General features: G+C 68.5%; 46 protein-coding genes (2 of these 46 running past the window's edge). 17 read left to right on the forward strand and 29 right to left on the reverse strand.

The annotated features are described in order from the left end of the window. Positions 1-16, reverse strand: the 5' end (the start) of a protein-coding gene (locus AACX88_RS09635) for an APC family permease (protein WP_339392789.1). The gene continues 1286 nt to the left of window position 1, outside the view; the window shows 16 of its 1302 coding nt (coding positions 1-16); the start codon lies at positions 14-16; its stop codon lies beyond the left edge, outside the window. A gap of 53 nt (positions 17-69) precedes the next feature. Here AACX88_RS09635 and AACX88_RS09640 point away from each other — a divergent pair, with 53 nt between their 5' ends. Then, a complete protein-coding gene (locus AACX88_RS09640; protein WP_339392790.1) occupies positions 70-1029 on the forward strand; it encodes a GlxA family transcriptional regulator in 960 nt (319 codons plus the stop codon). Between the two features lie 225 nt (positions 1030-1254). Continuing rightward, positions 1255-1515 (forward strand): 30S ribosomal protein S20, encoded by a 261-nt coding sequence (gene rpsT, locus AACX88_RS09645; protein WP_009377103.1) that lies wholly within the window; start codon positions 1255-1257, stop codon positions 1513-1515. Positions 1516-1610: 95 nt separating this feature from the next. Here rpsT and holA read toward each other — a convergent pair whose 3' ends face one another. From holA to AACX88_RS09670, 5 genes are all read right to left on the reverse strand, one after another. Beyond that, the gene (gene holA / locus AACX88_RS09650; RefSeq protein WP_339392791.1) at positions 1611-2594 is read right to left on the reverse strand and encodes a DNA polymerase III subunit delta; all 984 of its coding nucleotides are present in this window, start codon (positions 2592-2594) and stop codon (positions 1611-1613) included. Between the two features lie 47 nt (positions 2595-2641). After that, the gene (locus AACX88_RS09655) at positions 2642-4948 is read right to left on the reverse strand and encodes a ComEC/Rec2 family competence protein (protein ID WP_339392792.1); all 2307 of its coding nucleotides are present in this window, start codon (positions 4946-4948) and stop codon (positions 2642-2644) included. A 94-nt stretch (positions 4949-5042) separates the two neighbouring features. Next, a complete protein-coding gene (locus AACX88_RS09660; protein WP_339392793.1) occupies positions 5043-5852 on the reverse strand; it encodes a ComEA family DNA-binding protein in 810 nt (269 codons plus the stop codon). Between the two features lie 214 nt (positions 5853-6066). Next, on the reverse strand, positions 6067-6942 hold the full coding sequence (locus AACX88_RS09665; RefSeq protein ID WP_339392794.1) for a DegV family protein: 876 nt from the start codon (positions 6940-6942) through the stop codon (positions 6067-6069). Next, complete coding sequence (locus AACX88_RS09670) at positions 6939-8246, reverse strand: UDP-glucose dehydrogenase family protein (protein WP_339392795.1); 1308 nt, start codon at positions 8244-8246, stop codon at positions 6939-6941. The genes AACX88_RS09665 and AACX88_RS09670 overlap by 4 nt, the downstream gene beginning before the upstream one ends. 94 nt (positions 8247-8340) lie before the next feature. On the opposite strand from AACX88_RS09670, the gene AACX88_RS09675 reads away from it, so the two are divergent. Next, the gene (locus AACX88_RS09675; RefSeq protein ID WP_339392796.1) at positions 8341-9036 is read left to right on the forward strand and encodes a hypothetical protein; all 696 of its coding nucleotides are present in this window, start codon (positions 8341-8343) and stop codon (positions 9034-9036) included. A 131-nt stretch (positions 9037-9167) separates the two neighbouring features. On the opposite strand, the gene nadE is transcribed toward AACX88_RS09675, so the two are convergent. Together nadE and leuS are read right to left on the reverse strand one after the other, a co-directional pair. After that, complete coding sequence (gene nadE / locus AACX88_RS09680) at positions 9168-10040, reverse strand: ammonia-dependent NAD(+) synthetase (RefSeq protein ID WP_422614426.1); 873 nt, start codon at positions 10038-10040, stop codon at positions 9168-9170. Next, a complete protein-coding gene (gene leuS, locus AACX88_RS09685) occupies positions 10037-12940 on the reverse strand; it encodes a leucine--tRNA ligase (RefSeq protein WP_339392798.1) in 2904 nt (967 codons plus the stop codon). The genes nadE and leuS overlap by 4 nt, the downstream gene beginning before the upstream one ends. A gap of 172 nt (positions 12941-13112) precedes the next feature. On the opposite strand from leuS, the gene AACX88_RS09690 reads away from it, so the two are divergent. Continuing rightward, a complete protein-coding gene (locus tag AACX88_RS09690; protein WP_339392799.1) occupies positions 13113-14921 on the forward strand; it encodes an AMP-dependent synthetase/ligase in 1809 nt (602 codons plus the stop codon). Between the two features lie 122 nt (positions 14922-15043). After that, positions 15044-16093 carry a glutathione S-transferase family protein gene (locus AACX88_RS09695; protein WP_339392800.1) on the forward strand — a complete coding sequence of 350 codons (1050 nt, stop codon included), beginning with the start codon at positions 15044-15046 and terminating at the stop codon, positions 16091-16093. Positions 16094-16123: 30 nt separating this feature from the next. On the opposite strand, the gene AACX88_RS09700 is transcribed toward AACX88_RS09695, so the two are convergent. Further along, entirely contained in the window at positions 16124-16870 is a 747-nt protein-coding gene (locus tag AACX88_RS09700) for a DedA family protein (protein ID WP_339392801.1), read from the reverse strand. A 112-nt stretch (positions 16871-16982) separates the two neighbouring features. Here AACX88_RS09700 and AACX88_RS09705 point away from each other — a divergent pair, with 112 nt between their 5' ends. Beyond that, complete coding sequence (locus AACX88_RS09705; RefSeq protein ID WP_339392802.1) at positions 16983-18032, forward strand: YhjD/YihY/BrkB family envelope integrity protein; 1050 nt, start codon at positions 16983-16985, stop codon at positions 18030-18032. 44 nt (positions 18033-18076) lie between these two features. After that, complete coding sequence (locus AACX88_RS09710; RefSeq protein ID WP_339392803.1) at positions 18077-19558, forward strand: glyceraldehyde-3-phosphate dehydrogenase; 1482 nt, start codon at positions 18077-18079, stop codon at positions 19556-19558. 174 nt (positions 19559-19732) lie between these two features. Here the strand turns inward: AACX88_RS09710 and AACX88_RS09715 are convergent, their stop codons facing one another. The 10 genes from AACX88_RS09715 to AACX88_RS09760 all read right to left on the reverse strand — a co-directional run bounded on the left by AACX88_RS09715 (position 19733) and on the right by AACX88_RS09760 (position 31893). Then, complete coding sequence (locus AACX88_RS09715; protein WP_339392804.1) at positions 19733-20320, reverse strand: hypothetical protein; 588 nt, start codon at positions 20318-20320, stop codon at positions 19733-19735. After that, positions 20317-21282: a D-2-hydroxyacid dehydrogenase gene (locus AACX88_RS09720; RefSeq protein WP_339392805.1), complete on the reverse strand. Its 966-nt coding sequence runs from the start codon at positions 21280-21282 to the stop codon at positions 20317-20319. Before AACX88_RS09720 ends, AACX88_RS09715 begins: the two co-directional genes overlap by 4 nt. After that, entirely contained in the window at positions 21224-22942 is a 1719-nt protein-coding gene (locus AACX88_RS09725; protein WP_339392806.1) for a DHA2 family efflux MFS transporter permease subunit, read from the reverse strand. The genes AACX88_RS09720 and AACX88_RS09725 overlap by 59 nt, the downstream gene beginning before the upstream one ends. Before the next feature lie 41 nt (positions 22943-22983). Next, on the reverse strand, positions 22984-23622 hold the full coding sequence (locus AACX88_RS09730; protein ID WP_339392807.1) for a TetR/AcrR family transcriptional regulator: 639 nt from the start codon (positions 23620-23622) through the stop codon (positions 22984-22986). Between the two features lie 122 nt (positions 23623-23744). Further along, on the reverse strand, positions 23745-25922 hold the full coding sequence (gene dnaG, locus AACX88_RS09735; protein ID WP_339392808.1) for a DNA primase: 2178 nt from the start codon (positions 25920-25922) through the stop codon (positions 23745-23747). Between the two features lie 3 nt (positions 25923-25925). Beyond that, positions 25926-27233 carry a deoxyguanosinetriphosphate triphosphohydrolase gene (locus AACX88_RS09740; protein WP_339392809.1) on the reverse strand — a complete coding sequence of 436 codons (1308 nt, stop codon included), beginning with the start codon at positions 27231-27233 and terminating at the stop codon, positions 25926-25928. A 2-nt stretch (positions 27234-27235) separates the two neighbouring features. Next, positions 27236-28399, reverse strand: a complete 1164-nt coding sequence (dusB, locus tag AACX88_RS09745; protein WP_339392897.1) for a tRNA dihydrouridine synthase DusB — start codon at positions 28397-28399, stop codon at positions 27236-27238. A gap of 109 nt (positions 28400-28508) precedes the next feature. Next, positions 28509-30197, reverse strand: coding sequence for an ATP-binding cassette domain-containing protein (locus AACX88_RS09750; protein WP_339392810.1), 1689 nt, complete (start codon positions 30195-30197; stop codon positions 28509-28511). A 140-nt stretch (positions 30198-30337) separates the two neighbouring features. Further along, entirely contained in the window at positions 30338-31204 is an 867-nt protein-coding gene (locus AACX88_RS09755) for a hypothetical protein (protein ID WP_339392811.1), read from the reverse strand. A 140-nt stretch (positions 31205-31344) separates the two neighbouring features. Continuing rightward, positions 31345-31893, reverse strand: coding sequence for a helix-turn-helix domain-containing protein (locus AACX88_RS09760; protein ID WP_339392812.1), 549 nt, complete (start codon positions 31891-31893; stop codon positions 31345-31347). 54 nt (positions 31894-31947) lie between these two features. Here AACX88_RS09760 and AACX88_RS09765 point away from each other — a divergent pair, with 54 nt between their 5' ends. Continuing rightward, the gene (locus AACX88_RS09765; protein ID WP_339392813.1) at positions 31948-33468 is read left to right on the forward strand and encodes an L-lactate permease; all 1521 of its coding nucleotides are present in this window, start codon (positions 31948-31950) and stop codon (positions 33466-33468) included. A 311-nt stretch (positions 33469-33779) separates the two neighbouring features. Here the strand turns inward: AACX88_RS09765 and AACX88_RS09770 are convergent, their stop codons facing one another. After that, entirely contained in the window at positions 33780-35048 is a 1269-nt protein-coding gene (locus AACX88_RS09770; RefSeq protein WP_339392814.1) for an FAD-dependent oxidoreductase, read from the reverse strand. Positions 35049-35086: 38 nt separating this feature from the next. Between AACX88_RS09770 and AACX88_RS09775 the strand changes: the two genes are divergently transcribed. Then, a complete protein-coding gene (locus AACX88_RS09775; protein WP_339392815.1) occupies positions 35087-35734 on the forward strand; it encodes a TetR/AcrR family transcriptional regulator in 648 nt (215 codons plus the stop codon). Here the strand turns inward: AACX88_RS09775 and AACX88_RS09780 are convergent. Then, positions 35650-36978, reverse strand: coding sequence for a M24 family metallopeptidase (locus AACX88_RS09780; protein ID WP_339392816.1), 1329 nt, complete (start codon positions 36976-36978; stop codon positions 35650-35652). The two genes, AACX88_RS09775 and AACX88_RS09780, sit on opposite strands and share 85 nt — an antisense overlap. A gap of 202 nt (positions 36979-37180) precedes the next feature. Here AACX88_RS09780 and AACX88_RS09785 point away from each other — a divergent pair, with 202 nt between their 5' ends. Together AACX88_RS09785 and AACX88_RS09790 are read left to right on the forward strand one after the other, a co-directional pair. Further along, positions 37181-37666, forward strand: coding sequence for an Lrp/AsnC family transcriptional regulator (locus AACX88_RS09785; RefSeq protein ID WP_339392817.1), 486 nt, complete (start codon positions 37181-37183; stop codon positions 37664-37666). Then, the gene (locus AACX88_RS09790) at positions 37663-39054 is read left to right on the forward strand and encodes an aspartate aminotransferase family protein (RefSeq protein WP_339392818.1); all 1392 of its coding nucleotides are present in this window, start codon (positions 37663-37665) and stop codon (positions 39052-39054) included. Before AACX88_RS09785 ends, AACX88_RS09790 begins: the two co-directional genes overlap by 4 nt. Positions 39055-39228: 174 nt before the next feature. Here AACX88_RS09790 and AACX88_RS09795 read toward each other — a convergent pair whose 3' ends face one another. Continuing rightward, a complete protein-coding gene (locus AACX88_RS09795) occupies positions 39229-40611 on the reverse strand; it encodes a glycine--tRNA ligase (protein ID WP_339392819.1) in 1383 nt (460 codons plus the stop codon). A 332-nt stretch (positions 40612-40943) separates the two neighbouring features. Here AACX88_RS09795 and AACX88_RS09800 point away from each other — a divergent pair, with 332 nt between their 5' ends. Next, a complete protein-coding gene (locus AACX88_RS09800; protein ID WP_339392820.1) occupies positions 40944-42734 on the forward strand; it encodes a DEAD/DEAH box helicase in 1791 nt (596 codons plus the stop codon). 320 nt (positions 42735-43054) lie between these two features. On the opposite strand, the gene AACX88_RS09805 is transcribed toward AACX88_RS09800, so the two are convergent. The 4 genes from AACX88_RS09805 to AACX88_RS09820 all read right to left on the reverse strand — a co-directional run bounded on the left by AACX88_RS09805 (position 43055) and on the right by AACX88_RS09820 (position 48277). Beyond that, positions 43055-43843, reverse strand: coding sequence for an isoprenyl transferase (locus AACX88_RS09805; RefSeq protein ID WP_339392821.1), 789 nt, complete (start codon positions 43841-43843; stop codon positions 43055-43057). Then, the gene (gene recO / locus AACX88_RS09810) at positions 43840-44568 is read right to left on the reverse strand and encodes a DNA repair protein RecO (RefSeq protein ID WP_339392822.1); all 729 of its coding nucleotides are present in this window, start codon (positions 44566-44568) and stop codon (positions 43840-43842) included. Before recO ends, AACX88_RS09805 begins: the two co-directional genes overlap by 4 nt. 467 nt (positions 44569-45035) lie before the next feature. Then, a complete protein-coding gene (gene leuA / locus AACX88_RS09815) occupies positions 45036-46799 on the reverse strand; it encodes a 2-isopropylmalate synthase (RefSeq protein ID WP_339392823.1) in 1764 nt (587 codons plus the stop codon). A 305-nt stretch (positions 46800-47104) separates the two neighbouring features. Continuing rightward, entirely contained in the window at positions 47105-48277 is a 1173-nt protein-coding gene (locus tag AACX88_RS09820; protein WP_339392824.1) for a DUF6636 domain-containing protein, read from the reverse strand. A gap of 61 nt (positions 48278-48338) precedes the next feature. On the opposite strand from AACX88_RS09820, the gene AACX88_RS09825 reads away from it, so the two are divergent. After that, positions 48339-49127 carry a L,D-transpeptidase family protein gene (locus AACX88_RS09825; RefSeq protein WP_339392825.1) on the forward strand — a complete coding sequence of 263 codons (789 nt, stop codon included), beginning with the start codon at positions 48339-48341 and terminating at the stop codon, positions 49125-49127. Next, a complete protein-coding gene (locus AACX88_RS09830) occupies positions 49124-49690 on the forward strand; it encodes a dihydrofolate reductase family protein (protein ID WP_339392826.1) in 567 nt (188 codons plus the stop codon). Before AACX88_RS09825 ends, AACX88_RS09830 begins: the two co-directional genes overlap by 4 nt. A gap of 70 nt (positions 49691-49760) precedes the next feature. Here the strand turns inward: AACX88_RS09830 and AACX88_RS09835 are convergent, their stop codons facing one another. Continuing rightward, on the reverse strand, positions 49761-50438 hold the full coding sequence (locus AACX88_RS09835; protein WP_339392827.1) for an NAD(P)-dependent oxidoreductase: 678 nt from the start codon (positions 50436-50438) through the stop codon (positions 49761-49763). A gap of 66 nt (positions 50439-50504) precedes the next feature. After that, complete coding sequence (locus AACX88_RS09840; RefSeq protein ID WP_339392828.1) at positions 50505-52232, reverse strand: N-acetylmuramoyl-L-alanine amidase; 1728 nt, start codon at positions 52230-52232, stop codon at positions 50505-50507. Between the two features lie 151 nt (positions 52233-52383). On the opposite strand from AACX88_RS09840, the gene AACX88_RS09845 reads away from it, so the two are divergent. Then, complete coding sequence (locus tag AACX88_RS09845; protein WP_339392829.1) at positions 52384-53295, forward strand: DUF817 domain-containing protein; 912 nt, start codon at positions 52384-52386, stop codon at positions 53293-53295. A gap of 38 nt (positions 53296-53333) precedes the next feature. Continuing rightward, complete coding sequence (locus AACX88_RS09850; protein ID WP_339392830.1) at positions 53334-56087, forward strand: penicillin acylase family protein; 2754 nt, start codon at positions 53334-53336, stop codon at positions 56085-56087. A gap of 83 nt (positions 56088-56170) precedes the next feature. Here AACX88_RS09850 and AACX88_RS09855 read toward each other — a convergent pair whose 3' ends face one another. Next, positions 56171-57370, reverse strand: coding sequence for an alpha/beta hydrolase family protein (locus tag AACX88_RS09855; protein ID WP_339392831.1), 1200 nt, complete (start codon positions 57368-57370; stop codon positions 56171-56173). 151 nt (positions 57371-57521) lie between these two features. On the opposite strand from AACX88_RS09855, the gene msrB reads away from it, so the two are divergent. Further along, positions 57522-57671, forward strand: the beginning of a protein-coding gene (msrB, locus tag AACX88_RS09860; RefSeq protein ID WP_339392832.1) for a peptide-methionine (R)-S-oxide reductase MsrB. It continues 267 nt past the right edge of the window; 150 of the gene's 417 nt are visible here — the first part of the coding sequence; its start codon is at positions 57522-57524; its stop codon lies off the right edge, out of view.

Genomic DNA, 57671 nt, shown 5'->3' on the forward strand with positions numbered 1-57671 from the left:
GGGTCTCAGTGGTCATGGCTCCCAGTCAACTCTCGCGCACCCCTCCTGCCCAGTGGCAGAATGGACGACATGCGCAAGAGTTCTGCCGCACATCGTGTCGTCCTCGCCCTCATGCCGGGTGCCCCGCTGTTCGAGCTCGCCGTACCGTGCGAGGTCTTCGGCATCGCCCGGCCCGACATCGTCTCCCCGTGGTACGACTTCACCGTCGCCGCGACCGAACCCGGCGCGGAGGTGGCCGCCGGTTTCGTCGCCGCCCGGGCCCACGGGCTCGAGGCGATCGCCGAGGCGGACACCGTCATCGTCCCCGCGTGCACGAACGTCCACGTGTCGCAGCCGCCGGAACTCGTGGCCGCGGTCGCCGAGGCGCATGCGCGCGGGGCGAGGGTCGCGGCGATCTGCTCGGGTGCCTTCGTCCTCGCCGAGGCGGGCATCCTCGACGGTCGGCGAGCGACGACCCATTGGATGCACGCAGACGAGTTCGCCCGCCGGTATCCGCGCGTCGAGGTCGATGCGAACGTCCTCTACACGTGCGACGGCACGGTCTTCACCTCGGCGGGGACGGCTGCGGGCATAGATCTGTGCCTCGAACTCGTGCGGCAGGATCATGGCACGGCTGCGGCGAGTGCGGTGGCCAGGCGGATGGTCACTCCCCCGCACCGGGTCGCCGATCAGGCCCAGTACGCGCTCGGTCCCGTCCCGCAGACGGCGGATGCCCCGCTCGGTGCGGTCACGGATTGGGCCAGAGACCACCTCAGCGAGTCGATCAGGGTCGCCGATCTCGCGGCCAGGGCGCATCTGAGTCAGCGGCAGCTCTCACGGAAGTTCCTCGAGGTCCACGGACTCCCGCCGGGTCAGTGGCTGGTGCGGGAGCGGATCCGGCTGGCGCAGGAGCTGCTCGAAACGACGGGCGACAGCGTCGAAGCGATCGCGGTGCGCACGGGCTTCGCCACCGCGGCAGGGCTCCGGGCGGCGTTCGCCGCGCAGGTCCACGTCTCCCCGAGTGAGTACCGGCGGACCTGGGCGGCGTGACGGGCGATGAGGATCACCCTTCCTCGGGCAGGCGGCGATTATCGATGGGCGCGGGCCCGCTGGTAGGATTGGGTCTCGTATCTTCATCATGGCGTGTGTCTCGCCGAGGTCGGGTGAAGATGCCATCCGCTGCGATGTCGTCGGAGTGTTTCCCCGCCGAGACGATACCTGTCGTACGGATGCGCCCTCACGACCATGCAGTACGAACACGAAAGAGTGTTGAAATTGGCTAATATCAAGTCCCAGATGAAGCGGATCAAGACCAACGAGAAGGCTCGCCTGCGCAACAAGGCAGTGCGTACCGAGGTTCGTGGCCTCGTCCGCAACGTCCGTGAGAGCATCGCTGCCGGCAACAAGGACGAGGCACAGCAGGCTTATGCTGTGGCCGCCCGGAAGCTCGACAAGGCTGTTTCGAAGGGTGTTCTGCACAAGAACAACGCTGCGAACCGCAAGTCGAAGCTGGCCAAGCAGATCAACGCTCTCTGAGTCGATGGCTTAAGGTTTGCCTGAAAGGGCCCGATCCGCTCAGCGGATCGGGCCCTTTCGTCATGTTCGGACAGGGTCTGCGGAGGGTGAGGGACCTAGCGGGTGCGCGAGAGGCGGCAGACCTCGGAGACGAAGGACTCGACTGCGTAGACGGGGTCGCGGCCGCCGCCTTTGACGGCTTCGTCGGCCTCGGCGGCGGCGATGAGCGACTGGCCGAGTGCGACCTCGTTCCAGCGCCTGACCTCCCGGCGGGCGCGGTCGACCTGCCACGGCGCCATCTTCAGTTCGGAGGCGAGCTCACCGCTCGACCCGGAGAAGCCCTGCACCTTCGCCATGCCGCGCAGCTTCATCGCGACGGCGGCGACGAGCGGCACCGGATCGGAGCCGGTCGACAGGGCATGCCGGAGCAGGCTGAGCGCGCTCTTGGCGTCCCCGGACACAGCGGCGTCGGCGACCTTGAAGCCGGTGGCTTCGACGCGTCCGCCGTAGTAGCGGTCGACGATCGCGTCGGTGATCGTGCCTTCGGTGTCCTCGATGAGCTGGTCGACGCCGGCGTTGAGTTCGGCAAGATCCGAGCCGAGAGCCGACATGAGCGCGGCCATCCCTGATTCGTCGATCTGCCGCTTCGCGGACTTGAACCGCGCCTGCGCGAACTTCGCCCGGTCGCTCTCGCTCTTGAGCACGGCGGCGTCGATGCGCGGGAAGCCGGCGGCGTCGAGCTTCTTGACCAGCTTGGCCCCGCGGTTGCCTCCGCCGTGGAGGAGGAGGACGACGGCCTCCTCGTTCGGGGCGTCGAGGTAGGAGAGCGCGTCGTCGAGGAACGCCTCGGAGCATTTCTCGACGGCATCGACGACGATGAGCTTCGCACTCGAGAACAGCGACGGGGAGGCCGCCATCTCGAGTTCCCCGCCCTGGTAGGCGGCGGCATCGAACTCGACCTCCTCGGGGTCCTTCTTCCGGGCGGCGGAGACGATGCGGTCCTTGGCCATGCGCACGAGCACGGACTCACCGCCGGAGATCATCACGACGGGCGCGGGCTTCGCCGAGCTCCACGGGATGAGGGTCTTCTTCGCTGCCATGTCCCCAGCCTATCGCCCGCCCGGGACACGGTGATGCGCGGTGCCGCTCAGCGTTCGCATCCGCGGGCCGTGCTGTACCGCCCCTCGGCGTAGAGGGCGATCGTCCCGCACAGGTCCGTGCGCAGCACCGGCACCGGACCGAAGGCGGACAGCGACTCCTCAGTCGGGTGCCCGTACCGGTTCTCCCCGACGGAGACGGCGCCGAGGCGGGCGCCTGCTCCCCGGTAGAAGTCCTCCGACAGGTCACCTGAGCCGTGGTGGGGTGCGATGAGCACGTCGACCGGTTGCAGGCTCTGTGCGAGCACGGTCTGCTCCTCCTCGCCGATGTCGCCGGGCAGGAGGACGCTCAGCCCGGCGAGGTCGATGCGCAGGACGACCGAATCCTCGTTCCGCGCGGCCGTCCCCGCCGGGGTGCCTCCCGGTGCACCCGACCCCGTGTCCGTCCCCGCCGAGGTGTCTCCGGGTCCACCTGCGCCGGTACCCGACCCCGTGCCCGTGCCAGGTCCCGACCCGGCCGTCCCTGCAGGGGCACGGCCTCCGGGCGGCCACAGCACCTCGGCTTGCACCCCGCCGAGATCGATTCCGTCTCCCCGGGAGAGGGGAACCACCTCGGCGCCGGTGTCCCGGACGATCTGTGCGACCTCGGGACCGCCTGCCGCGTTGGCGGAGACCAACAGCCGCCGCAGGGTCCGCGACCATGTCGTCCCCGCATACCCACCGCTGTGGTCGGCGTCGAAATGGGAGATGACAAGGTCGAATTCCGTGATCCCGCTTCCGTCGAGACACTCATCGACCGGTGCCGGCTCCTTGCCCGCATCGACGACGAGCCCTCGTCCTCCGCCGAGGTTGATGACCGCGGCCGAACCCTGACCGACATCGCAGACGAGCACGAGCCAGTCACGGGCAGGCCCCTTCGGACTGCCCGTGACGACGACCACCGCGCCGAGGGCGACCGCGAGGACGATGACCGGCAGCCCCCACAGCCGACGCCGCACGAGCAGCACGATGCCCGCAGTGAGGACGGCGAGGAGGACGAGCGCGATGATCGATCCCTGCGGCGGGTCCGGCCAGGCCAGGGACGCTCCCGGCAGTCGCGCGCACACCCGGGCGACGGCCACGATCCACCACGCACACAGGGAACCCAGCCAGGCCGCGGCATCGGCGATCACGGGCAGTCCGGGAATGCCGAGCAGCCCGAGACCGCTGCACACGAGAGAGACGAACCCGGTGATCGTCGCCGGCAGCACGGCCGGCGAGGCCAGGGCGTTCGCGACGACAGACCACCCGCCGATCCGCGGGTCGATGGCCACGAGCACCGGTGTGCACGCAAGCTGCGCGATGAGCGGGACGACGAGGGCGGTGAGCAGGATGCTCGGCACGCGCGGCCAGTGCACGCCCAGCCGTCTGAGCAGGACCGGGACAGCGAACATGATCGCGCACGTCGAGATCACCGAGAGCGCGAAGCCCACGGAGGCGGCGAGCATCGGCAGTGCCGTGAGCAGCAGGCTGACGGTGCCCGCGATGACGGCGACCGGGGCGATCCCGCCCCCGCGGAGGAAGACGACGGCGACCGCGACGGCCATCCCGGCGGCCCTGATCGCGCTCGGTTCGACACCGACGACGAAGACGTAGCCGAGGCACGTGAGCACTCCGATGCTCACCCGGGTGCGCGGTCCCGCACGGCAGGCGCCGGCGAGCAGTCCGGCACCGAGGCTGACGATCGTCACATTGGTCCCCGAGACCGCGGAGAGGTGGGTGAGGGAGACGGTGCGCATGTCCTCGACCATCTGCGCATCCTGCGGCGCGGTGTCGCCGATGACGAGCCCCGGCAGCAGGGCTCCCCCGTCGTGTCCGACAGCCGTCGAGTCGGCCCGGAAGCGGTCGCGCAGCTGCGCCCGCCACTGCCAGATGCGGTTGGGGGCGCGGATCACCGCCGGCTCACCGCGGCTGATGCGGATGCGGTCGAGGCGGTCGGTGCGCATGCGCACGTGCGCTCCCGCCGGCGGGGTGCCTGGGGAGAGCACTTCGGTGAGTCCGCCCGGGGTGAGCAGCGTCAGCCGTGACCACCCCGAGGGCCCGGGCGCGGTGGTGCCGATGACGATCCCCGTCGTCTCCGCGGGGCCGTCGGGTCCACGGGCCGCAGTGAGGCTGGCGAGCTGGATGCTCGCGAGGCATGCGAAGACGATGAGGCCGACGCCGAGGTGGTGGCGGGTGCGCAGGAGCAGGAATCCGATGATGCCGACGACCGGGGTGAGCAGCAGTGCCGAGGGTCCGGGGGCGAGCAGCGCGAGCGCCCACAGTCCCGCGGCGCAGGCGACGAGTCGCACGGACCCCGGCCACAGCGTCCCGGTCATCCTCGCCCAGTCGAGGGCAGCACGCCAGCGGCGCCGCACAGCCGAGCCGAGGTCTGACCGCCTTCCACTGTCGGCCGACCGCAGGGCTCGCCGCTCACCCGACCGTGACACGGTCCTTGAGGCTTTCGAAGGTCTTCGGGCCGATGCCCTTGACGAGGAGGAGGTCGTCGATGCTCGTGAACGGGGTCGCCTCCCGGTAGGCGATGATCGCCTCGGCCGTGACGGGGCCGACACCGGGCAGGGTCTGCAGGGTCGCGGAGTCGGCGGTATTGAGGTCGACCTTGGCACCGGACTCCCCCGGTCCGGCGCTCGATCCCTGAGAGCTGTCCGACGAGCCCTCCCCCGACTGGCTGCCTCCCGAGGAGTCGGGTGCGGAACCGGTCGGTGCGGGAGCGGGCGGGCTCTCACCGACGGCGGGAATGCGGATCTGCTCGCCGTCGGCGAGGACGCGGGCGAGATTGACCGCCTCGGCGTCCGCGTCGGGAGTCAGTCCGCCGGCGGCCTCGACCGCGTCGCGTACGCGTGACCCGCCGGTCAGGGTGACGACCGAGGGGTTCTCGACCTCCCCCGTGACGTGGACGACGACGTCGGTGGTCGGCGGTTCCCCATCCGCTGCGGCTTCAGTGCGTGCACCGGTCGATGCCCCGGCGGCCTCCGGTGCGGCAGGCTGCGACGTCGGAGCCTGTTCGGTCTCCGCCGGGCGGAAGACGTAGAACGCGAGGCCGAGCACAGCGATCGCGGCGATCGCCAAGGCGATGAGCACGGGCAGGCGGACGCGTCGGGGTTCGACGGGTTCCTCCTCACCCGAGGCATCGCTGGTGACGACGTCGCCGGGCACCCAGCCGCCGCGTTCGGCGCTCGAGGTGATGAGACCGGCGAACCTGTCGTCGGGAGACACAGCCATGCGCGCACGCTAGGCCTCCCGCGCTCGCCGTCGCCAGTGCCCGGATCGGGCCTGTGGAAACCGGGTGAGCGTCCACAGGCTCTGAGCACACGAGTAGAGCCGTCGTGCACAGGCGAGTGCACTCGAGTGCCGACGATCGCCGAGCTGGGCTCACCCTGACACGGTCACCACGTTGGGCAACCTCCCCGCCCGCGCAGCAACTTCCCTGACGTCCTCAGGGCGTCGTCTGCACCGTGATGCCCAGTGTGCCCGGACCGACGTGGGCGGTGATGATGGGTGAGAGCGTGCGGAAGCTCGGCGAGAATCCCCGTTCGGTGAGCTTCTCCTGGAGAGTGAGGACATCGGCGTCGTCGGGACGGCCGTCGGCCTGCTGGATCTCGACCTCGAGGCTGCGGTCGTCCGCATCCAGGTCTGCTGCCGCCTCGGCGACGATGAGGCTCATCCGCTCGAGCGCCTTCGCTCGGGTGCGCACCCGGGCGATCGGAGTGACGACCCCGCCGGTGAGCCCGAGCACCGGGACGATCTGCAGGGCCCGACCGAGCAGGGAGGACGCGGCGCCGATCCGGCCACCGCGACGCAGATGTTCGAGGTTGTGCGGGGCGAAGACGGTCATCGTCTCCGCCGCACACCAGTCGGCGACGGTGCCGGCGATCGAGGCGACGTCCTCACCTTGGGCGATCCCCGCCGCCGCGACGTCGACGGCCCCGGCCAGTCCCGCCGAGGTGGTGCGGGAGTCGACGACGTCAATGAGCACCGGCTGGTCGGCGGCCGCGGAGACCGCGGAATCACGAGTGCCGGAGAGCTCCCCGGACATCGTCACGACGATGATCGCCTCGGCGCCGTGGTCCATGAGGTCTGAGTAGGCGGCGGCGAACTGTCCGGGAGTCGCCATCGAGGTGCTCACCTCGGCGCCCTCATCCATCGCCCGGCACAGCTCGTCGACGTCGAGGTCGCCGTCGGTGAAGGACTCACCGGCGATGAGCACGGTGAGCGGGACGACGCGGAAGAGTCCGCCGGTGGTCTCCCCCAGCCGGGCGACCTCCTCGGCGCGCAGCTGTGCCGTGGAATCGGTGACGAGACCGATCCTCACGGACGCCCCAGCGCCCGATACGTCCATCCCGCCGCACGCCACTGCTGCGGATCGAGGACATTGCGTCCGTCGACGAGCACCCTGCCGGAAACCAATCCCGCGACCGCCGCCGGGTCAAGGTCCCGGTACTCCTTCCACTCCGTGAGCAGGAGCACCGCATCGGCACCCGTGAGCGCCTCGGTCGTGTCGGTGACGAAGGTGAGCTCCGGGAACGCCCGGGAGGCGTTGGCCACGGCCTCGGGGTCGGTGACCGTGACGACCCCGCCCTGCGTGCCGATGAGCCGAGCCACCGCAAGCGCCGGGGAGTCCCGGACGTCGTCGCTGTCGGGTTTGAACGCCGCACCGAGGATCGTCACCTTCTTCCCGATGAACGACCCACCGAGGGCCTCACGGGCGATGTCGACCATCCGCACCCGGCGGCGCATGTTGATCGAGTCGATCTCCTTGAGGAACGCCACAGCCTGATCGGCGCCGAGCTCCCCGGCCCGGGCCATGAACGCCCGGATGTCCTTGGGCAGGCAGCCGCCGCCGAACCCGAGTCCGGCGTTGAGGAACTTCCGCCCGATCCGGTCATCCATCCCGATCGCATCGGCGAGCATCGTGACATCGGCCCCGGAGGCCTCGCAGAGTTCGGCCATCGCGTTGATGAACGAGATCTTCGTCGCGAGGAACGAGTTCGCCGCGGTCTTGACGAGCTCCGCGGTCGCATAGTCCGCGACGAGCCGCGGCGTGTCCGCGGCGAGCATCGGGGCGTAGACCTCGTCGAGAGCCGCGGTCGCCGTCTCACCGGCAGCGCCGTCGGGCACACCGTAGACGAGGCGGTTGGGGTGGAGGGTGTCCTCGACGGCGTGTCCCTCGCGGAGGAACTCGGGGTTCCACATGAGCACCGCCCCGGACGGCTGGACGAGTCCGGCGAGCCGGGCGGCGGTGCCCACCGGGACCGTCGACTTGCCGACGACGACGGCGCCCGGGCTCAGGTGCGGCAGGAGCGAATCCACAGCCGCATCGACATAAGTGACGTCGGCGGCGAACTCCCCGGGCTTCTGCGGGGTGCCCACGCACACGAAGTGCACGCGCGCCTCGGCGGCATCGGCGATGTCGGTGGTGAAGTCGAGGCTGCCCTTGTCCTGGGCGCCCAGCAGGAGGTCGGCGAGTCCGGGTTCGAAGAACGGGGGCCTGCCTGCGCGCAGGGCCGCGATCTTCGCCTCGTCGACGTCGACGCCGACGACCTCGTGGCCCAGTGACGCCATCGCGGCCGCGTGCACGGCTCCCAGATACCCACAACCGATGACCGAGACCTTCACCCGCACACTCCCCGCTTCGTCAGAGCAATTTCACGCACACTATATGCCACCTGCTTGCACGATATCTGGAGGCAGAAACAGTACGCTTGGATTCGTGAAGCGTTTCCTCGATTTCCTCACCAATTCGACGGCTGCGGTGGTCCTCTCGGGCCTCGTCGTCGTCGGACTCGTCCTCCTCCTCATCCCCCCGCTCCACCCGTTCGCGTGGGTGATCGGCATCCTCGTGTGCCTCGGCGCGGCCGCTGCCCTGCTCATCTTCCACGGCGAATGGCGTCGGTCGCAGGCCCAGATCGATTCCCTGCGGCAGGCCCTGAGCACCGAACGCGGACGCCTCGACGCCGTGGGGCTGACCCCCGTCGACGAGGAGGTCGCCCAGATCCCCGATGAGACCCGCGCGCAGCGGATCCTCGCGCTCCTGCCCGACGAGGACGGACTCGTCCAGTCCCTGCGCCTCGACGCGACGTTCGGCACGCTCGCCGTCGACGAACTCGCCCCTCTGCACACGTTCCGTGAGGAGTTCGCGAAGTCGAGCTTCGACAACCCCCGTTCGCACACGGCGTTCATGAACCTCTACCGGGCAGCCGAGGCGCTGTCGATCTGGGTGAACGAGGAGACGCGGGCGCTGTCCGACGACGACACGCAGCGCGAGATCCGGCCCGGCGACACGCGCGAGGGCGGCTGGCGCGAGTACACCGAGGCCCGCAGCCGCGGTGAGGGCCTCGGCGACCGCTTCGTCTCCGCCCGCTGGGAGTTCAAGCAGACCGCGCTCGAGCTCGGCCTCGTCGCCTGAGACGAGCGCCGTCAAGGCATTAGCCGTCGGGGCAGCCCGACTGCACCTTGACGCACAAGCCCACAATCACAGACGACCCCGGCCATGTGGCCGGGGTCGTCTGCTCAGAGCGGAGATCCGTCGCGAGTTCTTCAGTGCCGGATCCACCAGTCGTCAGTGGGGGTGACCGGGGTGCGCCGTTTGTGCTCGGTCGCCCGGTAGCGGGCGATGATCCGGCCGGCGACCGCCTCGGCGACGGGCTTGCCCTCGAGGAAGTCGTCGATCTCCTCGTAGCTCAGCCCCAACGACGACTCGTCGGTCTGCCCGGGATCCTCGTCGAGGAGGTCCGCGGTCGGGGTCTTCGTCGTCAGATGCTCGGGCGCGCCGAGGTGGCGCAGCAGAGCCCGACCCTGCCGTTTGCTCAGACCCGAGAGCGGGATGACGTCGGCGGCACCGTCGCCGAACTTCGTGAAGAACCCGGTGACCGCCTCGGCGGCATGGTCGGTGCCGACGACGAGGAGGCGCTTCTCCCCCGCGATCTCGAACTGGGCGACCATCCGCAGGCGGGCCTTGACGTTGCCCTTCCCGAAGTCGGACAGGGCCTCGCCCATCGCCGCCCGGTACTCCTCGGCGGCCGCATCGGTGGCGGCGCCGATGTTGAACACGACCTCATGGTCGGCGTCGATGAAGGCCAGCGCATCCTGGGCATCGGCCTCATCGGCCTGCACGTGATGCGGCAGGCGCACCGCCCAGAACTCGGCCTTCGCACCGCGCCTGCGCAGATCCTCGACGGCGAGCTGGCAGAGCCTGCCGGCCAGGGTCGAATCCTGACCGCCGCTGATGCCGAGGACGAGTCCGTGCACGCCGGTGGTCAGCACGTAGTCGACGAGGAACTCGACCCGCTTCCTCACCTCGGTCGCCGGATCGATGACCGGGCGCACGCCGAGGGCGCTGCGGATCTCGTCCTGGACGGCGTCGTGTGTGCTCACGTCTGGGCCCTTCCGGATCGGGGAGGTGGGGATCATGCGTCGGGGACGATGTTGACGAGCTTCGGCGCCTTGACGATGACCTTGCGGATCCCGGCGCCGTCGAGGGCGCGCTGGACGTTCGGCGACTCGAGAGCGAGCGCCTCGAGTTCGTCGGCCCCGATGTCGGGGGCGACCTCGAGGCGGGCGCGGACCTTGCCCTTGACCTGGACGACGGCGGTGACGGTGTCGGCGACGAGATGCGCGGGGTCGGCCTCGGGGAAGTCGACGTAGGTGATCGACGACTCGTGCCCCAGCCGCTTCCACAGCTCTTCGGCCAGGTGCGGGGCGAAGGGCGAGAGCATGATCGCCAGCGGCTCAAGGACATCCGCCGTGGCATCACCCTGCTTCGTCAGGTGGTTGGTGAGCACGATCAGCTTCGAGATCGCCGTGTTGAACCGCAGGTGGTCCATGTCGTCGCGGACACCCGCGATGACCTGGTGCGCGACCTTGAGGGTCTCATCGTCGGCCGTGCCGGAGGCGATGACCGATTCACCGGTGGACTCGTCGACGAAGAGGCGCCACACCCGTTGGAGGAAGCGCTGCGCACCGACAACGGCGCGGGTCTCCCACGGCCGGTCCTGTTCGATGGGACCCATCGACATCTCGTAGACGCGAAACGTGTCGGCCCCGTAGGCGTCGTACATCTCATCGGGCATGACGGAGTTCTTCAGGGACTTACCGATCTTGCCGTACTCACGGATGACCTGTTCGCCCTCGTACCAGAACGTCAGCTCACCGTCGGCCTCGACGCGCTCCTCCACCTCGGCGGCGGGAACGTAGACGCCGCGGGCATCCGTGTACGCGTAGGCCTGGATGTAGCCCTGGTTGACGAGACGGTGGAACGGCTCGGACGAGCTGAGGTAGCCGAGGTCGTGGAGGACCTTGTGCCAGAAGCGCGCGTAGAGGAGGTGGAGCACCGCGTGCTCCTGGCCGCCGACGTAGAGATCGGCGCCGCCGCGCGGCTTCGATTCCCGCGGACCCAGCCAGTACTCCTCGTTGACGGGGTCGACCACCGCGGTCTCGTTGTGCGGGTCGGCGTAGCGCAGCTGGTACCACGAGGATCCCGCCCAGTTGGGCATCGTGTTCGTCTCGCGGAAGTACGTGCGCGGGCCGTCGCCGAGGTCGAGTTCGACCTCGACCCAGTCGCGGTTGCGGCCCAGCGCCGGCTCCGGCTGGGAGTCCGCGTCGTCGGGGGCGAAGGTGCGGGGAGCGAAGTTGTCGACCTCGGGCAGTTCGACGGGCAGCATCTCATCGGGCAGCGCGATCGGGGTGCCGGTCTCGTCGTAGACGATCGGGAACGGCTCGCCCCAGTAGCGCTGCCGGGAGAACAGCCAGTCGCGCAGTCGGTACTGCGTCGACTCCTCGGCCAGGCCCTTGTCGGACAGCCACGCCGTGACGCGGGCCTTCGCCTCGTCGACGGCAAGCCCATTGACATCGACCTCGGCGTTGGCCGAATTGATCATCACGCCGGACCCCGTGTACGGGGTGTCCTCGTCGTGATCGGCCGGCGGCTGCACGGTGCGCACATAGGGCAGACCGAAGGCCTTCGCAAACTCCCAGTCACGGGCGTCCTCGGCCGGCACGGCCATGATCGCGCCGGTGCCGTAGCCCATGAGGACGTAGTCGGCGACGAAGATCGGGATCTGCTGCCCGGTGGCCGGGTTCGTCGCATACGACCCGGTGAAGATGCCCGTCTTCTCCTTCGACTGCTGCCGGTCGGCGTCGGTCTTGGCCGCAGCCGTGCGCTGGTAGGCGGCGATTGCCTCGGCGGGGCTCACCTCACCGCCGCGCCACGCCTCCGGTGTCGCAGGATCCCAGGCGTCGGCCGTGAGTTCTGAGACCTGCGGGTGCTCGGGGCTGAGCACGAGGTAGGTCGCACCGAAGAGCGTGTCGGGTCGGGTCGTGTAGACCTCGACGGCGGATTCGCCTCCGGCCACGGGCAGGCGCAGCAGGGCGCCCTTGGACCGGCCGATCCAGTTGACCTGCATGCGGTGGACGGCACTGGGCCAGTCGAGGGCGTCGAGGTCGTCGATGAGACGGTCGGCATACGCCGTGATCCGCATGTTCCACTGGCGCAGGGTGCGGGTGTAGACGGGGTAGTTGCCGCGTTCGGACAGGCCTTCGGCGGTGACCTCCTCGTTCGCGAGCACGGTGCCGAGTCCCGGCGCCCAGTTGACCGGTGATTCGGAGACGTAGGCCAGGCGGAACTCCTGGAGGATCGCCTCGTGTTCGGCGGGGCTGAGCTCCGCCCACTCCCGACCGTCGGGGGTGCGGCGCTGACCCGAGGCGAACTGCTCGATGAGCGTGGAGATCGGCCGGGCGGCACCGCGGCTGTCCTCGCCCGGGGTCGTCGCCTCCGGGTCGTACCAGGAGTTGAAGATCTGGAGGAAGATCCACTGCGTCCACTTGACGAAGTCGTCGTCGGTCGTCGCGAAGCTGCGGCGTTCGTCGTGGGCGAGGCCGAGCCGGCGCAGCTGGCCCTTCATGTTCGCCATGTTCGCATCCGTGGTGATGCGCGGATGCTGTCCGGTCTGGACTGCGTAGAGGTCGGCGGGCAGACCGAAGGCGTCATAGGACAGGGCATGCATGACGTTGCGGCCGCGCATGCGCTGATAGCGGCCGTAGACATCGGTGCCGAGGTAGCCCAGCGGGTGACCGACGTGGAGTCCCGCCCCCGAGGGGTAGGGGAACATGTCCATGATGTAGAGCGATTCCCGCTCGCCGAGGTCGTCAGGCGGCCCGTACGAGGAACCCTCGAGGTCCTGGCTGAGGTCACCGGTGGGGTTGGGCGTGTGGAATGTGCCCGCCTGCTCCCACGTGTTCTGCCAGGACGTCTCGATCTTCTCCGCCAGCTCCGCGTCGTAGCGGAAGCCCGGATCCTCAGGGTTCGTCGTCATTACCAACCTTTAACAGACTTGAAGTTTGGTCCATCGTAGCCTGCGCGATCAGCCCATCGATTTGGCTAGACTGCTGATGAGACCTCGCAGGCCGGAAAAGTGAGCGATTTCACTACTGAACGATCGCACACTAAGATCACTGGGCAGTAACTTATGTCCCGAAGGAGTACACATGAGCGCATCGACAATGCCCCAGTCATCCACTCCGGTCGTCGGGTTCGAGGTGGACACCGAGTCATCGACGACCGACGTCCTGCTCCGACGGCTGGACTCCCATCCCGATCATCCCGCGCTCGCGAAGCCCGCGGGCGAGAGCTGGTCCGAGGTCTCGACCGCTGACTTCGTCGATCAGGTCCGGGCGGCGGCCAAGGGGCTCATCGCCGCAGGCGTCGGCTTCGAGGACAAGGTGGCGATCTTCGGTCCCACCTCGTATGACTGGACGCTGTCGGACTATGCCGTGTGGTTCGCCGGCGCGATCTCCGTCCCCTTCTACGACACGTCCTCTCAAGATCAGCTCGCGTGGATGCTTGAGAACGCCGAGGTGTCCAGCGGCCTCGTCGCGACGAAGGAGCATGCCGAACGCGTTCGGGACGCCGCCGCGGTCGCCGGGCTCCCCGTTCCGCAGCTGTGGATCTGGGACGACGGCGCCTTCCTTGACCTCGCCGCCGCCGGCGAGGGGATCAGCGACGCCGATCTCGAGGCTCGCCGCGCCCAGGTGGGCAGCGAATCGATCGCGACGATCATCTTCACCTCCGGCACCACCGGTCGGCCCAAGGGCTGCGTGCTCACGCACGCGAACTTCGTCCAGACCGCGCAGGCCGCCGAACACCAGATCCCCGAGGTCACCGGCGAGGACGGCCGCTGCCTCCTCTTCCTCCCGCAGGCGCACGTCTTCGCCCGCTTCATCGAGGTCCTCTCCGTGTCAACGGGCGCTCTGCTCGCCCACCAGTCGGATCTCACGAAGCTCACCGACGCCCTCGGCAGCTTCAAGCCGACGTTCATCCTCGGCGTCCCCCGTGTCTTCGAGAAGGTCTTCAACTCCGCCCTGGCGAAGGCCCAGGCCGGAGGCAAGGAGAAGATCTTCCGCCGCGCCGAGAAGGTCGCCGTCGCGTATTCGAAGGCCCTCGACGCAGGCAAAGTGCCGGCGTCCCTGCGCATCCAGCACGCGCTGTTCGACAAGCTCGTCTACAGCAAGCTGCGCGAGATCATGGGCGGCAACGTCAAGTGGGCGGTCTCCGGCGGCGGTCCGCTCGGCACCCACCTCGGCCACTTCTACCGCGGCATCGGCCTCATCGTCTTAGAAGGCTACGGGCTGACGGAGACGACGGCGCCGATCACGGTCAACGTCGTGAAGAACTCGAAGATCGGCACCGTCGGCGTCCCCCTGCCCGGTGCGACCGTGGCGATCGCCCCCGACGGAGAGATCCTGGCCAAGGGGGTGCCCGTGTTCCGGGAGTACTGGAAGAACCCGGAGGCCACGGCCAAGGAGTTCCACGACGACTGGTTCGCCACCGGCGACCTCGGCTCCCTCGACGAGGACGGCTACCTGAGCATCGTCGGACGCAAGAAGGAGCTCATCGTCACCTCGAGCGGGAAGAACATCGCCCCCGCTCCCCTCGAGGACGCGCTGCGCCGGCACCCGATCATCGGCCAGCCGGTCCTCGTCGGCGACAACCGCAAGTACATCACCGCGCTCATCTTCCTCGACCCGGAGATGCTGCCGACATGGCTGAAGAACCACGACCTGCCCCCGATGACCCTCAAGGAGGCCGCGGCCGACGAGACGGTGAGGGCGACGATCGAGAAGGCCGTCGAACGGGTCAACCGCACGGTCTCCCGAGCCGAGGGGATCAAGAAGTTCCGGATCGTCCCCGTCGAACTCAGCGAGGCCAACGGCTACCTCTCGGCCAAGCAGTCGGTCAAGCGCCACATGCTGGGCAAGGACTTCGCCGACGAGATCGAGGCCCTCTACGCCGACTGAACGGTGCGCTCTCCGGCAGACTGAGTAGTATAGATTTCAACCATCGGTGCGGTTCGGCCGCCGGCTCCCCTCCGGCGACCGGCCCCCACCGAGGGCTCAGTCGCAACAGAGAGGACATCCCCATGTCGAAGGACACCGAGACCACTGACACCTCCGGCTCGTACGTCGAGAAGGGTCAGGAATTCAACCGCGACACCAACTACATCGAGGACCGCATCCTCGACGATCCGGACGCTCAGTGGCCGGTCGAACCCGGCCGCTACCGTCTCATCGCCGCCCGCGCCTGCCCGTGGGCCAACCGCACCGTCATCGTCCGCAGGCTGCTCGGACTCGAGGACGTCATCTCGCTCGGGATGCCCGGGCCCACCCATGACCAGCGGTCGTGGACCTTCGACCTCGACCCCGGCGGGGTCGATCCCGTCCTCGGGATCGAACGCCTCCAGCAGGCGTTCTTCAAACGCTATCCCGACTACCCGCGCGGCATCACGGTGCCCGCAATCGTCGACGTCCCCTCCGGCGTGGTGGTGACGAACGACTTCGCGCAGATCACCGAGGACTTCTCGACCCAGTGGACGGCCTACCACAGGGACGGTGCGCCGAACCTGTGGCCCGAGGAGTCACGGGACGAGATGGAGTCCCTCATGCGGATGATCTACACGGAGATCAACAACGGCGTCTACCGGTCGGGCTTCGCCGGTTCGCAGGAGGCCTATGAGAAGGCCTTCGACCGTCTCTTCACGGCTCTCGACACCGTCGAGGAGCGGCTGGCGACGCGGCGTTACCTCATGGGTGAGTCGATCACCGAGGCCGATGTGCGCCTCTTCACGACGCTCGCACGCTTCGACCCCGTCTACTACGGGCATTTCAAGGCCAACCGGACGGCTCTGCGCGACTTCCCGAACCTCTGGGGCTACGCCCGCGACCTCTACCAGACGCCGGGGTTCGGCGACACGATCGACTTCCGCCAGATCAAGGACCACTACTACATCGTCCACAAGGACGTGAATCCCACGGGAATCGTTCCCGTCGGGCCGGACCTCTCCGGATGGCTGAGCCCGCACTGTCGTGAGGAGCTCGGCGGTTCGCCGTTCGGCGACGGCACCGCCCCCGGTCCCGTCGCCGCGGGCGAGGAGGTTCCCTTCGAGAGCACCGCGGCGGCCTGGGTGAAGTGAGAGACCCCGCCGAGGCGGTGCGGCCGAGACTCAGGAAGCGCCGTCCGCCTCGGTGCTCTGCCGCCGCTCATAGTCGGTGTCGCGGGTTCCCGTCGCCCGCTGCCGCCGGCGCTTGCGCACCTTGAGCACCACCCAGACGACGAGGGCGATGACGACGGCGACGATGACGAGCGTCTGGAAGTACCCCGCATAGGTCTCGACGATCGACCAGTTCTCCCCGAGGTAGAAGCCCGCGACGATGAGGATCGTGTTCCAGATCGTGCTGCCGGCGGCGGTGAGGAGGAGGAACTTGACCATCGGCATCGCCCGCATGCCCGCGGGAATCGAGATGAGGGAACGGAAGATGGGGATCATCCGTCCGAAGAAGACGGCCTTGTCCCCGTGGCGGTCGAACCAGGAGATCGTCCGGTGGACGTCCTCGACGTCGACGAGCGGCATCTTCACTGCGACCCGGATGATCCGGTCGAGCCCGATCCAGCGGCCGATCGCGTAGAGGACGAGGGCGCCGACGACGGAGCCGATCGTGGCGAAGACGATCGCCAGCACCAGGCTGAGCTGGCCGCGGCTGGCGGTGAAGCCGGCCAGGGGGAGGACGAGTTCGCTGGGGATCGGCGGGAAGATGTTGTCGAGGAAGACGAGGAACCCGACTCCGAGGGGACCGAGCGCCTCCATGATGCGCACGGTCCAGGCGGAGAAGCCGCTGAGGTTCTCCGCGGCACCGGAAGCAGCTGACGCTGTGAGCAGACCGGTCCCGGTGATCGATGCTGTGATCGCCATGCGCCCAAGTCTAGGCAACGGCCCCGTCTCCCCCTCACAGAGCGCTCCCAGAGGTTAGTGTGGGAACGGACACCTTGTCGAACGAGCACTCAGTGACATGAAGGAGCACTCAGTGACACCAGCGAAGATCCTGGCTTCCCGCAGTCCTGTCGCCGAAGCCGGACACAATGCGATCACCTCGCCCGGCCCGGCGCACCTCATGCGGGCGGTGCAGCGCTTCCTCCAACGCCTGGGCAACCAGTTCGGCGCCGCGATCACGTACTTCCTCGTCCTCGCCGTCGTCCCGATCGCGATGTTCACCTTCGCCGGCCTCGGGTTCGTCCTCGATGTCCTCCGCCCCGACCTCGTGCCGGTCATCACCGAGCAGATCGAGGCGTTCTCCCCCGGCAACTCAGCGCTGACCGACCAGCTCGAGAGCTTCCTCAACGACTGGCAGGCGGTCGGGATCTTCGGTATCCTCGCCGGCCTCTACACGGGGCAGGGATTCATCGGCAACCTCGGCGCCGCCGTCCGCGCCCAGCTCCACGACGAATTCGACGACGAGGTCAACCAGCCCTTCGTCAAGAAGTTCGTCGGCAACACCGTCACCCTCCTCGGGCTCATCGTCGGGCTCCTCCTCACCGTCGCCCTCACCGTCGTGGGCACGGGGCTGCGGGCCTTCATCACCGACCTCTTCGGACTCTCCGGCTGGATGTCCGGCCTCCTCGTCGTCGTCCCGCTGCTCATCACGTTCGGGGCCTCGTGGCTGATCTTCATGTTCCTCTTCACGATGCTGCCCGAGCACCCGGTGGACAAGCAGGCGAAGGTCCGCGGTTCGCTCATCGGCGCCGTGTGCTTCGTCATCCTCCTCAATCTCGCCACCGTCTTGGTCGACCTGTTCTCCGCCGGCAAGGCCGCGGGCGTGTTCGGGTCGATCATCGCGATCATGATCACTCTCAACATCTTCGCCCGCATCATCCTCTTCGTCGCCGCATGGATCGGCACGGCCCGCGTCCCACGGCCGAAGGAGGACGAATCCGCTGATCACAGGTTCATCGAACCGAAGGCTCAGGTGCAGACGCTCGGGGCGCTCATGGCCGGTGCCGGGATCGTCGCGCTCACCCTGCTCGGTTTCAAGCGCTTCGAGGAGAGGCGGTCGGGAGACTCCGCGGCGAGACGGTAGACTTGAGGGGGAATTCGTCAACTGAATATAAGGGGATTCGACCTTTGACTGAAGCAACCACGGCTCGTCTCGACGAGTGGGCGAAGAAGCAGACCGCGGCTGAAGACCTCATCCCGCTCGTCGGCCGCCTCTACCGCAACAACGACGTGCTGCTCACCCTCTTCGGCCGTTCGCTGCAGGGCAAGTCCGTGACCGGCATGATCAAGGCGCACCGCTATGCCCGCCACTTCCTCGGCGAAGAGCTCGACATCGAGACGACCCTCGAGGTCGTCCGGGCGCTTGCCGACCTCGACCTCGGTCCGGCACGGATCGACCTCGGTCGCCTCATCGTCAAGCTGAACGAGCAGTCGGCTCCCACCGCGGAATTCCTCGCCGCCGAGCTCGACTCGGTCATCGGCTCGGATTCCGAGGACGGGGTGCGCGATGTCGTCCTCTACGGCTTCGGCCGCATCGGACGCCTGCTCGCCCGCATCCTCATCGACCGTGCCGGCGGCACCGGCATGCGCCTGCGCGCGATCGTCGTCCGCAAGGGCGGGGAGAACGACATCGTCAAGCGCGCCTCCCTGCTGCGCCGCGATTCGGTGCACGGGAAGTTCGACGGCAGCATCGTCGTCGACGAGGAGAACTCGACGATCCTCGCCAACGGCACCCTCATCCAGGTCATCTACTCCGATGATCCCTCGCAGGTCGACTACACCGCGTACGGCATCAACGACGCGATCATCGTCGACAACACCGGCAAGTGGCGCGACGAGGAGGGCCTGTCGAAGCACCTGCAGAGCAAGGGCGCCTCGAAGGTCCTGCTCACCGCACCCGGCAAGGGCGACATCAAGAACATCGTCTTCGGCGTCAACGACTCCGACATCACCGATGCGGACACGATCCTCTCGGCCGCCTCGTGCACGACGAACGCGATCACCCCGGTCCTCAAGGCCCTCAACGATCGCTTCGGTGTGCGCAACGGCCACGTCGAGACGGTGCACTCGTTCACCAACGACCAGAACCTCATCGACAACTTCCACAAGGGTTCGCGTCGCGGCCGTGCGGCGGGCCTGAACATGGTGCTCACGGAGACGGGGGCGGCGAAGGCCGTGGCGAAGGCGCTGCCGGAACTGAAGGGCAAGCTCTCGGGCAACGCGATCCGCGTTCCCACCCCGAACGTGTCGATGGCGATCCTCAACCTCAACCTCGAGACGGCGACGACCGTCGATGAGCTCAACGCGTTCCTGCGTGAGACCTCGATGAACTCGCCGCTGCGCAACCAGGTCGATTACGTCGCCTCCCCCGAGCTCGTCTCGACCGACCTCGTCGGCTCGAAGCGTGCGGGTGTCGTCGACGGTCTCGCCACGATCGTCGACGAGGACCGCGTCGTCGTCTACGTGTGGTACGACAACGAGTTCGGCTACAGCTGCCAGGTCATCCGCTGCGTCGCGGAGATGGCCGACATCGACACCCCGGCATTCCCGGAGGTCACCGAGGCCGTTGTCGAGACCGAGGTCGAGCAGCCCGAGGTCGCACCGGTCTGATCCGTTCGACTCAGTCGGCTGACGCAGCCGTCTGAGTCAGTCACCTCAGTTCGCACAGTGAAGCGGCGCTCCCAGAACATCGGGAGCGCCGCTTCCTCGCATTCACGGCCGCAGCTTCCCTCGCCGAGGTGGCTCAGTCTTCTCACCGAGGTGCTCAGTCCCCTCGGCGTTCGCTCAGTCCTCCCGGCGTTCGCTCTCGACGGCGTCGTGGAGCCAGATCGGGGTGAAGGTCTCAAATCGCGTGGCCAGCTCGTCATCGGCGGCGAGGATGAGCGCGAACCGGTCATCGGCACTCGAGAGCTCACGGGCCCAGATCGGTCCGAGGCAGGCGAGCAGGAGGCACGCGAGGACGACGGCGACGGCGAGGATCGGCGTCTGCGCCCACAGGAGGAATCCGAGGAGGAGTCCCACGACGGCGAAGCCGATCGCGATCGCCATCCCCCCGCCCGGGGTCCGCGGGGCACGGGTGGTGGCCGGTCGCCTCGCCGCCACGGAGTCGAGCGGGTCCCGGCCCAGCCGGGTCCACGCGATGATCGCACCGATCGCGCAGACGATGCCGATCATGATGAGGCTGAAGGCGGAGAACAGGAGCACCGCATCGGTCCTCTCCCCCTGCGCTTGGAAGGCCGCGCCGAGGCCGGCGACGAGCATCGCCGCGGCGAGGACGAGCATGCTCAGCAGTCGGGCCCGTCTGATCGCCGTGAGTTCGGCGAGCACCCGGGCCAGATAGGTGCGCTCCGCATCACCGTCGAATGTGCTCATCGGACGAATCCTGCCTTCTTGTCGACGGTGTGGGGAAACGGCGTACCCGCCCGGTGGAGGGCGAAGAGTTCGACGAACTGGTCGGCCAGCCGCATGCGCCAACCGTTCGTGTCACCGGACATGTGCGGGGTGATGATGACGTTGTCCGCTCTCCACAGCGGATGGTCGGCCGGCAGCGGTTCGACATCGACGACGTCGAGGGCGGCCCCGGCGATCGTGCCGGAGTTCAGTGCGTCGACGAGCGCTGCGGTCTCCACGGTGGCCCCGCGCCCGACGTTGACGAAGAACGCATGCTCCTCCATGGCCGCGAACACGCTCGCGTCGAAGAGACCGCGGGTGCGATCGGTGAGCGGGGCGACGTCGATGACCCAGTCGATGCCGGAGAGGTGGGCAGTCAGCTCCCGGGAGTCGATGACCGTCGAGAAGTCGTCATCGCCGTCGCGGGCGTGACTGCCCGCACCGACGACCTCGACTCCCAGAGCGGCGAGGACGCGGGCGACCTCCCTCCCGATCGCTCCGGTCCCGACGACCAGTGCGCGCGTGCCGGCGAGATCGCTCGTCGACCGCCGGTTCCACCGCTGCCGTCTCTGGTCGTCCAATGACGCGACGCTCGACTTCGCGTGCATGAGCAGGAAGCCCAGGACGAACTCCGCGATCGGCCGGTCGAAGACGCCGCGGGCGTTCGTGACGACGACCTCGGAGTCGACGAGCTCGTCGAAGAGCAGCGAGTCGACCCCGGCGGCCGCCGCATGGACCCACCTCAGCGCATCGGCACGGTCGAACGTGTCGGCCAAAGCGGTGGAGAAGAAGTCCCAGAGGAGGAGCACCTCGGTGCCCGGCAGCGCCTCGGCGAGCCCGTCCGCGGTGACGATGCGGACCTCGACGTCACCGGACCGGGCGAGGTCAGTCAGTCGCTCGGGCACCTCGTCGTGGGGTGTCGTGAGAATCGTCAGAGTCGTCATCCGCTGCTTTCGGTGTCGTCGGCACGCCCAGACTATCCGATGCCGGAGAGGCCGCGGCAACCTCGGCGTGGTCATGGACGGCGACATGCTCACGGGCCGCCTGATCCTGCTTCTTCAGGGTCTGCGCAAGCGGAGTGTTCGGCAGGAAGAGGAGGATGAGGAAGCCGGCGAAGGCGAGCGGCGCGACCCAGAGGAAGAGCGGGACGAGCGCATCGTTGTAGGCGGTGATGATGAGGTTGTGGATGGGTTCGGGCAGCTCGGAGACGATCTGCGGGGTCAGACCCGTGGACGAGACCTGCGGCAGTCCCCCGCCGTCCCCGCCCGCGGAGAGTTCCCGCATTCCCGAGGTGATGTTCTCCAGCAAGCGCTGCGTGAACACGGAGCCGATGAACGCCATGCCCAAGGTCGCGCCGACCTGGCGGAAGTAGTTGTTCGCGGCCGTCGCGGTGCCGACCATCTCGACGGGGAAGGCGTTCTGGACGACGAGGACGAGGATCTGCATGCTCAACCCCAGTCCGAGGCCCAAGAGGGCGAGTCCGACCATCGGCTCCCACGCGGGGCTGTCGGCCTGCAGCGTCGAGAGCAGGACGAGGGCGGCGCCGATGAGGAGGATGCCGATGAGCGGGTAGCGCTTGTAGTTGCCGGTGCGGGCGACGACGAAGCCGACGATCGTCGATGACAGCAGCATCGTGCCCATCATCGGCACCATCATCAGACCGGCGACGGTCGCGTCGATCCCGTGGACCATCTGCAGGTAGGTGGGCATGTAGGACAGCACGCCGAACATGCTCACCCCGATGAAGAGGCCGGCGATGGTCGAGAGGAGGAAGTCGCGGCTCTTGAACAGCCACAGCGGGATGACCGGTTCGCTCACCTTGGACTCGACGATGATGAAGGCGATGATCGCGAGCGCCCCGGTGATGATGAGACCGTTGATCTGCCACGAACCCCATTCGTAGTCGTGTCCGCCCCATGCGGAGACGAGGACGATGCACGAGGTGACCACGGAGATGAGCGCCATGCCGCCGACGTCGATCTTCGGCCGCGGCCCCCCGTGGTGCTTGGGGATCTTGAGGAAGACCGCGGCGGCGACGAGCGCGATGGCACCGAGCGGGAAGTTGATCGCGAACGCCCAGCGCCAGCCGGGTCCCTCCGTGAGCCAACCGCCGATGAGGGGTCCGGCGACGGAGGAGACGGCGAAGGCCGAGCCCATGATGCCCATGTACTTTCCGCGTTCGCGCGGGGGCACGACCGAGGCGATGATCGACTGGGAGAGGATCATCATCCCGCCGCCGCCGATGCCCTGGAGGACACGGCCGAGGATGAGCATCGACATCTCGTTCGCGATGAGCGCGAACACCGAGCCGAGGAGGAAGCAGCTGATGGCGAACATGAACAGGGGCTTGCGACCGAAGAGGTCGCCGACCTTGCCGTAGATGGGCATCATGATCGTCGAGGCGAGCATGAACGCCGTGGACACCCACAGCATCTGGTCGACGCCGTCGAGTTCGCCGACGATCGTCGGCAGGGCCGTGGCGAGCACGGTCTGGTTGAGGGAGAACATGAACATCGCGATCATCAGTCCCACGAAGAGGAGGATGATCGCCGAGGTGGTCATGGGTTGGGTCTCGTTGGTGTGGTTCTCGGGTGCGTTCGTCATTGTCCCGGTCCTGAAGTCTTCGTTGCTTCTCATCTCAGCTTTCATCGCAGTCGGTCGAGCACCTTGAGGAAGAGCCCCAAGGAGTCGTCGTAGACGTCCTTCGTTCCGCCCGGCTCGGCAACGAGGTCGGGCGACCGCTTGACCACGCGTCCCGCGTGCTGGAGCGGCACCATGCACATCTGGGTGAGCATCCGCGCACTTCGCCACGCCGAGTCCTCACTGGAGAACTCCTGCCCGAGGTGGCGCAGCCGGGCGAGCACATGCGCGGAGACGAGCTCCTCGAGGGCTTCGACCTGCTCGAACCGCTTCGTCACGAGCTCCGGATAGGCGGCGAAGAGCTGCCGCCGCCTAGTCGACAGGCGCGGGTCGGTGCCGACGAGGAGAGCCTCACGGACGAAGTTCGCGGTGTCTTCGGCCAGGGTCTCCATGCCGTTGTCGGATTCGACGTAGTCGGTCACCAGCTGGGCGTCGATGCTCGAGGTGTCGAGGCCGACGATCGCATCTTCCTTCGTCTGGTAGTAGTTGAAGAAGGTGCGCGGGGAGACACCGGCGTCGGCGGCGATCGCCGCCACGGTGACCGCGTCGAGTCCCTGGTCGAGGACACGGGTGATCGCCGCCTCATGGAGGGCGGTGCGAGTCTGTCGCGCCTTCTTCGTCCGCAGGGATTCGTGTTCGGCCATGCCGACAATCTTGCACCATCTGCAAGTTTTCATCAACTGCAAAATTGCAATTGTGCAGTATTTCACGCAGCCGGTGGGGTGCGCCGGTCGGGTGCGCCGGTCTCAGAGGGCGGCGGGCCGAGTCACATCATGAGTTCGCGCAGCCTCACGCGGTGCTGTTCGAGGACCTGGAGCTGGCGCAGCAGCGCCGTCTGCGCGTCCGCGTCGGAGGCGGACTGCCGCTGCAGACGCGAGTGGAGTTCCTTGGCGATGCGTTCGAGGTCGAAGTCGAAGAGCTTCGCGACGATGCCCTGCGCGAACTTCTCAGCGCTCACGCCTTCGGACACCGGCAACGGGGTGACGAGGAGCTGAGCGATCGCGGGCTTGAGTTCCTCATCAGCCGCGCCCATGACGGACTCGATCCAATGTCCGGGGTCCCCGGCACCCGTGCGCAGACCGCCCGCCGCGGAGATCACGGCTTGGACGCGGCGGTAGCCGGGGTGTTCGAAGGCGTTGGCCGAGAGCGAGTCGAAGAGCTTCGCGTTGACGAACTCCGGATGCTGGAGGGCGACCATGAGGGCGCCCTTCTCCGTCTTCAGGCGCGTTGGGCTGATCGGCGCCGAGAGGTTCGAGACGTCGGGGCGTTCGTCGTAGACGTATTCGATGCCCTGCTCATCAGCGCCGGCTGCCCGGTCGGGGGTCTGTGCGGGCGCGGTGCCCTGGCTGGCTGGGCCCGGTCCGTTGCCCGGTCCCCCGCCCTGGTTCTGACCATTCCGATTCGCCCCGCCGCGGTTCGCACCGCCGACGTGGGGCCCGCTCTGCTGAGGCCTCCCACCGTTCGGGGCGCCGCCGTTCGGACCGCCTGAACTCGGTCCTCCGCCGTTCGGTCCGCCCGCACCCGTGCCTCCGCGCGGCTGTCCGCCGTGCGAAGACGGAGCTCCGCCGGCACCCTGCGCTCCACGATGATCGGTTCCGGTCGACCGGGACTGCTGGGGTCGCGGGTGCCGGCGGGCGGTCTTGACCGCCGCCTCCACCTCGGCGATGTCGACGCCGATGCGGCCGGCGACGAAACGGTGGTAGTGGCTCAGACTCGTGCGGTCGCGGATGCCGGTGAGCACGGCGGCCGCGGCATTGACCGCGCCGATGCGGCCTTCGACCGTGTCGAGGTCGAACTGGGCGATCGCGGTGGTGATGACGAACTCGAAGAGGGGTTTGCGCTCGTCGACGAGTTCGCGGACGGCAGCATCGCCCTTGTCCACCCGCAGGTCGTTGGGGTCGAGCCCGGAGGGTTCGACGGCGACGAAGGTCTGCGCGGTGAATTCGGAGTCGAACTCGAAGGCCTTGAGCGCGGCCTTCTGACCGGCCTCGTCACCGTCGAAGGTGAAGATCACCTGACCGGTGGGGTCATCGCCGATGAGACGGCGCACGACCTTGACGTGTTCGGCGCCGAAGGCCGTACCGCACGTCGCGACTGCCTGCGTGACACCGGAGAGATGCGCGGCCATGACGTCGGTGTAGCCTTCGACGATGACGACGCGCTTGGACTTCGCGATGTCGCGTTTGGCGAGGTCGAGGCCGTAGAGGACCTGGTTCTTGTGATAGAGCGCGGTCTCGGGGGTGTTGAGGTACTTCGGACCCTGGTCGTCGTCGAAGAGCCGCCTGGCGCCGAAGCCGATCGTCCGTCCCGTGAGGTCGCGGATCGGCCACATCACGCGTCCGCGGAACCGGTCGTAGATCCCCCGGTTCCCCTCGCTGGCCAGCCCGGCGGCGAGGATCTCCTCGTCGGTGAATCCGGCCCGGCGCAGGTGACCGGTGAGCGCATCCCATGACTTCGGGGCGAAGCCGACGTCGAAGCGGGCGGTGTCCGCGGGCGGGAATCCCTTCTTCGCGAGGAAGTCCCGCGCGATCCCACCGGCCTCCTCGGTCAGCGCCTGCGCGAAGAACCGCTGGGCGACCTCGTGCATCTCGAGCAGACGCTGCCGCCGGCTCGCCTGCTCCCGGTCGGGGCCCTTCCCGTCCTCGTAGCGCAGGTGCATCCCGACCCGTCCGGCGAGCATCTCGACGGCTTCGACGAAGCTGAGCTGCTCGACCTTCTGGAGGAACGTGAAGACGTCGCCGGACTCCCCGCAGCCGAAGCAGTGGTACATGCCCACCTGCGGGCGGACCGTGAACGACGGGGTCTTCTCGTCGTGGAACGGGCACAGTCCCTTGAGCGAGCCGATGCCCGCGGTCTTGAGGGTGACGAACTCCCCGACGACCTCGTCGATGCGCGTGCGCGAGCGCAGTTCGTCGATGTCCTCGCGCTTGATGAGTCCGGCCATGGTCTAGAGACGGTCTCCCGTCCCCGCTTGGATCCGGTGGTAGAGCGTCCACGCCGAATGGTCCGTCAGCGACGCGATCTGGTCGGCGATGACCCGCAGGCGCGCCGCATCGCCGGAGGCCTCCGCATGGTCGGCTGCGAACATCGGATCGAGCCTGTCCGGATGGTCCTGGTACCACTCTGCGAGCGCGGTGATGACGGTCTCCTGGATCTCGTGGAGGCGCAGGCGGTCCTCGGCGACCATGACGGTCAGGGTCGCCATGCCCTTGAGCACGGCGATCTCGACGGCCGTCGACTCGGGCACGACGAGGGAGGCGGCATACCGGTTGAGCGGTTCCCAGCCGTACTCCTCCCGGGTCGCTGCCTCCGCGGCACCGACGAAGCGGCCGATGAGCTGGCTCGTCATGTGCTTGAGCGCGGCCTGGGTACGCCGGGACCCGTCGAAGTCGTCCTTCGGCCAGTACGCGGCGGCCTGGAGGCGGGTGAGCGCCCTGTCCATCTCCGCGTCGTCGGTCTCGGGCAGGTACCACTGCCGGGTGATCTCGAAGAGTTCGAGCCGGCGGACCTCATCGGTGAATTCGCCGAGGCGGAGGTGACCTGCGACGATCGCGTCCTCGACGTCGTGGACGGAGTACGAGATGTCGTCGGCCAGATCCATGACCTGGGCCTCAAGGCACCGGCGGCCGTTCTCGACACCGGCGCGGTAGAAGTCGAACACGGCGATGTCGTCGTCGTAGACCCCGAACTTCCGCACCCCCGAATCCCGGCGGCCGGCAGATGCCTCGGCCCGGGGCCACGGGTACTTCGTCAGGGCGTCGAGGCTCGCGCGGGTGAGGTTGAGTCCGGCCGGGCGACCGTCGGGGGCGAGCACCTTCGGTTCGATGCGGGTGACCAGCCGCAGGGTCTGCGCGTTGCCTTCGAAGCCGCCGATGTCGGCGCAGAGCTTGTCGAGCACGGTCTCCCCGTGATGGCCGAAGGGCGGGTGCCCGAGGTCGTGGCTCAGGCATGCGGTGTCGACGATGTCGGGGTCGCAGCCGAGGTAGCGGGCGAGTTCGCGTCCCACCTGGGCGACCTCGAGGGAATGGGTGAGCCGGGTGCGGACGAAGTCGTCGGTGCCAGGCGAGACGACTTGGGTCTTCGCGCCGAGGCGCCGCAGCCCCGAGGAGTGGAGGACACGGGCGCGGTCGCGCTGGAACGCCGAACGGCGCGGGTTCTTCGCCGGCTCGATGACCCAGCGCTCTTCGTCGCGCGGCGTGTAGTCGGCGACGAGCCCGGAGGCCTGGGCGATGCGGGCAGAGGTCTCGGTGGGCATGCTCATCCTCCGGAGATGTCGAGTTCGGCCTCGGCGAGCAGCGCGGTGCCGCTTAAGTCGAAGACACGGGAGTCGAGCCAGCCCTCGGGCAGGTGGGGCCGCTTCGGACGGGTGGTGCGACCTCTGGAGCCTTCGGCGGCCTCACCCGGGTAGGGAGCGTCGTCGAGTTCGTTCAGCAGACCGTCGAGTTCGGCGAGGGAGGAGACCATCGCGAGCCGGCTGCGGAGGTCGCCGCCGACCGGGTAGCCCTTGAAGTACCACGCGATGTGCTTGCGCAGGTCGCGCACCCCGTAGAACTCCTCGCCGTAGTAGTCGACGAGGTACTCCCCGTGCAGGCGCACGGCACGGGCCACCTCGGTCAGCCCGGGGCGGTGGCGCTCCGCACTGCCGTTCAGCGCGTTCGCGAGGTCCCCGAAGAGCCACGGCCGTCCCTGGCAGCCGCGACCGATGACGACGCCGTCGCAGCCGGTGCGCGCCATCATCTCCAGGGCATCCTCGGCGGAGAAGATGTCCCCGTTGCCGAGCACGGGCACAGTGTCGCCGAGGTGGTCCTTGAGGCGGGCGATCGCGTCCCAATCCGCGGTTCCCGAGTAGAGGTCCGCGGTCGTGCGACCGTGCAGGGCGATCGCCGCGACCCCGGCGTTGCGCGCGGTCTCGCCCGCGTCGAGGTACGTGTGGTGGTCGGCGTCGATGCCCTTGCGCATCTTCACCGTCAGCGGGATGCCCCCGCGGTCGGCCTCCCGGACGGCGGTGGTGACGATCGAGGTGAAGAGGTCCTGCTTCCACGGCAGAGCCGATCCTCCGCCCTTGCGGGTGACCTTGGGCACGGGGCAGCCGAAGTTGAGGTCGATGTGGTCGGCGCGGTCCTCGTCGACGAGCATGCGCACGGCCTGCCCGATCGTCACAGGGTCGACGCCGTAGAGCTGGACGGAGCGCGGGGTCTCGTACGGCTCGTGGTGGATGATCCGCATGCTCTTCGGGCTGCGTTCGACGAGCGCCCGCGAGGTGACCATCTCGGTGACGTAGAGGCCGGCACCGTATTCGCGGCACAGCCTGCGGAACGCGGTGTTCGTGATCCCGGCCATGGGGGCGAGCACGACCGGGGAGGACAGCTCGATGGGACCGATGCGCAGAGGCTTGACGGCCGGGGACGTGGATTCGCTGATGACACTCACCGTCCCATTATCCCAAAGGCTGGCAAATCGGATACCGCCCCGGCCGTTCCCTGCCTCACAGTGCTTGCCTCCCGGCCGTCACAGGGGGACCTCCCGCCGGTCACAGGGTCACCCCCTCGTGTGACCCGGCCTCGTCCGCAAGCGCGCTGCTGCCATACGCAGGCTCTGCGTGGTTGCTGCCAGCGGCGGAGTCGCTGCCGCCTCGGAGTTCGCGGACGTCCCACTCGGTGCCGACCCCGAGGTCGGCTGCGAGCCGGTCGTCGTGGGTGACGAGCAGCATCGCTCCCCCGTATCCCTCGAGCGCCGAGGTGAGCGCCCGCTGGGAGGCGACGTCGAGGTTGTTGCCCGGTTCGTCGAGGATGAGCAGCTGCGGGGCCGGATCGGCGAGCAGTGATGCGGCCAGGGCCACCCGGAACCGCTCCCCGCCCGAGAGCGTCCCGCAGCGCTGCTCGGTCCGTCCTGCCCGCAGGCCCATCGCGGCGAGCACCTCGTGGCCGCGGTGCTTCTCCAGCCCCGGGTTCGGGTCACGGACGGCGTCCATGACACTGGCCTCGGCCGGCAGACGGTACTGCTGGTCGAGGTGGGCGATGGGCACGTGGACGGCGGTGCTCAGCCCGGGGAAGAGCTCGGCGACGGGCACTCCGGGTTCGAGGCGCCCCCGGATCGCTGCAAGCAGACTCGACTTCCCGGCGCCGTTCGGGCCGGTCAATCGGATCCGCTCGGGACCGACGATCGTCCACGGCCGCTCGAGGCCCTCGGTGTCGACCTCGAGCACCCGCTTGCCCGCGTGGACCATGGTCTCGGGCAGGTGGAGGGTGATCGAGGAGTCCCGGCGCAGGGCGTCCTTCGCCGACTGCACGTTCGCCTCGGCCCGGGCCTCGTCGGCGGCTTTGTCACCGCGACGCTTCGCCGCCGACTTCTGAGCGAAGTCGCTCAGTCCGTTCATGACGATCTTCGGCCGTCGTTTGTTCGCCGTGTCCTTGGCCGCCTTCCGGTCGGCGCGCGCCAAGGCGGTCTCGAGCTCGATGCGCTGCCGCTTCTCGATGGCATGGGTCTTCTTCGCCTCGGTGAGTCGAGCCCGTTTGGCCTCCTCTTCGGCCGCGACCATCGCCACGTAGGCGGTGTACGCACCGCCGTAGACCCGCAGCTCATCGGTCATCTCGACGATCGCGTCCACCGTCTCGAGGAGGTCCCGGTCGTGGGAGATGATGAGCGTCGGGCCCGTCCGCCGCTGCAGGAGTTCGCTCAGAAGCCGGCGACCGATGCCGTCGAGGTTGTTGCTCGGTTCGTCGAGGATGAGCCACGAGGAGCCGACCATCGCCGCCCGGGCGAGGCCGATGCGCATCGCCTCACCGCCGGAGAAGGTCCTCAGCCCCCGATCGAGGTCGGCGGTCTCGAGACCGAGCCCCACCTCGGCGAGAGCGGACAGGGCCCTCTCCTCGATGTCCCAGTCCTCACCGATGATCTCGAAGTCAGCCTCGTCGGCGCCGCCGGAGAGCGCGCGCAGCAGGGCGGAGCGGATCCCGGTGATGCCGAGGGCGGCCGCGACGGGAGCATCCCGGTGCGGGAGGAGCTGGTCGATGTGGACGGTTGCCTCGGCACCGGTGACGGTGCCCGTGGTCGGGGTGAGGGTGCCGGCGATGATGCCGGCGAGTGTGGATTTCCCGATCCCGTTGTCGCCGACGAGTCCGACGGTGCCCGTCGGGATCGTGGCCGTGAGACCGGAGAGGATCTCGGTGTCGTCGCCGAGGCGGTATCCGAGTCCGGAGATGGTGATGGCAGAAGGCATCAGTGACCTCATTTCGTGCACGCTGAACATGTGCGGGGCCGAATCGCCCGCGGGTGCGGAAATGAGGTGTCACTTCATCTCAGGTGTGTCCTTCGTCGGGAATGGGACCCGACAAGGATGCCCGAGGGGCGGTCCGTGCGTCAACCCTTCCCGGGCAGATTCGCCCGGATGTTCTCCGCGAATCTCGCGCGCAGATTGACGAGTTCGGGGCGCTCGGCGAACATCGCGACCTTCGGCGCGGACATGTCCCGGCTCTGTGAGAGGACGAACTGGGTGAAGCTCTCGGACGCGTCCTCGACGACGTCGGTCTCCGCGTAGCTGTTGACGAACTCGGGGTCGGCCGTGGCCTGCGGGGACCAGAACCGGGACCAGAAGTCGAAGAGCACGGCGTCCTCGGCGAAGCATCCTTCATCGACATATAGGGTCGGGCAGGAGCGCTTGGATGCCGCGGTGAAGGCACTGTCGCCGAGGGTGACGATGTGGAAGGCCTCGTGGACGATCGTGCGGATGAACTCCGGGTCGTCGGGGTCGCTGTCGGTCGTGTCCAAGAGCATCCGCCAGCCGCCGTCGGAGGCACCGGTGGGCTCGACCGCGGCCAGGTCGCCGCCGGCACCGTCGGTGAAGAACCGCACCTCCGTCACGGCGTCCAGGACATCGCCCGGGACGGTGCCCACGACCGCGTCCCACGCCGCAGCGTCGGCCGCGGGCACCGGCTTCGAGAGGCGGGACTCGTCGTCGAGGACGACGGTCGTGCCGTTCTCGCTCGGGTCTTCGGCAGTGTCGGGGTCGGATTCGGCGCCGGGTTCGGGACTGGATTCTGGAGCCGAGTCGGACTCAGCCCCGGCATCGGCGGCGGCTGCGTCAGGATCGGCCTCGGAGGACACCTCGGCCTCTGCGGTCGACTCGTCGGCCTCCGCGGTCGACTCGTCGTCGGAGAGCTCGTCGATGCCGGGGTAGGCGTCTTGGATCTCCCGCACCGCCGCATCCGCCTCGGCGAGCGAGGGCATGCCTCCGGGTTTCGAGCAGCCAGCGACACCGACGGTGAGCACTGCTGTGAGGGCGAGCGCGACCACGGTGCGTGCCGGCCTGCGACGTGGACGAGTGAGCGACGTCGTGACCGACGGCGCTGAGGAACGGCGGTGCGGCATCAGACGATGATGAGCATGAGTTCGGCAGGGCGATCGCCCGGGTTGGCGACCTGGTGCGGCACGTCACCGGGTGCCTGGGCGCAGTCACCGGCGCGCAGCGTGGTGCGCCGGTCGATCGTGACGATCTCGACGATGCCGGAGAGGACGTAGAAGGTCTCACGGGCCCCCGAACGGTGGGCGGCGATCGCCGTGGTCTCGCTGCGCGGGTCGAGCGAGTAGTGGATGACCTCCATGTTCTCCGTCGGCGAGGGGAGGTCGCGGCGCCACGTGCCCGGGCCGTAGCTGGACAGGGCGAGGATCGATTCGCTCGGGGTGATGACGACCTCAGGTTCGGCGAGGAGTTCGCCGACATCGACGCCGAGGGCGCGGGAGAGCCCCATCGCATTGGACACGGAGGTGTCCTGCTCCCCACGTTCGATCTTCGACAGGGCCGCACGGGAGATTCCGGCGCGGGCGGCGAGTTCGTTGAGCGTGAGGCTGCTGTGCCGACGGCGGGCTCTGACCCGCGCGCCGAACACCCGTGCCCCCGGGTCCTCTGACTTCGCCATGCCTCCATCCTAGTGTATTCTCAGATAGTAGATTTCGATCCATGAAGAGCGAAAATGTTCGGTGTCCTTGCGCTCTCCCCCCTCGTGCTCGCGATCGTCCTGCTTGCGTTCAGGACTCCCACCTGGGTGTCGGCGACGGCAGGCCTGCTCGGGTCGGTCGTCTGCGTGCTCGCGGTGTTCCCCACGCCGCTTTCCGTCTTCGCCTCCGCTGCCCCGGACTATCTTCCGCTCGTCCTCGAGGTCGGGCTCATCCTCCTCTTCGGCATGCTGCTCGCCGCGATCCTCGAGGTCACCGGGGCGATGCATGCGCTCTCCGGCTGGGTCGAGGCGACCGTGCCGAGCCGCTCGCTCGGTGCCGCGCTCGTCGTGTTCGGGATCGTGCCGTTCGCCGAATCCGTCACGGGCTTCGGGATCGGTGTGACCATCGGGGTGCCGATCCTGCGGCATCTCGGCTATTCGATCCGGCATTCTGCGCTTCTCGGTCTCCTCGGCCTCATCGCCGTGCCGTGGGGCGCGCTCGGCCCGGGCACGACGGTCGCGGCGGCACTGTCCGACCTCGACGTCGATGCGCTCGGTCTGGCGACGGGTTGGGTGAATGCGATCCCTGTGACCGTCGTGCTTGTCGCTGTCCTGCTCATCGCCCGGCCGCGCTTGCTCAGCGCCGTCGGCATCGCAGCAGCGGCGGCGCTGCTGTGGGCGGGGATCCTCCTTGCGAACGTCGTGCTCGGCATGGCGCCGGCGGGGATCGTCGGTTCGCTCATCGTCATCGTCGGTCTCGGCCTGCCGCTGTCGATTCGGAGCAGGTTCCGGGGCGTCGACCGTGCGCTCGGCCGCGCCGTGCTGCCCTACGGAACACTGACCGTCGGCATCCTGCTCGCCCGCGAGGTCCTCGCCATCGCCCCGTCCCCGGTCACCGCAGTCCTCGCCTCGCCGCCGTTCTGGCTCGCGATCGCCTGCGTTGTCGCGGTCCTCGTCGCACCTCGACCCGCGCCGGGTCCGGCGGCGAGCGCCGAAGGGTCCGATCTGGCTGATTCCCCGTCCCCACCGAGCGCACCGGATGCTTCAGAGGCACCGAGGACGGACGACGGAAACGGGTCGGCCACCTCGGCGAACCCATCGCTGCGTCAGGTCATCGGGTCAGCGGCACGGGCATGGGTGCCGATCGGGGCGGCGACGGCGGCGTTCATGCTCATGGGCTGGGTGATGACGACGAGCGGGATGAGCGATGCGATCGGCACGCTCGTCCCGGCCGGACTCCTCCTCGTGACACCCTGGCTGACTGCGGCCGGAGCCGTGCTCACCGGGTCGAACACGGGCAGCAACGCGATGTTCGCCGGCACTCTCTCCTCGGTGGCCGAGGCCTCCGGCGCCTCAGCGATGACGGTCGTCGCCGCCGGCAACGTCGCCGGCTCCTTCGCCGCCCTCGCCGCTCCCCCGCGGGTGGCGATGTCGGTGCAGCTCGCCGGCGGGATCGGTGCGCATCCGCGTGACGGCTCGTGGGTGCTCGGCCGCGCATTCGCCATCGTCACGATCAACGCCCTGGCCATCGGACTCTGGCTGCAGTTCCTCGCCTGACCTCCCCACTCGACTCCCCTGCCGCACACACCACCTGCACCCCACACACACACCACCCGCAGCGGCACGTCCAATCCGCGACCGCACACACCACCCGCAGCCTCACAGACCACCCGCCACTCCGCAGCGCCTACGTGCAGCCGCACGTCCTACCAGTCCACGGGTGGTTCATCGCGCGACCCCTGAGGGCTGCGATTCGCCTCTCCCCTCGCCGAGGCGGTCGTCCCTTCCAGCGCAACTCTGCCAGTTGCCAGGGCCGCCACCGCCCCGTCGGCGTCGCCAGCAGCGTCGGCGTCCCCCTGCCATCGCCGTCACTGCCTGCGGACACGGCGCCTGGCCTCAGCGTCGACGTGTTCTGGGCGGATCCCCATGCCGATGATGCGTCCGGGCACGTGGGCGAACGCTGGGAACCGGGCGACGAGACGCAGGGGCAGAGGCGGACGCGAGTCGGGGCGATCGGCGAGGAGCACCGGTTGGATCCGCAGTTGGATCCACTGGATGACCGCCGCCGGCCACGCCCGCCGCCTCTGCACTCGCCGCAGCTGTGCGACCGTCGGTGCACCCGTGCGCAGGCCCGGTCCGAGGATGCGAGCCGCGGCGACGGCGTCCTGGATGGCGAGGTTGATGCCGACTCCCCCGGCCGGTGACATGGCATGGGCGGCGTCTCCGATGCACAGCATCCCGGGGGCGTACCAGGCCCGCAGCCGCTCCAACCTCACTCGCAGGAGCCTGACATCCTCAAGCCCAACGCGCTCCATCCGCTCCCGCAGCTGCGGCGAGGTCCGACCGACTCGACCCCGCAGGGCTGAAACCGCCCCCTCCGACGGGACCCAGGTGCCTGCCGTGATCGCGTTGGCGACCTGGAAGTACTCTCCGCGGTCGATGGCGATGAGAAGACCGGCGCCGGCCTGCCCGAACGGGAGGGACTCCGCATTGGCCTTCGGCACGCGGAACCAGAGCACGTCCATCGCCGTCGCCAGCCGCCGGGGGTGCAGACCCGCCGCGTCCCGCACGGTCGAATCCCGACCGTCGGCCGCGATGACCAGGCGTGCCCGCAGGGTCTCCTCCCCTGCTGACGATCGCGTGCGGACCCCGACGATCTGCTCTCCCGCCCGGAGGACGTCGATGACCTCGGTGCTGCGCAGCAGGGTGAACGTCGGCTCGCGCTCGCCGGCGCGGGCGATGAGATCGAGGAACTCCCACTGCGGCATGAAGCTGATCGCCCGGCGCCGAGTCGGCAGCCGCGAGAAGTCCGCGAGCACGAACTCCTCATCGTTCCACCGCAGCCTCACGCGGGGCATGTCCGCATGCGGCAGGGTGAGGAACTCGTCGAGGAGGCCGAGCTCGGCCAACAGGTCCTGAGTCGAGGGATGGATGGTGTCGCCGCGGAAGTCGCGGAGGAAGTCATCGTGCTTCTCCACCACTGTGACCCTCACCCCGAGACGGGCGAGCACGAGCCCGCAGACGAGTCCGGCGGGACCGCCGCCGACCACGATGCAGTCCGTGTCCGCCGCCGCGCCGAGTCGCCCCGAAGCGTCGCCGGTGACCGCCTGATCCTGTTCGCTCCGCTGTGCCTTCATGGCTTCAGACTGCGCCCGCGCGATGGGACAATGCCACCATGGTCAATAAACGACCGGGTCGGCCCTCGGGATCGTCGAATGCCCGGCAGAGTCTCGTCGCCGCTGCTCAGCGGCTGCTTGCCGACGGCCATCCGGCGACGATCACCGCTCGTCAGATCGCAGAAGAGGCAGGCCTGAGCCACTCGCTGGTCAATTATCACTTCGGATCGAAGGACGAGCTCCTCATCGCGGCCCTCGCGCTCACCGTCGCCCCGCACCACGTCGTGACCGCGGCGACCGAGCACGGCAGCCTCGACGTCCGCGCCCTTGCCGAGGGCATCGTCACGGTGTGGGAACATCCCGTCCACGGCCCCCGCCTCGTCGCGTTCGCCAGGGAGCTGGCGACCGACGGTGCCCGGGCCCAGCTGCTCAGCCGCTACCTCGAGCGGACCGTCTTCGGTGCCCTCGCCGAGGCGGTCGGTCGCACCGCCGCCCGGCGGCTCGCCGTCGTCATCGTCGGTACGATCTTCACCCGCTACGTCCTCGCCCTGCCGATGATGGCGACTCAATCCCCCGCCGAGGTGGTCGGCCAGATCGTCGCTCTCGCCGGTCGGATGCCGGCTCAGAGGCGGATGAGCTCCCGCGGGAAGTCCGTGAAGGTCTCGACACCCGAGTCGGTGATGAGGATCGACTCCGAGAGCTCATAGCCGTAGCCGTTCATCCACATTCCGCAGATGAGGTGGAAGGTCATGCCCGCCTGAAGGATCTGGTCGTCCTCGGTGCGGATGGAGATCGTCCGCTCACCCCAGTCCGGCGGGTAGCCGATGCCGATGGAGTATCCCAGGCGGCTCGGCTTCTCGAGGCCGTGGAGAGCGAGCATCCGATTCCAGGTGCGGGCGAGCTCGGCCGTCGGCACACCCGGGGCAGCCGACTCGAGAACCGCAGCGAGCGCCTCGGCGACAACCCCCTCGAGCCGGACGAGCTCCTGCTTCGGACGCCCGATCACGGCGGTGCGCGCCAAGGGGACGTGATACCTGCGGTGGACACCGGCGAGTTCGATGCTCACCGACTCATCGGCGGCGAACACACGGTCGGTCCAGCTCAGATGCGGGGTGTCCGCGCTCTCGCCGGTGGGCATGAGCGGCACGATCGCCGGATAGTCACCCCACGACTCCCCGCGTCCGCGGGTCTGGGCTGTGGTGATCGCCGCCGCCACCTCGTGCTGACCGACCCCTTCTCCGATCGTCGACAGAGCCGCGTCCATCGCCTCGGTCGTCACCTCGGCGGCCCTGCGCATGAGGGCGATCTCTGCCGGGGACTTGATCGCCCGGATCCAGTTGACGAGCTCGAACGAGTCGACGAGCCGCCACTCGGGCACCCCGTTGACGAGGGCGCGGAAGGCCCGTGGGGAGAAGAAGTGGGAGTCCATCTCGACTCCCACCGGCGAGGTCGAGGCCCGCGCGACCTCCCACCGCTGTCTCAGCGCGAACGCCACCCAGTCGAAGGGGTGGATATGGGGGCGCTGCACATAGCGTTCGGGATAGCCGACGATGTCCTCGGGCGGCAGCCACGAGGTGTGGCTCGCCCCGCGGGCGTCCATATCCCGCATGAAGAGGGTGAGCGGACCCGAGGCGGGGACGAAGAGCAGCTGCGGGGTGTAGAAGGACCACGCGTTGTAGCCGGTGAGGTAGTAAATATTCGCCGGATCGGTGACGATGAGCGCCGAGAGCCCCTGATCGCGCATCCGACCGCGGACCGCTGAGATCCGCGCGAGGTACTCCTCGGGCGCGAACCCGAGGCTGCGCGCACCGATCGTGTCGATGTCGCCGGGGCGCGGTTCCGGCCGCGCGCTCACCTCGGCGCCGGCGCCGCCCTGGTCGGCACCCGGTCGCATCCCCTGCACCTCCGCCCGGCTGCCTACGCGGCCGGCGAACATCTCCCCCTCGTCCATGCCCTCAGTCTCGTGACGCCGCTCACACGGTGTCAATGACCGCCGCCTCGGCGAGGAACGGCACACGAACCGCCCGACAAGCCCCGCTGTGACGAATACAGAATGAATTTTCATGAGAATCAACTGAATCCGCACAGAGGACTACGCATTCCTACTGATTCGATGGTAGATTGATCTGAGACTCACATCACGGAGGTGAAGAATGGCCCACTCGCTGCCGAGCGTCAGCAATCACCGCCTGGGCAACCTCGACGAGAAGTCCAAGGCGATCATCGTCGAACTCCAGCACGACGGACGCAAGTCCTACTCCGCCATCGGGAAGTCCGTGGGACTCTCCGAGGCGGCCGTGCGACAGCGGGTGTCACGGCTCATCGAATCCGGCGTGATGGAGATCGTGGCCGTGACCGACCCGCTCAGTCTCGGATTCGCCCGACAGGCCATGGTGGGAGTGAAGGTCCGAGGAGACATCTCCAAGGTCGCCGACAGACTGCACGGGTACGACGAGATCGATTACCTCGTCGTCACCGCGGGGTCGTTCGACCTCCTGGTGGAGATCGTCTGCGAATCGGATCGACACCTCATCGAATTCGTCAACGAGGAACTCCGGTCGATCGACGCCGTCGTCGACACGGAGCTCTTCATGTACCTCTCACTCGAAAAGCAAAAATACAATTGGGGGACACGATGACCGACAACGTCACCACAGCCGGCACTCCGTATCAGGAGGCCGTGCGCAACAACGTGTGGATGCACATGAGCCCACACCAGGCCCTGTTCAACGGCGGACAGGCGCCGATCATCACCCGTGGCGAGGGCCACTACATCTTCGACGACCAGGGCAAGCGCTACATCGACGGCCTCGCCGGTCTGTTCACCGTCCAGGTGGGCCACGGTCGCGAGGAGATCGCGAAGGCGATGTACGACCAGACCCTCAAGCTGCCCTTCATGCCGCTGTGGTCGTTCGCGCACCCGCAGGCGATCGACCTCTCCGAGCGTCTGGCCTCCTACGCCCCCGGCGACCTCAACCGCGTGTTCCTCACCTCCGGCGGCGGCGACTCCGTCGAGTCGGCGATGAAGCTGGCGAAGAACTACTTCAAGCTCACCGGCAAGCCCGGCAAGCACAAGATCATCTCCCGCGCCACCGCCTACCACGGCACCCCGCACGGCGCCCTGTCCGTGACCTCGCTGCCGGGCCTGCGCGAGCAGTTCGCTCCCCTCGTCCCCGGTGCCCACAAGGTCCCCAACACGAACTTCTACCGTGCACCCGAACCGTACGCGCACGATGAGAAGGCCTTCGGCCGCTGGGCCGCCGACCGCATCGCCGAGGCGATCGAGTTCGAAGGCGCCGACTCCGTCGCAGCTGTCTTCCTCGAGCCCGTGCAGAACTCCGGCGGCTGCTTCCCGCCGCCCCCCGGATACTTCGAGCGGGTGCGCGAGATCTGCGACGAGAACGACGTCCTCCTCGTCTCCGACGAGACCATCTGCGCCTACGGCCGCATCGGCGACATGTTCGCATGCAACGACTTCGGCTACGTCCCCGACATCATCACCTCGGCGAAGGGCATCACCTCCGGTTACGCCCCGCTCGGTGCGATGATCGCCTCGGACCGCCTCTTCGAGCCCTTCGGCCCCGGCGGCGACGCGACGTTCTACCACGGCTACACCTTCGGCGGACACCCCGTCGCCTGTGCTGCCGCGATGGCGAACTTCGACGTCTTCGAGAACGAGAAGCTCAACGACCACGTGCACGAGAACGCCGGTGCGTTCAAGTTCACCCTCGAGAAGCTCAAGGACCTCCCGATCGTCGGCGACGTCCGCGGTGAGGGCTTCTTCTACGGCATCGAACTCGTCAAGGACAAGGACACCAAGGAGTCCTTCACCGAAGAGGAGTCGGAGCGCATCCTCAAGAACTTCGTCTCGGCGAAGATGTACGAGAACGGCCTCTACTGCCGCGCCGACGACCGTGGCGACCCGGTCATCCAGCTCTCGCCCCCGCTGACCGTCGGTCAGAAGGAGTTCGACGAGATGGAGCAGATCATCCGCGGCGTCCTCCAGGAAGCCTGGACGATGTTCTGATCCTCGCCTCCTGGCGATGACTTCGGCCCCGACACTGTCGTGTCGGGGCCGTTGTCGTCGGTGCTCAGTGACTCAGCCGGCGTCGGTGCTCAGTGACTCAGACGCCGCCGAGGTGGTCGCACAGCATCGGCGGGCCTGCCGTGCCGTGCGACCGGTGCTCAGGTGAGCCGTGCCTCAGACGCCGCCGAGGTGGTCGGCGAGGTAGGACTCGACCCGGTCGAGGCTCACGCGCTCCTGGCTCATGTCGTCGCGCTTGCGGATCGTCACCGCGCCGTCGTCGAGGGAGTCGAAGTCGTACGTGATGCACAGGGGCGTGCCGATCTCGTCCTGACGACGGTAGCGGCGGCCGATCGCCCCGGCGTCGTCGAAGTCGATGTTCCAGCGTCCCCGCAGCCGCGCAGCCAGGGCCTTCGCCTCAGGGGTGAGCTTCTCGTTGCGGCTCAGCGGCAGCACGGCGGCCTTGACCGGGGCGAGGCGCGGGTCGAGCTTGAGCACGATGCGGGTGTCGGTGCCGCCCTTCGTGTTCGGCGCCTCGTCCTCGGTGTAGGCGTCGATGAGGAAGGCCATCATCGACCGGGTGAGACCGAACGCGGGCTCGATGACGTACGGGGTGTAGCGGTCCCCGCTGGCCTGGTCGAAGTACTGCAGCTTCGCCCCCGACGCCTCGGTGTGGGTGCTCAGGTCGTAGTCGGTGCGGTTGGCCACGCCCATGAGCTCGCCCCACTCCGATCCCTGGAAGCCGAAGCGGTACTCGATGTCGATCGTGCCGGCCGAGTAGTGGGCGCGCTCGTCCTCGGGCACGTCGAAGCGGCGCAAGTTCTCCTCGCTCAGCCCCAGGCCGAGGAACCAGTTCCAGCAGTCCTCGACCCATTCGTCGAAGAGCGCGGGAGCATCGTCGGGGTGGACGAAGTACTCGAGCTCCATCTGCTCGAACTCGCGGGTGCGGAAGATGAAGTTGCCCGGGGTGATCTCGTTGCGGAAGGACTTGCCGATCTGGCCGATGCCGAACGGCGGCTTCTTCCGGGAGGCGGTGAGCACGTTGTTGAAGTTGACGAAGATGCCCTGGGCGGTCTCCGGACGCAGGTAGTGCAGGCCCGCTTCGGAGTCGACGGGGCCGAGGAAGGTCTTGACGAGTCCCGAGAACTGCTGGGGCTCGGTCCACTGGCCGCGGGTGCCGCAGTCGGGGCAGACGATGTCGGCCATGCCGTTCTCCGGGGACTTCCCGTGCTTGGCGACGTACGCCTCGACGAGGTGGTCCTCACGGTGACGGTGGTGGCAGTGGAGGCATTCGACGAGCGGGTCGACGAAGGTCTCGACATGGCCCGACGCTTCCCACACCCGCTTGGGCAGGATGATCGAGGAGTCGAGGCCGACGACGTCCTCACGACCGCGGACGAAGGTCTGCCACCACTGGGACTTGATGTTGTCCTTGAGTTCGACGCCGAGCGGGCCGTAGTCCCACGCCGAGCGGGAACCGCCGTAGATCTCCCCCGCCTGGAAGACGAATCCTCTGCGCTTGGCGAGGGCGATGACGGCATCGAGCTTGGACTGTGCCACGTTTTCTCCTTGGTCTTCGTTGGGCCGACGGCCGGCTGCCGTGGCGCACACACCAGCCTATCGGTTCGCACCGGCGGCCCGGGAGAGGGCGGCAGGCGATGGAACTCACACCCGATCGACAGGACGAGGACCGCCTCGGCGGGGATGGGCACGGTAGACTGGTGCCACACCCAAACCTTTCTCCGTACCGATGGCCGTGCCCGCGCACGACCGCAAGGATGTGTACGGTTCCGGCCCGGATTGCCAGTCATGATCGCACAAGCGGCCGCAGGGTAGATCGCCACTACAGTCATCTGCGATCAAGTGTGTGCCGACGTGAGAGAGAAACACTCATGACCGAAGAATCCACTTCAGAGACCATGCCGACCTTCGCCGAGCTCGGCCTCCATCCCGAGGTGCTGCGCGCCGTGGAGTCCCTCGGCTACGAATCGCCCTCCCCCATCCAGGCGGCGACGATCCCCGCCCTCGTCGACGGGCGCGACGTCATCGGCCTCGCCCAGACGGGTACGGGCAAGACTGCGGCGTTCGCGCTGCCCGTCCTCTCCCACCTCGCCGAGGCGGGTCGGGCCGAGGACGGACCGTTCGCCCTCGTGCTCACCCCCACCCGTGAGCTCGCGCTCCAGGTCGCCGAGGCGTTCACCTCGTATGCGACGAACCTCGACGACTTCTCCGTACTGCCGATCTACGGCGGTCAGTCCTACGGTCCGCAGCTGGCCGGCCTCAAGCGCGGCGCGCAGGTCGTCGTCGGCACCCCGGGTCGTGTCATCGACCACCTCAAGCGCGGGTCGCTCAAGTTGCAGAACCTCCAGCACCTCGTCCTCGACGAGGCCGATGAGATGCTCAAGATGGGCTTCGCCGAGGACATCGAGGAGATCTTCAACGCCACCGGCGACTCCCGCCAGGTCGCACTGTTCTCCGCGACGATGCCCACCTCGATCCACCGCCTGACCGGCAAGTACCTCAACGACCCCGAAGAGGTCCGGGTCGCGTCGAAGTCGCAGACCGGGTCGAACATCCGTCAGCGCTACCTCATGGTCCAGCACTCCCACAAGCTCGACGCGCTCACCCGCATCCTCGAGGTCGAGGAGTACGACGGCATCATCATGTTCGTCCGCACGAAGCAGGCCACCGAGGAGCTCGCGGAGAAGCTGCGCGCCCGCGGCTTCAAGGCCTCGGCCATCAACGGCGACATCCCGCAGCAGGCCCGTGAGCGCACGGTCGAGATGCTGCGCGAGGGCAAGATCGACATCCTCGTCGCCACCGACGTCGCCGCGCGCGGTCTCGACGTCGAGCGCATCTCGCTCGTCGTCAACTACGACATCCCGCACGACACCGAGTCCTACGTCCACCGCATCGGCCGCACCGGTCGTGCCGGTCGCTCCGGTGAGGCGATCCTCTTCATCACCCCGCGCGAGCAGCGTCTGCTCGGGTCGATCGAGCGCGCGACGAAGCAGAAGGTCGAGCCGCTGACCCTGCCGAGCGTCGAGGAGCTGACGAACACCCGGGTGGAGAAGTTCACCAAGCGCATCGACGATGCCTTGGCGACGACGGAGCTGAGCGAGCTCGCCACCGTCATCGAGCAGTACGAGCTCAGCCGCAACGTGCCGGCCACGGACATCGCGGCGGCTCTGGCCTCGATGGTCCTCGAGTCGAACTCGCTCAAGGCCGAGCCGATGCCCGAGCCCGCCCGCGGCAAGCAGGGTCGTGACCGCGACGGCAAGCCGGGTCGCGAGCGAGGCGGCCGCAGCCGTGAGGGCATGGTCACCTACCGTCTCGCGGTGGGCCGCAACGAGCGCGTGCAGCCGGGCTCGATCGTCGGCGCGATTGCGAACGAAGGCGGCATCACCTCGAAGCAGATCGGCCACATCGACATCCGCTCGAATCACACCCTCGTCGACCTGCCCGAGGATCTCGATCCGGGCGTGCTCAGGAAGCTCGCGCACACCGAGATCCAGGGGCGTCCGATCGACATCCGTCCCGACTCGGGTCGTCCGGGCCGTCCGTTCAAGAAGCGCAACTTCGACAAGCAGCCCGGCGACAACCGCAACTTCCGCGGCGACCGCCGCGGCGGGGGCAAGAAGTTCGGCGGCCGCGACCGCGACCGTTCACGCGACCGCTACTGAGGTTATCGGCGGCCGCGGCCGTCGGCGCCGAGCCGTGGCCGCTGGGCAGCTGTGGCCGCGTCGGCAGCCGCGGCCGCTGCCCGCTAACGGTTCCAGCTCACCTGAGTCTCGGGAGCCCAGTTCACGAACTGTGCCCTGCAGACCGAAGTGAGCTCAACCTCCGATCACTGCCCCTTCGAGGCGGCTTCCGGGCGTGAGGGCGCTTGCTCCCGACCACGGTCGAGCGTGGAAGACAGGTTTGCGCCAGTTCAGGTTGAGATGGCCAGGTCGCGCAGTGGCCATCTCAACGTCAACTGGCGCAAACCCGAATGCGGCAGGCGTCACACCCCTGAGGTCTCCCCCGGTTTGTCGACGGCGCCGCCGAAGCGGCGGTCGCGGCGCGCGTACTCCTCGATGGCCGCCCACAGGGTGCGCCGGTCGACGTCGGGCCAGAGCACGTCCTGGAAGACCATCTCGGCGTACGCGGACTGCCAGAGGAGGAAGTTCGAGGTCCGCTGCTCTCCGGAGGACCGGAGGAAGAGGTCGACGTCGGGCACCTGCGGGGCGTAGAGCCGCGAGCGGATGGCCTTCTCGCTCACCTTCCCGGGTTTGAGCTTCCCGGCGGCCACCTCGGCGGTGATCGCGTTGACGGCGTCGACGATCTCCGAGCGCCCGCCGTAGTTGACGCAGAACTGCAGGGTCAGACCCGTGTTGTGCTTCGTCATCTCCGCAGCGGTCTCGAGTTCGTCGATGACCGACCGCCACAGACGACCCCGCCGCCCGGCCCAGACGATGCGCACCCCGAGCGCATTGAGTTCGTCCCGGCGGCGGCGGATGACGTCGCGGTTGAAGCCCATGAGGAAGCGGACCTCCTCGGGAGAGCGCTTCCAGTTCTCCGTCGAGAACGCGTACGCGGACAGGTAGTCGACGCCGATCTCGATCGCTCCGTGGATGACGTCGAGCAGGGAGGCCTCGCCGGCTTTGTGACCCTCGGTGCGGGGCAGGCCGCGTTCGTTGGCCCACCGGCCGTTGCCGTCCATGACGACGGCGACGTGGGCGGGCACGAACTTCGCGTCGAGGCGCGGCGGCCGCGCACCGCTCGGATGGACGGGAGGGGCAGGGTAGGTCACGTGCGCTCCAGGACAGACAATGATCGGATGTTGCGTTCGAGGTGCCACGAGACCCAGTCGGAGACGAGCTTCGACCCGTCGATCTGGTCGTGGAGGTCCGAGCCCTCTGCACTCTCCCAGTCCCCGGTGAGCAGGGCGGCGAGGTGGTCGAGCGCATCGGTGTCGGGCAGGGCCGCGCCGCTGGGCCGGCAGCTCGAGCACACCGCTCCCCCGAGGGCTGCGGAGAACGCGCGGTGCGGTCCCGGCGCCCCGCATTGGGCGCAGTCGAGCAGACTCGGCGCCCACCCGGCCACGGACATCGCCCGCAGGAGGTACGCGTCGAGGGACAGCCTCGGCGGGTGCTCGCCCTTGCACAGGGAGCGCACGGCTGAGACGAGGAGGAGGAACTGGGGGCGGGAGACGGGTTCGGCCTCCGTGATGGTGCGGGCCGTCTCCGCCATCACCGAGGCGGCCGAGTAGGCGTCGAAGTCCGCCCCGATGCCGCGGGCGAAGGGTTCGATGAGCTCGACCTGGGTGACGATGTCGAGGTTGCGTCCGACATGGCATTGGATGTCGACGAGCATGAACGGCTCGAGGCGGGAGCCGAACCGCGACTTCGTGCGCCGGACCCCCTTCGCGACGGCCCGGACGAGTCCGTGGCTGCGGGTGAGCACGGTGACGATGCGATCGGCTTCGCCGAGCTTGTGGCCCGTGAGGACGATGCCCTCATCACGATAGCTGTGCACCGATCCATTATCGCAGAGCGCGGCGGGGATCGCCCCGCTGCGCTCCGTGAGTGTCGCGCATCCGGCCGGCGCTTCTGCGACCGGCGGGGCAGCGATCGCGGCCCGCATCGTCACGGAGCGCGTCGCCGCCTGCCGTCGACCCGTGCGTCCCGAGGTCAGCCGCGGATGCACGTGAGCGAGACCGGTGATCGATCCACGCTCCGCCCGAATTCCGCGACATCCGCGAAACCTGGCGCACTCGACCCACGCTCCGCCCGAATTCCGCGTCGCCCCGGACGCGGAATTCCAACTGCGCGTGGATCGAGCTCGGCTGCACGGGTGGGAGTCACAGCCCGCCGAGGCGGCCGCCCTGAAGCGTGATATCTCCCCGACGCCCCCGCCCCACAGCGTGTTATCGCCTCTGCGTCCCCGCCCCGGCATCCCCGGCGCGACCCGACGAGAACCGGCGCCCCAGCGTCGCCGCCTACTCACTCCTCGCGGTCGCGCACCGCCCGGTTGACCGCGGAGATGACGGCCTTGAGGGAGGCCTTCGTGATGTTCGGGTGCAGGCCCGCACCCCACCGCACTCGGTCGTCGATCGCGAGTTCGACGTAGGCCGCGGCCATCGTGTCCGCGCCCGAGCCGATCGCGTGCTCCGTGTAGTCCTGCAGGCGCATGTCGATGTCGAAGTTGTCGTTGAGCACCCTCACGAGGGCGTCGATCGGACCCTTGCCGCGGCCCTCGTACGTCCGCTCCTGACCGTCGACGATGAGGTCGACCTCGATGCGCTCCGAGGAGGACGTGTCGTCGACGGCACCGGACTCGGTGCGCAGACCCACGATCTGGAAGCGGCCCCACGACTGGTCGGGGTCGTCGCTGGGCAGGTACTCGTGGTTGAAGATGCGGCGGATCTCCTCGGCGGTGAGCTCACCGCCTGCCTCAGTGTGCTGCTGGACGGCCTTGGAGAACTCCACCTGCATGCGGCGCGGCAGGTCGAGGCCGTACTCGCTCTTGAGCAGGTACGTCACCCCGCCCTTTCCCGACTGCGAGTTCACGCGGATGATCGCCTCGTAGGACCGGCCCAGATCCTTCGGGTCGACGGGCAGGTAGGGCATGTCCCATTCCATGAGGTCCACGGGCACGCCGTCGGCCTTCGCATGGCGCTCACGGTCGGCGAAGGCCTTGTTGATCGCGTCCTGGTGGGAACCGGAGAACGAGGTGAAGACGAGGTCGCCGCCGTAGGGGTGGCGTTCGTGGACGCCGATCTGGTTGCACTCGGTGACCGTGTGGATGACCTCGTCGATGTCGGAGAAGTCGAGTTCGGGGTCCACACCCTGCGTGTAGAGGTTGAGGGCGACGGTGACGAGGTCGAGGTTGCCGGTGCGCTCGCCGTTGCCGAACAGGCAGCCTTCGATCCGGTCGGCGCCGGCCATGATGCCGAGTTCGGCGGCCGCGACCCCGGTGCCCCGGTCGTTGTGCGGGTGGAGGGAGACGGCCACCTCGTCGCGGTAGGGCATGTTCCGGCAGAACCATTCGATCTGGTCGGCGTACGTGTTCGGGGTGCCGCGTTCGACGGTGGCGGGCAGGTTGACGACGGTCTCCCGGCCGGTGCCGGGCTGCCACATGTCGAGGACGCTGCCGACGATGTCGAGGGCGAACTCTGGTTCGGTGTCGACGAAGATCTCCGGCGAGTACTGGTAGCCGAAGTCGGAGCCTGTGAGCATCGTCTCGGCGTGCTTCATCACCGCCTGCGTGCCCTGAAGGGCGATGTCGCGGGTCTGGTCGTAGCCGTCGCCATCGAAGCCGAAGACGACCTTGCGGAAGACCGGAGCTGTGGCGTTGTAGAGGTGGACGGTCGGCATCTTCGCACCGACGAGCGATTCCACGGTGCGTTCGATGAGATCCTCACGGGCCTGCGTGAGCACGGAGATCCGCACGTCGTCGGGGATCGCGTCGTCCTCGATGATCGAGCGGACGAAGTCGAAGTCGACCTGGCTGGCGGCGGGGAACCCGACCTCGATCTCCTTGAACCCGAGCTTGACGAGGAGATCGAACATCTTCCGCTTGCGGTCGGGGGTCATCGGGTCGATGAGCGCCTGGTTGCCGTCGCGCAGGTCCGTGCTCAGCCAGCGGGGGGCCTTCCGGATGACCTGGTCGGGCCAGGTGCGGTCGCGCATGTCGAGCGCGATGCGGTCCTGGAACGACTTGTACTTGCGATACGGCATGGGGGTCGGCTGCTGCAGTTTCATCATTCCTCGTCATCTCTCGTCGTGGGGATCAGCATGGAGGACTCCGCGACGAGGATGCTGTCCGTTCAGGACTCGTCGCGGCACGGAAGGAGGAGGAACCTGTGAGCCACGCCTCCACCGTAGTCCGCGATCTCGCCGAGGCGAACGCCATGTCCACATCTCAAGACGATCCGACTCGCCCGCCGAGGTGGTGGGTCGGCGGGCGATCACGGAGTACGTCGCCAAGGTGGTCGGCAGGAGGGTCGCCGGGACCTCAGACGCCGAGGTGGTCGACCGGACGCTGTGCCGGTACTTCGGTCGTCGTGGCCTCAGTCGCCGAGGAAGTCGACCGAAGCGCGACGGACGGTGAATCCGACGCCGGTGGAGTCCGAGGTGCAGGTCATCCCCTGTTCCGAGGACGTGCACGTCATCCCGGAGGCCGAGACCTTCTCGCCGTAGCCGAGCACCCGGGCCGGTCCGGCGTTCGCCGGGGCCTCGCGGCATGAGAAGCCCGCGCCGTCCTTGTTGGCGACGACGACCGATCCCCAGTTGTCCATCTGGCAGTCCGCCGGCTTCTCCGGCGGCGTGTAGTCGAAGGACTTGATGACGCAGCGTGCGCGCTCGTCGTCGATCGTGCATTCGATGTTGCCCGACGGCGAGGCGAAGGTCTCGACCGCGGCCGGCGGGCTCGTCGTCTCGGTGGACCCGCTGTCCTCGGTGGGTTCGAGGCTCGGTTCGGCGCTCGAGGACACGGGCGCCGAGGTGACGTCGTCCTTGCTCTGCATAGAATCCCAGACGATGTAGCCGACGATGCCGAGGGCGAGCACGAGGGCGAAGGCGGCGAGCACCCACAGCCAGGCCGGGACTCGGCTCGTCTCGGGCTCACGACGGTACGGCCCACCCGGACCAGCAGGGCCACCTGGACCACCCGGCCCGCCCGGGCCAGCGGGACCGGCAGGGTAGTTGCCGTAGCCGTTCGCATAGCCGGCGCCCGCCTGCGGGGCAGGAGTGCCTCCGCGCGGACCCGTTCCGCCTCGCTGGGGGCCATACCCGTTGGCCGCAGCGCGGGGAGCCGAAGCACCGGGAGCCGCGGCGCCGAAACCGGCGTCACCGCGTCCGGGTCCCTCTGCTCCGCCGTAGTGCGGGGTGCCCTGCGGGTTCCACTGCCGAGGGGCGGCCGCGGCCTGCGCCTCGGCGATGTCGGACGAGCTCGCCCGGCGCGGCAGCGGCCCTGTCTCCTCGTCGGGCTGACCGCCTTCGGCGGCGGCGAGTGCGCGGAGTTCGTCGAGGCTGAGGACCTCGGTGGCTTCGGTGCCGTCGCCGGAGGCCATCGAACGCAGACGGTCGATCTCCTCGGCGCTCAGCGCCTGGGTCGAGCCGTCCGCCTCGGCGGGCTTGTCCTGGCCGATGAAGAGCTGGGTGGTGATCGAATCCGGAGTCTCCTCGGCCGGTTTCCGGCGCCCGGGGCGCGGAGGATGGCTCGGCACGGGTGGAATGCTCATGCGGACCATTTTCTCACAGACGCGCCCGGAGCCCCTCTCAGGACCGTGAGAGGATGGCCTCATGTTCAGCCGTCGCACCCGCCTGTGCGCGGGCATCGTCGGGCTCGCCTTCGCACTCGCCTCGTGCGCACCCACCGACGAGGCTCCCGACCGGCACATCGCCGCTCCGGCCCAGCAGCCGAGGGTCGGCGACTTCGCCGTCCCCGCCCAGCTCGACCCGGGGAAGCCGGGAGCCGCCTCGGCGGACGGGAACGGGACCGCAGCGACAGCGATCCCCGGGCTGGGGCCGGAGACCTCGGCACAGATCCCCGCGGAGACGAGCCAGGTCATCGTCGTCAGCAGTGAGAAGGCGAGCGCAGATTCCGGTGAGCTGAGCTTCTACGAACGCGAGGACGGGGTGTGGGAGAAACGGAAGACCTTCCCCACCCACAACGGGTCGAACGGCTGGCTCGCCGACCGTCGCGAAGGCGACAAGACGACGCCGATCGGCGTCTTCACCCTCACCGATGCCGGCGGGTATAAGAAGAACCCGGGCACGAAGCTGGGCTACACGCAGGACGACGGACTGCCCGCCTCGGCGACCGCCGCCTACGGGGAGGCCTACACGCGGGTCTTCGACTACATCGTCGCCATCGACTACAACCGCAGACTCGGCACCCCGCCCACCGATCGGACCCGGCCCGAGGGCAAGGAGAAGGGCGGGGGCATCTGGCTCCACCTCGACCACGAGTCGGGCACGAACGGCTGTGTGACACTCAAGGAGAATGACCTGCTGTGGATCATGAGAACCCTCGACCCGAAGGCGCAGCCGCGGATCGCGATGGGACCCGTCGCGGAGCTCAAGCGGTGACGCGCACGATCACCATCGCCCTCGTCCAGACGATCAACGGCGCCTACGCCCACGACGGGTGGTCGACCGGGGTCTCGACGCCCACGGACTTCGCGTACTTCGTCTCCCTGCGCCGGCGGGCCGGGGCGATCATCATCGACCGGCGCACCGCACTCAACCCGAAGCTGCCGGTCATCAACGCCCCCGGCAAGGCCCTCGAGCACACCCCCGTCCACGTCCTCACGGAGTCCGATCCGCAGGCGTTGGCCGCACAGCTGGCCGAGCGCGGCCTGAACTACCATGCCGTGGGTTTCACTCCGCACACCCTGCCCGAGGTGGTCGCCGGCCTGGAGTCTAACAGCGACGAGATCCTCTGTGAGTCCGGCCCGAACCTCGCCTACCGGGTGCTCGCGCACTACCCGGACACCGAACTGCATCTGAGCATCACCCCGCGCTACCTCCACGACGAGCGCACCCACTTCTCCGGTCTCGACGCCGACATCGAGCTGCAGATGGACGGCGTCGAGCAGCGCGGTGACCAGGTCATCGTCCGCTATGCGAAGGCCGATCCGCCCGCCGAATGAGCGGACGCGTCACGCACGGAGCGGCGTCACGCCGGACCGGCGTCACGCCGGGTGAACGGGCGGACCGGCGTCACGCCGGGTGAGCGGGTGGGATCGGCGCTGAGGGTGTCGACTGCGGAGCGTTCGGCGGAGTGAGCCGAGTGAGGACCTCGGTCGTGCCGAGAGTGAGGATCCGGGTGACGGCCTCGGCGACGATGTCGATGCCGATCGTCTCGACCCCGCCTTCGAGGTCGTTGCGGCCGTCGCCGTGCAGTGGGGCGAGAATCGTCAGCTCGCGGAAGTCCACGGTCTCGGATTCGGCGTCGGCGACGCGGATGAGCATCTGCTGTCCGGCCCCGAACACGCTGATCGCCCCCGATCCCACGCAGGCCTCGATGCTCGCGACGCCGTTGAGCGCCAGATGGGTGCCCACCCCGAGGGTCGCGGCGACCGTGCACGCCGAGAAGTGCGCGCGCAGGTAGGTGTCGAAATCGGTGTCGAAGGACTCGAGTCCACGGTCGAGCATCGGCCCGTCGACATACCAGCCGCCGACGGCGGCGAGCGTCGCATCGACGCTGAGATCCCGGTCGGCCAGCGCCGCGGCGATCGTGTGCGGCGAGCGCACCCAGTCGGGAACGACGAGTGGGGTGAAGGCGACGGGAGAGCTCGGTGCGGAGCGGACGACGCCGATGACCTCGTGGTCGGTCGAGAGGTGCTCGGCCAGGCGCTTGCCGACCCAGCCGGAGGCGCCGAAGAGGAGGATGCGCATCCGCCCAGTCTAAGTTGTCGGAGAAGCACAGCCAGGGCCGAGGCCTGCAGACGGCCGGCCCGGGCCTCAGCCCGCGAAGACCCTCACCCCTTCCCTCGAGGTGAACGTCATGTACCCCTTCTCGAAGTTCTGGTGGGTCTTGCCGCCGGAGGAGAACTCGCCGCTCGTCGGCAGGCCGAGACTGCTGCGCTCCCAGCCGAGGGCCTTCCACTTCGTGAGGAAGCCGCCGCTCAGCGGTTGGCCCTTCGTCGTCGACGAGTACGTGATCATCCCGTTCCGGAAGGTCTGGTAGACCGCGCTCGTCCGGTACTTGAAGGTGACCTCGTCGCTGGTCGGGAAGCCGAGCTTCCCCTTCTCATACCCGAGAGCGGCATAGGCAGTCCTGATCCCGCCCTTGTTGAGGTGGGCACCTGTGGCCTGCGACCAGTAGACGGTGCCCTTCGCGAAGTGCTGGTAGGCCCCGTCCGGGTTCGTCAGCGGTCGTTCGACGCCGGTGGGTTCGCCGGTCTCGGCCCGATGCTCACGGTAGTAGGCCCCGATCGCCCCCTTCGTCACATAGCCCAGCGAGGACTGGAGCTGTCCGGCGGCGGTGCGGATCGCGCCGAGGCGGTTGTAGAACGCCGTGCCCGGACAGTCCGTATAGCTCGTGTCCCGGTGGCCCGAGACCGTCTTGAGCGTGACCTTCCGACCCTCGGGGTACTTCGAGGTGCCTCCCCCGCCGGAGGTCAGCGTCATCGACCCGGTGGGTGAGAAGGCGAACATGTTCGCCTTCCAGGCGACGACGCGTTCGACGGCCCGCTGTGCGGCGGAGCTCGGGGCGGAGCTGTTGTAGGTGCCGAGAACGGCCACCCCGATCGTGTACGAGTTGAAGCCCGAGGCGTGGGCACCGGTGATGGCTTTGTCGATGCTGCCCGCCCGGCCTTCGTAGATCGTGCCGAAGCGGTCGACGAGGAAGTTGTAGCCGATGTCGCACCACCCGCTGGACTGCGTGTGGTAGGTGAGGTAGCCGCGGATGATGCCCGGCGCCTGCGCCTGCGTGTACGAGTTCGACCCGGCGGTGTGGTGGAGGAAGACGCCCTTCGCACTCGAGGTCTGGTCGGACCGGCAGCGCACGAGGCTCTCATCGGCACCCCACTCCTTGCGGGTGACGATGTTCGCCTTGAGCCCCTGATCGTAGATCTGCGGGGAGAGACCGTCCGCGGGATCGGGGGCCGGCGGCGGGGTGATCGCCTTGTCCGCGGCGGTCACCGGGGTCGAGACCGTGGTGATCTTCAGGTCCTTGGTCGCGGCCGACCCGTCGGTCGAGCGGACTTCGAGCTTGGTGGAGTCGAGGACGGGCACGGCTTCGGACTCGGCGGGGCTCGCGGTCGCCTGCTTCGCCTCGGCGGAACCCTCATCGGGTCCGCCCTCGTCCTCGACCCCGAGCTCCTGCCAGTCGGTCCAGGTGCCCGACCGCTGGGAGCGGAACTCGAGCTGCGGGTCCTCCCCCGACCACCTAGCGCCGAGGATGGTCACCTCGTCGGACTCGAGGTCGATGCTCGTGACGTCGCCCGGCTGGGCGGACTGCGTCTTCAGCGCGGTCCCACCGGCCTGCTGCGAGGGTGCGGCCGGACCGGTGCTCTGATCCGGCGCCGAGGTCGCGGCCGGGTCCGGCGCGGAATCGCTCGGGCTCGCGGGGGTGGTCGGATCGTCGGGACTGCCGAGCTCGGCGGCGAGCGCGGAGGTGCTCACCGAGGCGGTGAGGACGAGTGCGGTGACGGCGGAGACGGTCAGGGACAGGGCTGAAGTGCGCATGATGCTTCCTCTCGGTGACGCCTGCGATGATACGCGGCTGAGAGTCCCTTGTGAAGACGATCACGGTGCGGACGCACCGCCCGGGCACCTCGGTGGCCTGGGACGATGCCGGTAGTCTTGAGGTCCCGGACCGACCTGCCGAAGGACTCCCATGACGACCGACCGCACCGGCTCGCGGCCCGAACTCACGCGTTCGGAGATCCTCCTCGACCGCTTCGCCAACCGCTGGCTGACCCGGGTGCCCGCCGGGGTGCGCGAGTTCCTCGTCTTCGGGATCAAACAGGCCTGGGCGTGTCTCTTCGGCGCACTCATGCTCGCCGCCATCATCGCCACCTCCTGGTGGTATCCCGACGGTGCCGCGCTCGACCGCAACGATCTGCTCGTCATCATCGCCGTCCTCATCCAGGCGGGCATGCTCGTCTTCCGCCTCGAGACCGGCCGGGAGTTCCTCGTCATCATCCTCTTCCACCTCGTCGGCACGGGGATGGAGATCTTCAAGACCTCGGTCGGATCGTGGAACTACGCCCCCGGAGGCGTCCTCCACATCGGGGCAGTCCCCCTCTTCACCGGGTTCATGTACGCCGCCGTCGGGTCCTACCTCGTCCGCGTGCACCGGCTCTTCGACCTCCGGTTCAGCCATTATCCGCCGAGGTGGATCACCGCGGTCATCGCCGCGGCGATCTACGTCAACTTCTTCTCCCACCACTGGCTGCCCGACATCCGCCTCGTCCTCCTCGCGGCCACCGTCGTCGTCTACGCCCGCTGCATGATGCACTTCCGCGTCCACACCCGCACCCTGCGCATGCCGGTCCTCCTCGCCTTCCTCCTCGTCGCATTCTTCATCTGGCTCGCGGAGAACATCGGCACCGCCGCCGGCGCCTGGCTCTACCCGTCGCAGGCGGGCGGCTGGGAGCTCGTGCCGCTGACGAAGCTCGTCGCCTGGTTCCTGCTCATGATGATCTCCGTCGTCCTCGTCACCGTCGTCTACCCGCCGAAGCCCCCGGTCACCGGAACCCCGGCGCCCGAACCCGCCTCGAGGAAGGCCGACCGCGGCAGGGGCTGAGCGCCTATACTCTGAGGTGACGACGTCGAAGGAGACTCATGGCTGCCGCGGATCCGGATGCGCAGAGCCCCCTGGAATCGGCCATGCGCCCGCCCAGCGGAACCTACCTCCACGTCAGCGGCAGGATCGTGCTCCGCGTCGCCGCCGGAGTCGTCATCCTCCTCCTCATCGCGGTGCTCCTCGGCATCGGCGCAGTCCGCCGTTCCTTCCCCGTCACCGACGGTGAGATCAGCATTCCCGGACTCGACTCCCGGGTCACGGTCACCCGCGACGCCAGCGGCATCCCCCGCATCGAGGCCGACACGGCCCGCGACCTCTTCCTCGCCCAGGGCTTCGTCCACGCCCAGGACCGGTTCTGGGAGATGGACTTCCGCCGCCACGTCACCGCGGGCCGCCTCTCCGAGCTCTTCGGCCCCTCTCAGTTCCGAACCGACTCGTTCATCCGCACCCTCGGCTGGCGGAAGGTCGCCGAGGAGGAGGTGTCCCGCCTCGATGAGACGACGCTGAGCTACTACCAGGCCTACGCCGACGGGGTCAACGCCTACCTCGCCGACCGCTCCCCCACCGAGGTGTCCCTCGAGTACGGCATCGTCGGCCTCCAGGCGGGGCCGGTGACGATCGAGAAGTGGACGCCAGCCGACAGCGTCGCCTGGCTCAAAGCGATGGCCTGGGATCTGCGGTCGAACCTCGAGGATGAGATCGACCGGGCGATCTCCGCCTCGACGCTCGACGCCCAGCAGATGGCCGACATCTACCCCGACTACCCGTACGACGAACGCCCGACGATCATCGACGGCACGGTGCCCCCGGAGGCGGACGAGCCGGCGGATCCGACCCCGCCGGCATCGGACCCGGCGTCCCCGCCCGAACCGGGAGCCGCCTCGGCGAATGACAGGGACGCCGGCGACGGGACGGACGGCGAGGCGAACGCCGGGGGCACCGTTTCGGCCTCCCCCAAGGCAGCGTCCTCCGGCGACGAACCGCCGGGCACAGACAGCCCAGCCTCCGGGTCGCTGCCGTCCGACCTCGGGGAACTCGACGACCAGCTCCGCAGCCTGCCAGCCCTGCTCGGGAGGAGCAGCCACGACCTCGGGTCGAACTCGTGGGTGGTCTCCGGGCAGCACACGGCCACAGGCAAGCCCCTGCTCGCCAACGACCCGCACCTCTCCCCGGCCATGCCCTCGGTCTGGTATCAGGTGGGGCTGCGCTGCCGGACCGTGGGCCCCGAATGCCCGTTCGACGTCTCCGGGTTCTCCTTCTCCGGACTGCCCGGCGTCGTCATCGGGCACAACCAGAACATCGCGTGGGGGATGACGAACCTCGGCCCCGACGTCACCGACCTCGTCGTGGAGAAGATCGACGACGCCGAGGTGCTCTCCGACGCAGGCAACGAACGCGTGCGGACACGGCAGGAAACGATCAGGATCGCAAAGGAGAAGCCGCGGACGATCACGGTATGGGAGACGAAGCACGGGCCGATCATCTCCGACCTCGACAGCACGTACCGCAGGGTCCTCGACACGACGACAGGGGAGGACTCGGCCACCGCCGGTGAGGGCATGGCCGGGCTGCGCTACCGGCTGGCCCTCGAATGGACGGCGCTCAAGCCCGGACGCACGGCCACGGCGATCTTCGCGCTGAACAAGGCGACGAACTGGACGGAGTTCCGCGCCGCCGCCGAGCTCTTCGACGTCCCCAGCCAGAACCTCGTCTACGCCGACACGTCCGGCAATATCGGCTATCAGGCGCCGGGGAAGATCCCCCGCCGCGGCACCGCCGACGGCATGATGCCCCGGATGGGCTGGGAGTCGGCCCAGGACTGGCAGGGATGGATCGGCTACGACGAACTGCCCACCCTGCTCAACCCCGAACGCGGGTGGATCGTCACGGCGAACAATCCCGTCACCCGTCCCGGACAGTCCGTGCGGTTGGGCGATGACTTCGACGACGGCGACCGGGCTGCGCGGATCACCGACCTCCTCACCGAGGCGATCGATGCCGGTCCCGTGACCGCGCAGGACTTCGCCCGCATCCAAGGCGATGACCTCAATCCCATGGCCGACACGCTCCTGCCCCGCCTGCTCGCCGTCGACGCCGCTGGTGATGAGGACATCACGGCCGGGCAGGAGCTGCTGCGCGGGTGGGACAGACGGGATTCGGCCGACAGCGCCCAGGCCGCCTATTTCAACGTCGTCGTCTCGACGATCCTTGACGAGGTCTTCCGCCCCAAGCTGCCCAAGGGCGTGGCCCCGTCGGGAGGCAGCCACTGGTACCGCGTCATAGACAACCTGCTCACCGAACCCGACTCGGCGTGGTGGAAGGAAGGGGAGGTCGAGAACCGGGACGAGGCGCTCGCTCGGGCGCTGGGCTCGGCGTGGAACCGGACACAGGACCTGCTCGGGCCGGAACCGGTGACGTGGCGGTGGGGCACCCTGCACGAACTGACGATCCGCAACGCCAGCCTCGGCGAGTCCGGGATCTCGGCCGTTGAGAAGCTCTTCAACCGCGGGCCCTACGAGGTCTCCGGCGGCTCCGGAGTCGTCAACGCCACCGGTTGGGACGCCTCGGTGGGCTTCGCGACGGACTGGGTGCCCTCGATGCGCCAGATCGTCGACCTCAGTGACTTCGACGACTCCCGCTGGATCAACCTCACGGGTGCGTCGGGGCACGCGTTCAGCCCGCACTATGCGGATCAGACCGAGGACTGGGCGGCGAACCGGACGCGGCCGTGGGCGTTCTCTCCGGGTGCCGTAGCCCGGAGCACCGTCGACACCCTCGTCCTCACGCCCTAGGGCGGCGTCGCGCAGCGTGCGGTGCCGGCGTCGTGATGCCTGCGGTCATAGCGGTGCCCACGGTCGCCGAGGTGCGGGTGGGCTCAGTCGTGCGGGAGGACCTTCGTCTCGAGGAAGTTCGCGACATCGTCCTCCCAGCGTACCGGGTCGATGTTCCATTCCTTCGTGTGCCTGGCCTTCGCATACGGCGGCATCGTCACGAGGTCGCGGCGGACCGAGGCGAGCGCGTGCGAGGGTGAGGAGGGAACGAACTCGTCGTCGTCGGAGTGGATGAGCAGGACGGGCACATCGAGTTCCGCGGCCCTGGTCACCCAGTCCATGCGGCTGAGGTCGAGCGGGGTCTCGAGCCCGGTGATCGGGCGCGCCCACGGCTGCGTGATCATCTCGAGCGTGAGCTTCGCGACGGGGGTCGGGAGCATGTTCTTCCGGGCCTGACCGTCGAGGACGTTGATCCAGTCGACGACGGGACCGTCGAGGACGAGGGCGGCGACGTGCTCGCGGTTGCGCCCCCGGGAGGCGGCCTGGAAGGCGATCGCCCCGCCCATCGACCAGCCGAAGAGGACGACCTGCTTCGCCCCGTGCTCGAACGCGTAGTCGATCGCGACGTCGACGTCGATCCATTCGGTGTCGCCGAGGCCGTAGCGCGAGGACGACTCGACCCTCACCTCGGCGTCGTTGCGGTACGACATCGCGATGGCGGGGACACCGAGCGTGTTGAGCACGGGGGCGGCCCGCAGCCCTTCGGCGCGGGTGCTCGCCCGGCCGTGGATGAGGATCGCCCACGTGTCCGAGGGGTCGGGATGATCGGTCGGCAGCAGCCACGCAGGCAGGGAGCCGGCATCCGATTCCAGGGTGATGTCCTCGAACTTCACCCCGGCGGCGAGCGGATCGGGGTAGACGACGCCGGTCCACCGGCCGCGCCGGGCGCGGCGGATGTCGCCGCGGGTGACGGAGAGGATCTCACGGGAGACGGTGCGCGAGCGCGGATCGTATTCGACGATGTCGCCGATCACCGCGTGTCCGGCGCCCTGGTTGAAGTAGAGGCCGTAGGTGCCGGGCACCGTCGTCTCCTCATCGGCGGGCAGGTGGATGCGCATATTGGGCGAGAAGCCGTCGATGTGGAGGATGTCGAGCTCTTCGGGCGCGTTCTCGGGAACGACGATGCGCCGGGCGAAGTACGCGGCGAGTCCCGAGGAAGCCACTGAGATCACGGCCCCGATGCCGGCGCCGACGCCGACCGCGGCGAGCAGCAGACGAGTGGGGAACTGAGAGTCGCGGACCATGTAAACCTCCTGGCATCATTGTCTCCCACGGAATGAGATCTCTCCAAACGCTGTTGAGCTCATGGAGGGGTCCGCCGAGGCGTCCGACCGGGACGATGGTCGTCACCGTCGTCGGTCCCCGTCACCCACCCACACGACATCGGAGGTCACCATGAGCGAATCGAATGCCCGCACCGCTGACGGCGAGGAGGTCCACTGGCAGGACGTGCTCAGCCCCGAGGAGTTCGCCGTGCTCCGCCAGGGCGGCACGGAGAGGCCGTTCACCGGCGAATACGTCGATACGACGACGGTGGGGATGTAT

Source organism: Brevibacterium metallidurans, from assembly GCF_037101285.1.
GTDB classification, from domain to species: Bacteria; Actinomycetota; Actinomycetes; order Actinomycetales; family Brevibacteriaceae; genus Brevibacterium; species Brevibacterium metallidurans.

Coding starts and splice junctions, on each gene's coding strand:
- AACX88_RS09700 (WP_339392801.1), bottom strand. CDS start 16,870: ATGGCGATCACAGCATCGATCACCGGGACCGGTCTGCTCACAGCGTCA.
- AACX88_RS09770 (WP_339392814.1), bottom strand. CDS start 35,048: ATGAAGGCACAGCGGAGCGAACAGGATCAGGCGGTCACCGGCGACGCT.
- AACX88_RS09835 (WP_339392827.1), bottom strand. CDS start 50,438: ATGCGCATCCTCCTCTTCGGCGCCTCCGGCTGGGTCGGCAAGCGCCTG.
- AACX88_RS09845 (WP_339392829.1), top strand. CDS start 52,384: ATGACGACCGACCGCACCGGCTCGCGGCCCGAACTCACGCGTTCGGAG.
- AACX88_RS09855 (WP_339392831.1), bottom strand. CDS start 57,370: ATGGTCCGCGACTCTCAGTTCCCCACTCGTCTGCTGCTCGCCGCGGTC.
- AACX88_RS09825 (WP_339392825.1), top strand. CDS start 48,339: ATGTTCAGCCGTCGCACCCGCCTGTGCGCGGGCATCGTCGGGCTCGCC.
- AACX88_RS09690 (WP_339392799.1), top strand. CDS start 13,113: ATGAGCGCATCGACAATGCCCCAGTCATCCACTCCGGTCGTCGGGTTC.
- AACX88_RS09780 (WP_339392816.1), bottom strand. CDS start 36,978: ATGGACGAGGGGGAGATGTTCGCCGGCCGCGTAGGCAGCCGGGCGGAG.
- AACX88_RS09730 (WP_339392807.1), bottom strand. CDS start 23,622: ATGGCCGAACACGAATCCCTGCGGACGAAGAAGGCGCGACAGACTCGC.
- AACX88_RS09800 (WP_339392820.1), top strand. CDS start 40,944: ATGACCGAAGAATCCACTTCAGAGACCATGCCGACCTTCGCCGAGCTC.
- AACX88_RS09750 (WP_339392810.1), bottom strand. CDS start 30,197: ATGCCTTCTGCCATCACCATCTCCGGACTCGGATACCGCCTCGGCGAC.
- AACX88_RS09740 (WP_339392809.1), bottom strand. CDS start 27,233: ATGCCCACCGAGACCTCTGCCCGCATCGCCCAGGCCTCCGGGCTCGTC.
- AACX88_RS09660 (WP_339392793.1), bottom strand. CDS start 5,852: ATGGCTGTGTCTCCCGACGACAGGTTCGCCGGTCTCATCACCTCGAGC.
- AACX88_RS09850 (WP_339392830.1), top strand. CDS start 53,334: ATGGCTGCCGCGGATCCGGATGCGCAGAGCCCCCTGGAATCGGCCATG.
- AACX88_RS09790 (WP_339392818.1), top strand. CDS start 37,663: ATGACCGACAACGTCACCACAGCCGGCACTCCGTATCAGGAGGCCGTG.
- AACX88_RS09765 (WP_339392813.1), top strand. CDS start 31,948: ATGTTCGGTGTCCTTGCGCTCTCCCCCCTCGTGCTCGCGATCGTCCTG.
- holA (WP_339392791.1), bottom strand. CDS start 2,594: ATGGCAGCGAAGAAGACCCTCATCCCGTGGAGCTCGGCGAAGCCCGCG.
- dnaG (WP_339392808.1), bottom strand. CDS start 25,922: ATGGCCGGACTCATCAAGCGCGAGGACATCGACGAACTGCGCTCGCGC.
- AACX88_RS09695 (WP_339392800.1), top strand. CDS start 15,044: ATGTCGAAGGACACCGAGACCACTGACACCTCCGGCTCGTACGTCGAG.
- AACX88_RS09775 (WP_339392815.1), top strand. CDS start 35,087: ATGGTCAATAAACGACCGGGTCGGCCCTCGGGATCGTCGAATGCCCGG.
- AACX88_RS09785 (WP_339392817.1), top strand. CDS start 37,181: ATGGCCCACTCGCTGCCGAGCGTCAGCAATCACCGCCTGGGCAACCTC.
- nadE (WP_422614426.1), bottom strand. CDS start 10,040: ATGATCCCCACCTCCCCGATCCGGAAGGGCCCAGACGTGAGCACACAC.
- leuA (WP_339392823.1), bottom strand. CDS start 46,799: ATGATGAAACTGCAGCAGCCGACCCCCATGCCGTATCGCAAGTACAAG.
- leuS (WP_339392798.1), bottom strand. CDS start 12,940: ATGACGACGAACCCTGAGGATCCGGGCTTCCGCTACGACGCGGAGCTG.
- AACX88_RS09760 (WP_339392812.1), bottom strand. CDS start 31,893: ATGGCGAAGTCAGAGGACCCGGGGGCACGGGTGTTCGGCGCGCGGGTC.
- AACX88_RS09820 (WP_339392824.1), bottom strand. CDS start 48,277: ATGAGCATTCCACCCGTGCCGAGCCATCCTCCGCGCCCCGGGCGCCGG.
- AACX88_RS09655 (WP_339392792.1), bottom strand. CDS start 4,948: ATGACCGGGACGCTGTGGCCGGGGTCCGTGCGACTCGTCGCCTGCGCC.
- AACX88_RS09640 (WP_339392790.1), top strand. CDS start 70: ATGCGCAAGAGTTCTGCCGCACATCGTGTCGTCCTCGCCCTCATGCCG.
- AACX88_RS09715 (WP_339392804.1), bottom strand. CDS start 20,320: ATGAGCACATTCGACGGTGATGCGGAGCGCACCTATCTGGCCCGGGTG.
- AACX88_RS09725 (WP_339392806.1), bottom strand. CDS start 22,942: ATGACGAACGCACCCGAGAACCACACCAACGAGACCCAACCCATGACC.
- AACX88_RS09755 (WP_339392811.1), bottom strand. CDS start 31,204: ATGCCCTCGCTCGCCGAGGCGGATGCGGCGGTGCGGGAGATCCAAGAC.
- AACX88_RS09840 (WP_339392828.1), bottom strand. CDS start 52,232: ATGCGCACTTCAGCCCTGTCCCTGACCGTCTCCGCCGTCACCGCACTC.
- AACX88_RS09720 (WP_339392805.1), bottom strand. CDS start 21,282: ATGACGACTCTGACGATTCTCACGACACCCCACGACGAGGTGCCCGAG.